Source organism: Paenibacillus humicus NBRC 102415 (assembly GCF_004000905.1).
GTDB lineage: Bacteria > Bacillota > Bacilli > Paenibacillales > Paenibacillaceae > Paenibacillus_O > Paenibacillus_O humicus.
Map to the genome: position 1 here is coordinate 1 of NZ_BIMD01000040.1, position 47265 is coordinate 47265.

At 60.4% G+C, this 47265-nt stretch carries 41 protein-coding genes; 36 read left to right on the forward strand and 5 right to left on the reverse strand.

Going from position 1 to position 47265, the window contains the following annotated elements:
* From spoIIP to PHU01S_RS19685, 12 genes are all read left to right on the forward strand, one after another.
* On the forward strand, positions 1–681 hold a 681-nt coding region (gene spoIIP / locus PHU01S_RS19630; protein WP_164763130.1), incomplete at its 5' end, for a stage II sporulation protein P.
* A gap of 32 nt (positions 682–713) precedes the next feature.
* Positions 714–1202: a hypothetical protein gene (locus PHU01S_RS19635; RefSeq protein ID WP_049867706.1), complete on the forward strand. Its 489-nt coding sequence runs from the start codon at positions 714–716 to the stop codon at positions 1200–1202.
* Between the two features lie 112 nt (positions 1203–1314).
* Complete coding sequence (gene lepA / locus PHU01S_RS19640; RefSeq protein WP_048750098.1) at positions 1315–3132, forward strand: translation elongation factor 4; 1818 nt, start codon at positions 1315–1317, stop codon at positions 3130–3132.
* 132 nt (positions 3133–3264) lie between these two features.
* Complete coding sequence (gene hemW, locus PHU01S_RS19645; RefSeq protein ID WP_049867705.1) at positions 3265–4482, forward strand: radical SAM family heme chaperone HemW; 1218 nt, start codon at positions 3265–3267, stop codon at positions 4480–4482.
* Between the two features lie 103 nt (positions 4483–4585).
* Positions 4586–4993: a HEAT repeat domain-containing protein gene (locus PHU01S_RS19650; RefSeq protein WP_048750104.1), complete on the forward strand. Its 408-nt coding sequence runs from the start codon at positions 4586–4588 to the stop codon at positions 4991–4993.
* 348 nt (positions 4994–5341) lie between these two features.
* The gene (locus PHU01S_RS19655; protein ID WP_049867704.1) at positions 5342–6364 is read left to right on the forward strand and encodes a LacI family DNA-binding transcriptional regulator; all 1023 of its coding nucleotides are present in this window, start codon (positions 5342–5344) and stop codon (positions 6362–6364) included.
* Positions 6365–6526: 162 nt separating this feature from the next.
* A complete protein-coding gene (locus tag PHU01S_RS19660; protein ID WP_127509468.1) occupies positions 6527–8653 on the forward strand; it encodes an amylo-alpha-1,6-glucosidase in 2127 nt (708 codons plus the stop codon).
* Between the two features lie 76 nt (positions 8654–8729).
* Positions 8730–10082: an ABC transporter substrate-binding protein gene (locus PHU01S_RS19665; RefSeq protein WP_049867702.1), complete on the forward strand. Its 1353-nt coding sequence runs from the start codon at positions 8730–8732 to the stop codon at positions 10080–10082.
* 165 nt (positions 10083–10247) lie between these two features.
* The gene (locus tag PHU01S_RS19670) at positions 10248–11198 is read left to right on the forward strand and encodes a carbohydrate ABC transporter permease (protein ID WP_021879832.1); all 951 of its coding nucleotides are present in this window, start codon (positions 10248–10250) and stop codon (positions 11196–11198) included.
* A 4-nt stretch (positions 11199–11202) separates the two neighbouring features.
* Positions 11203–12033: a carbohydrate ABC transporter permease gene (locus PHU01S_RS19675; protein ID WP_198156145.1), complete on the forward strand. Its 831-nt coding sequence runs from the start codon at positions 11203–11205 to the stop codon at positions 12031–12033.
* 7 nt (positions 12034–12040) lie between these two features.
* Positions 12041–14359, forward strand: coding sequence for a class I SAM-dependent methyltransferase (locus tag PHU01S_RS19680; RefSeq protein ID WP_127509471.1), 2319 nt, complete (start codon positions 12041–12043; stop codon positions 14357–14359).
* Positions 14356–16719: a glucosidase family protein gene (locus tag PHU01S_RS19685; RefSeq protein WP_127509474.1), complete on the forward strand. Its 2364-nt coding sequence runs from the start codon at positions 14356–14358 to the stop codon at positions 16717–16719. The genes PHU01S_RS19680 and PHU01S_RS19685 overlap by 4 nt, the downstream gene beginning before the upstream one ends.
* A 143-nt stretch (positions 16720–16862) precedes the next feature.
* Here PHU01S_RS19685 and PHU01S_RS19690 read toward each other — a convergent pair whose 3' ends face one another.
* The 3 genes from PHU01S_RS19690 to PHU01S_RS26930 are packed head-to-tail and all read right to left on the reverse strand — an operon-like array spanning position 16863 to position 17866.
* Complete coding sequence (locus tag PHU01S_RS19690; RefSeq protein ID WP_127509477.1) at positions 16863–17159, reverse strand: hypothetical protein; 297 nt, start codon at positions 17157–17159, stop codon at positions 16863–16865.
* Complete coding sequence (locus tag PHU01S_RS19695; RefSeq protein ID WP_021879827.1) at positions 17156–17698, reverse strand: DUF1572 family protein; 543 nt, start codon at positions 17696–17698, stop codon at positions 17156–17158. Before PHU01S_RS19695 ends, PHU01S_RS19690 begins: the two co-directional genes overlap by 4 nt.
* A gap of 33 nt (positions 17699–17731) precedes the next feature.
* Positions 17732–17866, reverse strand: coding sequence for a hypothetical protein (locus tag PHU01S_RS26930; RefSeq protein WP_281279814.1), 135 nt, complete (start codon positions 17864–17866; stop codon positions 17732–17734).
* A gap of 31 nt (positions 17867–17897) precedes the next feature.
* Here PHU01S_RS26930 and PHU01S_RS19700 point away from each other — a divergent pair, with 31 nt between their 5' ends.
* The 16 genes from PHU01S_RS19700 to PHU01S_RS19775 all read left to right on the forward strand — a co-directional run bounded on the left by PHU01S_RS19700 (position 17898) and on the right by PHU01S_RS19775 (position 35635).
* The gene (locus PHU01S_RS19700) at positions 17898–18365 is read left to right on the forward strand and encodes an N-acetyltransferase (protein ID WP_021879826.1); all 468 of its coding nucleotides are present in this window, start codon (positions 17898–17900) and stop codon (positions 18363–18365) included.
* Positions 18366–18571: 206 nt separating this feature from the next.
* Complete coding sequence (locus tag PHU01S_RS19705; protein WP_021879825.1) at positions 18572–19405, forward strand: sugar phosphate isomerase/epimerase family protein; 834 nt, start codon at positions 18572–18574, stop codon at positions 19403–19405.
* Between the two features lie 142 nt (positions 19406–19547).
* Positions 19548–20576, forward strand: coding sequence for a heat-inducible transcriptional repressor HrcA (gene hrcA, locus PHU01S_RS19710; protein WP_048746674.1), 1029 nt, complete (start codon positions 19548–19550; stop codon positions 20574–20576).
* A 157-nt stretch (positions 20577–20733) separates the two neighbouring features.
* Positions 20734–21282 (forward strand): nucleotide exchange factor GrpE, encoded by a 549-nt coding sequence (gene grpE / locus PHU01S_RS19715; RefSeq protein ID WP_127509492.1) that lies wholly within the window; start codon positions 20734–20736, stop codon positions 21280–21282.
* Between the two features lie 90 nt (positions 21283–21372).
* Entirely contained in the window at positions 21373–23211 is a 1839-nt protein-coding gene (gene dnaK, locus PHU01S_RS19720) for a molecular chaperone DnaK (RefSeq protein ID WP_048746676.1), read from the forward strand.
* 383 nt (positions 23212–23594) lie between these two features.
* On the forward strand, positions 23595–24731 hold the full coding sequence (dnaJ, locus tag PHU01S_RS19725) for a molecular chaperone DnaJ (RefSeq protein WP_048746678.1): 1137 nt from the start codon (positions 23595–23597) through the stop codon (positions 24729–24731).
* Between the two features lie 262 nt (positions 24732–24993).
* A complete protein-coding gene (locus tag PHU01S_RS19730) occupies positions 24994–25689 on the forward strand; it encodes a FadR/GntR family transcriptional regulator (protein ID WP_048746679.1) in 696 nt (231 codons plus the stop codon).
* A gap of 113 nt (positions 25690–25802) precedes the next feature.
* Complete coding sequence (locus PHU01S_RS19735) at positions 25803–27152, forward strand: acyclic terpene utilization AtuA family protein (protein WP_048746680.1); 1350 nt, start codon at positions 25803–25805, stop codon at positions 27150–27152.
* A gap of 14 nt (positions 27153–27166) precedes the next feature.
* On the forward strand, positions 27167–27493 hold the full coding sequence (locus PHU01S_RS19740) for a DUF4387 domain-containing protein (protein WP_021880290.1): 327 nt from the start codon (positions 27167–27169) through the stop codon (positions 27491–27493).
* A gap of 3 nt (positions 27494–27496) precedes the next feature.
* Positions 27497–28390: an ABC transporter permease gene (locus tag PHU01S_RS19745; protein ID WP_048746682.1), complete on the forward strand. Its 894-nt coding sequence runs from the start codon at positions 27497–27499 to the stop codon at positions 28388–28390.
* Between the two features lie 12 nt (positions 28391–28402).
* A complete protein-coding gene (locus PHU01S_RS19750; RefSeq protein ID WP_021880288.1) occupies positions 28403–29275 on the forward strand; it encodes a carbohydrate ABC transporter permease in 873 nt (290 codons plus the stop codon).
* Between the two features lie 70 nt (positions 29276–29345).
* A complete protein-coding gene (locus PHU01S_RS19755) occupies positions 29346–30839 on the forward strand; it encodes an extracellular solute-binding protein (RefSeq protein ID WP_048746683.1) in 1494 nt (497 codons plus the stop codon).
* Between the two features lie 13 nt (positions 30840–30852).
* Positions 30853–32037, forward strand: coding sequence for an ADP-ribosylglycohydrolase family protein (locus tag PHU01S_RS19760; protein ID WP_127509480.1), 1185 nt, complete (start codon positions 30853–30855; stop codon positions 32035–32037).
* Positions 32034–34160 (forward strand): ADP-ribosylglycohydrolase family protein, encoded by a 2127-nt coding sequence (locus PHU01S_RS19765; protein ID WP_127509483.1) that lies wholly within the window; start codon positions 32034–32036, stop codon positions 34158–34160. The genes PHU01S_RS19760 and PHU01S_RS19765 overlap by 4 nt, the downstream gene beginning before the upstream one ends.
* The gene (gene rbsK, locus PHU01S_RS19770; RefSeq protein ID WP_246029289.1) at positions 34157–35104 is read left to right on the forward strand and encodes a ribokinase; all 948 of its coding nucleotides are present in this window, start codon (positions 34157–34159) and stop codon (positions 35102–35104) included. Before PHU01S_RS19765 ends, rbsK begins: the two co-directional genes overlap by 4 nt.
* Before the next feature lie 345 nt (positions 35105–35449).
* On the forward strand, positions 35450–35635 hold the full coding sequence (locus tag PHU01S_RS19775; RefSeq protein ID WP_048746687.1) for a hypothetical protein: 186 nt from the start codon (positions 35450–35452) through the stop codon (positions 35633–35635).
* Positions 35636–35855: 220 nt separating this feature from the next.
* On the opposite strand, the gene PHU01S_RS19780 is transcribed toward PHU01S_RS19775, so the two are convergent.
* On the reverse strand, positions 35856–36959 hold the full coding sequence (locus PHU01S_RS19780; RefSeq protein ID WP_246029290.1) for a cytochrome P450: 1104 nt from the start codon (positions 36957–36959) through the stop codon (positions 35856–35858).
* A 234-nt stretch (positions 36960–37193) separates the two neighbouring features.
* Here PHU01S_RS19780 and prmA point away from each other — a divergent pair, with 234 nt between their 5' ends.
* The 5 genes from prmA to PHU01S_RS19805 all read left to right on the forward strand — a co-directional run bounded on the left by prmA (position 37194) and on the right by PHU01S_RS19805 (position 41725).
* A complete protein-coding gene (gene prmA / locus PHU01S_RS19785; RefSeq protein ID WP_127509486.1) occupies positions 37194–38252 on the forward strand; it encodes a 50S ribosomal protein L11 methyltransferase in 1059 nt (352 codons plus the stop codon).
* 3 nt (positions 38253–38255) lie between these two features.
* Positions 38256–38936, forward strand: coding sequence for a site-2 protease family protein (locus tag PHU01S_RS19790; RefSeq protein WP_021882391.1), 681 nt, complete (start codon positions 38256–38258; stop codon positions 38934–38936).
* Positions 38937–39071: 135 nt separating this feature from the next.
* A complete protein-coding gene (locus tag PHU01S_RS19795; RefSeq protein ID WP_049867691.1) occupies positions 39072–39857 on the forward strand; it encodes an RsmE family RNA methyltransferase in 786 nt (261 codons plus the stop codon).
* A 5-nt stretch (positions 39858–39862) separates the two neighbouring features.
* Complete coding sequence (mtaB, locus tag PHU01S_RS19800; protein WP_048749517.1) at positions 39863–41218, forward strand: tRNA (N(6)-L-threonylcarbamoyladenosine(37)-C(2))-methylthiotransferase MtaB; 1356 nt, start codon at positions 39863–39865, stop codon at positions 41216–41218.
* Positions 41219–41281: 63 nt separating this feature from the next.
* Positions 41282–41725: an NUDIX hydrolase gene (locus PHU01S_RS19805; protein WP_048749514.1), complete on the forward strand. Its 444-nt coding sequence runs from the start codon at positions 41282–41284 to the stop codon at positions 41723–41725.
* Between the two features lie 156 nt (positions 41726–41881).
* On the opposite strand, the gene PHU01S_RS19810 is transcribed toward PHU01S_RS19805, so the two are convergent.
* Entirely contained in the window at positions 41882–42865 is a 984-nt protein-coding gene (locus PHU01S_RS19810; protein ID WP_048749512.1) for a Na/Pi cotransporter family protein, read from the reverse strand.
* A gap of 315 nt (positions 42866–43180) precedes the next feature.
* Between PHU01S_RS19810 and PHU01S_RS19815 the strand changes: the two genes are divergently transcribed.
* The 3 genes from PHU01S_RS19815 to PHU01S_RS19825 form a co-directional block, all read left to right on the forward strand.
* Complete coding sequence (locus PHU01S_RS19815; RefSeq protein ID WP_246029291.1) at positions 43181–44602, forward strand: class I SAM-dependent rRNA methyltransferase; 1422 nt, start codon at positions 43181–43183, stop codon at positions 44600–44602.
* A gap of 361 nt (positions 44603–44963) precedes the next feature.
* Entirely contained in the window at positions 44964–46136 is a 1173-nt protein-coding gene (locus tag PHU01S_RS19820; protein ID WP_048749508.1) for an exonuclease SbcCD subunit D, read from the forward strand.
* Positions 46133–47265, forward strand: a 1133-nt coding sequence (locus PHU01S_RS19825) for an AAA family ATPase (RefSeq protein WP_164763131.1), incomplete at its 3' end; no start/stop codon positions are given. The genes PHU01S_RS19820 and PHU01S_RS19825, both read left to right, overlap by 4 nt.

Here is a 47265-nt window from a genome sequence, read left to right on the forward strand (position 1 = left end):
GGACCGGCGAGCGGCGGGGCCGGCAGCGGAGCGCCCGGGGCCGCCGCTGGCGGCAGCAAGGCCGTGTTCATCTATCATTCGCACATCCGCGAGTCCTACAATCCGGAAGTGGGCAAGCCCGGAACGAATCCGGAATCCTCCAAGGTCAACGTGGCCAATATCGGAGAGAGGCTGGCCGGGCAGCTGGAAAAACGCGGTGTCGGAGCCGTTCACTCCAGCACGGATTATCCTTCTGTGATCCCGGGCTTCAAGTATTCGATGAGCTACAAGTATTCCAAGAAGAGCGTGCAGGAAGCGATGAGCGCCAATAAAGGACTGAAGTTCTTTTTCGATATCCACCGGGATTCCGCCAAGCGCAAGACGACGACGGTGAATATCGGCGGCAAGGATTACGCGAAAGTATTTTTCATCATCGGCCGCAAAAATCCGAATTGGGAAGAAAACGAGAAATTTGCCGAGCAGATCCACAGCATGCTGAACGAACGTTATCCCGGTCTGTCGCGCGGAATCTGGGGCAAGACCGTGACGACCGGCAACGGAGAGTACAATCAATCGCTGGCTTCGGACAGCGTGCTCGTCGAGGTCGGCGGCATCGACAACTCGCTGGAGGAAGGCTATCGGACGGCCGACGCTCTGGCCGAAGTCATCGCGGATCTGTATTTCGCGGGCGAAAAAGCTTGATTCCATTACAATAACCGAGAGGAGAGGTCATCATGCGCAGAAGAAGCCAGCTCAAATGGACCGTGCTGGGCGCCGCCCTGGCGGCCGTGCTGATGTTCGGGATGGAGATGACGACGGGCGGCATCAACCGGGTATACGGACCGATCGAGGGCTCCGATCCCGCGGCGGTCGGGCGTTTCGCGGAAGCCGCGAAAGCGCGCGAGCAGCTGCAGGCGGCGCAGAAATACGAAGCCGAGCTGCGTCAGCTTCAGAAGAAGTACGGCGTCCAGCCGTCCGCCCCGGCGGAGGCGCAGACGGCATTCGCCGGCGATGCGGAGTCGTCCGGCGCGTCGTCCGGAGACGTCTCGGCATGGAACGGATACTCGGCCGGGGATGAACGGTACAGGCTGCCGGGAGTCGCGCCGCTGGATTCCGACACCGGCGTCAATCGCCTTGCCGACGGAACGGCCGGCATGCTGCAGAGCGTATCCAGCTCCGGCATCCGCATGATCGTAACCCTCTTCGACTCCTTTACCAAATAATCGGCTTGCCGTCTGGCCCGCTTCCTTTCCCTGCCGCTCATTGCCGCCCCGGTCCGCCTCGGGTATAATGGTACGAATGGGTTAGATAATTGAGGGGTGTGGATAGTTAAGCATGGCAGACGTACGCGACCGCCAACAGAAGATACGGAATTTTTCCATTATCGCGCATATTGACCACGGGAAGTCGACGCTGGCCGACCGTATTCTGGAATATACCGGAGCATTGACCTCCCGCGAAATGCAGTCGCAGGTGCTCGACCAGATGGATCTCGAGCGCGAGCGCGGCATCACCATCAAGCTGCAGGCCGTGCGCCTCGGCTACAAGGCCGACGACGGGGAAGAGTACATCCTGAACCTGATCGATACGCCCGGACACGTCGACTTCACGTATGAAGTTTCCCGCAGCCTCGCGGCCTGCGAGGGCGCGCTGCTGGTCGTGGACGCGGCCCAGGGCATCGAGGCCCAGACGCTGGCCAACGTCTATCTGGCGCTGGACAACAACCTGGAGATCCTTCCGGTCATCAACAAGATCGACCTGCCGAGCGCGGAGCCGGAGCGGGTCAAGCAGGAGGTCGAGGATGTCATCGGGCTCGACGCGAGCGACGCCGTCCTCGCTTCCGCCAAGGCGGGCATCGGCATCAAGGAGATTCTGGAGCAGGTCGTCCAGAAGGTTCCCGCTCCGACGGGAGATCCCGACCAGCCGCTCAAGGCGCTGATCTTCGACTCCCACTACGATCCGTACAAGGGCGTCATCGTCTACGTGCGCGTCGTCGACGGCAGCATCAAGGCCGGCTCCAAGATCCACTTCATGGCGACCGGCGCTGAATTCGAGGTCATCGAGGTCGGCGCCTTCAAGCCGCGCATGAGCATCGTGGACGAGCTTGCCGTAGGAGATGTCGGCTTCATCGTCGCCGGCATCAAGAATGTCAAGGACACGCGCGTCGGCGACACGGTGACCGAAGCCAAGCGCAAGGCTCCCGAGCCGCTTCCGGGCTACCGCAAGATCAACCCGATGGTATACTGCGGCCTGTATCCGATCGACAACACGGAGTACAACGACCTGCGCGAGGCGCTGGAGAAGCTGCAGCTCAACGACGCGTCCCTCACCTTCGAGCCGGAATCGTCGACAGCGCTCGGCTTCGGCTTCCGCTGCGGATTCCTGGGCCTGCTCCATATGGACGTCATCCAGGAGCGCATCGAGCGCGAGTTCAACATCGACCTCATCACGACGGCGCCGAGCGTCATCTATTCCGTGACGCTTACGAGCGGCGAGGTGCTCAGCATCGACAATCCGTCCAACTACCCGGAGGTCGGCAAGATCGAGCATGTCGAGGAGCCGTATGTCAAGGCCGCCGTCATCGTGCCGAACGACTTTGTCGGCACCGTCATGGAGCTGTGCCAGAACAAGCGCGGCGAATTCGTGAACATGGAGTACCTGGATACGAACCGCGTCACCATTACGTACCAGATTCCGCTTTCGGAGATCGTCTACGACTTCTTCGACCAGCTGAAATCCAGCACGAAGGGGTACGCTTCCTTCGACTACGAGCTGTCCGGCTACCGCCAGTCCAAGCTGGTGAAGATGGATATCATGCTGAACGGCGAGACGGTCGACGCCTTGTCCGTCATCGTGCACCGCGACCGCGCCTATCAGCGCGGAAGGGTCATCTGCGAGAAGCTCAAGGATCTGATTCCGCGCCAGATGTTCGAGGTGCCTATCCAGGCGTCGATCGGGCAGAAGGTCATTGCGCGCGAGACGGTCAAGGCGATGCGCAAAAACGTTCTTGCCAAATGCTACGGCGGCGACATCAGCCGGAAGCGCAAGCTGCTCGAGAAGCAGAAGGAAGGCAAGAAACGGATGAAGCAGGTCGGCAACGTCGAGATTCCGCAGGAGGCGTTCATGGCCGTCCTGAAAATCGACGAGGATTGATGACTGGACATAGGCCGGATGAGCGTTCTGTCCATTCGGCCGCCAGCTTCGCTGGAGGAGAGCCGCGGCTCTCCTCTTGCGGCGTTTAAGGGAACCCGAGGTGCAGCGGTTCCCGGTAGAGGAGGCATCGCCATGCTGAAGCACGCGCCCAAGGCGCTTTACATTCATATCCCTTTTTGCACGAACAAATGCTTTTACTGCGACTTCAACTCTTATGTGCTGCAGGGTCAGCCGGTCGACAGCTATTTGACCGCGCTGGAGAAGGAGATGGAGCTCACTCTGGCCGCGATTCCGGCCGAGCGCATCGATACGGTATTCGTGGGAGGAGGCACTCCGACGGTGCTGACTCCGCCTCAGATGGAGCGATTCCTTGCCGCCGTAAGGAAGCATTTCCCGCTGCACGAAGGAACGGAATTCACGATGGAGGCCAATCCCGGCACGACCGATCCGGACAAGCTTGCGGTCATGTTCGCGGGCGGGGTCAATCGGCTGAGCTTCGGTGTCCAGTCGTTCGACAACGGACTTCTGGAGCGGATCGGCCGCATCCACAACGTGGACGACGTCTACCGCAGCCTGGACAATGCGCGGGCGGCGGGCTTCCGCAACTTGTCCATCGACCTGATGTTCGGCTTGCCGAAGCAGACGGTCGCGATGCTGTCCGACAGCGTCGACAAGGCTCTGGAGCTGGATCTGCCGCATTACTCGCTCTACAGCCTCAAGGTGGAGGAGAACACGCTCTTCCACCATATGTACGAGCGCAACGAGCTGCCGCTGCCGACCGAGGACGAGGATGTGGAAATGTATCTCCATCTCATCGATCGCCTGCAGGGAGCGGGATACGAGCATTACGAGATCAGCAACTTCGCGAAGCCCGGCTTCGAGAGCCGGCACAACTCCACCTACTGGCGCAATGAGCCCTATTACGGGCTTGGAGCCGGCGCGCACGGCTATATCCACGGGCTCAGGCATGTGAACATCAAAGGCGTGCAGCCGTACATCGACGCCGGACTGCAGCGGCTGCCCCGCCTGTCGGAGGAGCGGGTCCCGGATACGGACGCGATGGAGGACTTCATGATGGTCGGCCTGAGGCTGCTGGACGGCGTCCGCGACCGGGATTTCGAGCAGCAGTTCCCGGGGCATACGATCGATGGCGTATTCGGAAGCCAGCTGCAGCCGCTGCTGCAGGAAGGCTTGATGCAGCGTGTCGACGGCGGCGCCGGGACGTTGCCGGGAGGCACGCCGCTTCGCCCGGGCACCGGCTATCGGCTGACTTCCCAGGGCGTGCTGCTCGGCAACGAGGTGTTCGGCGCATTCGTAGGGGTGCTGGGCGAAGAGACCGCCGACGTATAAACAGCCGTCACTGGCAACATGATTGATTATGAAGCGATAAAAGGGGAAATTTCCATTGAAACAGGAAGAATTCAAGCCGGAGCTGGAACAAGAACTGGACCCTATGGCGGAGCTCAAGCGTGCGGCCAGCCGCACTTCCGACTGGAAGGCGCGTCTTGCCGCCGTCAAGGAGCTCGGCAAGCACAAGCAGCCTCAGTCGGTTGAAATCATGACGCGCCTGCTCGCGAGCGACCCGGTCTATGCCGTCCGCGAAGCGGCCTACTCGGGGCTCAAGGGCTTCGGCGAGCCGGTCCAAGCTCCGGCGCGCAGCAAATCCGAGCCGGTCAAGGGCGTATCCAAAATTATCGTCCGCATCCGCAAAAGCCTTCCGGAAGGCCATTCCCTGGAGGATTTCAAGGAGAAGCTCAGGAAGACGAGAAGCGATGTCTATGACGTCTACGAAGGCGAAAAAGGCCCTGAGTTCGATTCTTGGCTGGAAGGCGTCTGGAAGGCTTCATTCGACCGCAAATAAGCTCGGCAAGCCAGGCCGGGCCGGATCTGTCCAAGACAGGTCCGGCCCGGCTTTTGTGTTGGATTCTGGACGGGCAGCGGCTGCCGGCTCTCATTCGGCGTGTTGGCAATCCTAGCGCTTGATGGAGAACGGCCAGGCTCTTATCCGGCTTTTTTATCCGGACGGCATTCATGGCTCGGTTCTCTTTGTTCCGACCGGTGCCGCATTGGGCATGCTCCAGCTCCATTGCAGGTTGTCGGGACAAGTAAAAAAAGGAATAAAAAAAACTGTTGCAAGCGTTTTCGGTTTTCCGTTATACTGAGCGGGTAAAGACTTCCAAAACGTTTTGGAAGAAAGGAGTGAGGAAGACTGACCACCATAAAAGACTTGGCGAAGTATGCGGGAGTCTCCGTCACAACCGTTTCCAGAGCGTTGAACGGCTATGACGATGTGAACGAGGGAACCCGCCAAAAAATCCAGAAAGCAGCCAAAGAGCTCAACTATCGCCCCAATGTGCTCGCCCGCAGCCTGGTCACCAAGAAAACGCGGACGCTCGGCGTGATCCTGTCGGATATCAACCGGGCCGGAGCGAAGGATGCGATGGCATTTGAGATTCTGTGCGGCATCAACGACCGGGCCGGAGAGCTGGATTACGAGATCATGCTGTTCAGCACGAACGCCAAGAAGCAGATGTCCAAATCCTACAGCGACCTGTGCAAGGAAAGGAACGTGGACGGCGCCATCATATCGGGCCTTCGAGTCCAGGACCCGTACCTGCAGGAAGTGACCTACGACTCCAACTTTCCATGTGTGCTGATCGACATTCCTGCCGAGGGCAGCTGCCTCGGACATGTCACGACCGACAACGTGGAGGGAGCTTCCATGGCGGTCAGGCATCTGATCGAGCAGGGGCATCGCCATATCGCGATGATCAACGGCCACAACGATGCGGCGGTCAGCCTGGAGAGGCTGAGCGGCTACCGGAAGACGCTGGAGAAGCACGGGATCGCCTACAGGCCCGAGCTGGTGTTCAACGGCAGCTTCTCGGAAGAGGGCGGCTGCGAGGCGATGTTCGAGATTCTGCTTCATCACCCTGAAGTGACGGCCGTATTTTCGGCGAGCGACTTGATGGTTCTGGGAGCGCTGAGGGCAGTCGAGCGCAGCGGCGGCAAGGTGCCGGAGACAATCTCGATCGTGGGATACGACGACATTGCGATCGCGTCCTACAGCTCTCCCAAGCTTACGACCATCCGCCAGAACAAATACGAAATGGGCTACCAGGCTGCCCAGCTGCTCGTTGACCTCATTGAAGGCAGGCCTGTGAATCACAAGATCATGCTCCATAACGAATTGATGATAAGAGAAAGCACGTCGCCCTGTGAAAAACCGTGACAGCGGAAGGGCGTTTTATTTTCGGAAATTACCAAAACGTTTTGGTTGACACGTAAGCGCTTCCTAATTAAGGAATATCAGTGTTTATAAGGCATGATCATTTATGGACATCATGTAAAGTTGTCCAAAACGTTTTGGAGATCTAAAGGGGATTGCATACACATGGACTACCGCGTGATAAAAGAGAACGATCTGTTCCTGATGACCGACCATTCGGGCGATATCCCGGAGCGGCAGGAAGAAGGACAAGGCTTCGGCTTGTATACAAGGGATACCCGCTTTCTGAGCGTGCTGGAGCTGCGGATCAACGGCAAGAAGCCGATTGTCCTCTCCTCGGAGGCGGATGAGAATTATTTGTCCACCATCCTGCTTACGAATCCGCATATGGAGATGGACGGCAAGCTCGAGCTGTGGCGGGAATCCATCGAAATCAAGCGGACCCGCTTCATTTACGGCGATGTGCTCTATGAAACGGTTGAAGCGACAAACTACAGTCCGACGACGTGGGAATTCGAGCTGTCGCTTCGATTCGCGGCCGACTTCACGGATATGTTCGTCATCCGGGGTTTCCAGAGCGGAGGCGCAGGCGTCGCAGCTCCGCCTCTGCCTGGCGAGAACGGGCTTGCGTTCGCTTATGACGGGCTGGACGGCATCAAGCGCAGCCTCATCGCCCGCTGGTCCAGGCAAGCGGACCGCTTCTCTCCCGAAGGGGAAGCGGCATTCCGGATGAAGCTGGAATCCGGACAGTCAAGCGCGGTTCATTTCAGCTTCGCCCCGACGTTCGGAGAGGAGGAAGCGCGGCTCGTTCCGAGGGACGAGGCATTGGAAGCATTGCGCCGGTCGTACCGGGAGTGGAACGAGCAGGCGACATCCGTCGACAGCGATCTGCCCGCCTTCAATCGGCTGTACGGACGCGGCCTGCAGGATATCCGCGTGCTGCTGACGGACATCGGCTTCGGACCGTTCCCTGTCGCAGGTCTGCCATGGTTCGCGGTGCCGTTCGGCCGCGACAGCCTCATTACGGCGCTGCAGCTGCTGCCGATCCAGCCGGAAGCGGCCAAAGGAACTCTTCTGACGATGGCTCATTTCCAGGGGACGAAGGAAGATCCTTGGCGCGACGAGCAGCCGGGCAAAATCATGCATGAGCTCCGCAAGGGAGAGCTGGCGAACACGAATCAGGTTCCCTTCAATCCGTATTACGGATCGGTGGATTCGACGCCTCTGTTCCTGGTGCTGCTCGGGGAATATGTCAGATGGACCGGGGACGTGAATACGCTCAAGCGGCTTCTGCCCCATGCGGACAGGGCGCTGGAGTGGATCGACCGGTACGGGGACCACGGCGGCAGAGGCTTCACCTCCTATTATCAGGAGTCATCCAAAGGCATTGCGAACCAGGGATGGAAGGATTCCGCCGATTCCGTCGTCCATCGGGACGGCCGCTACGCCGAAGCTCCGGTAGCCCTGGTCGAGGTGCAAGGCTACGTCTATCAAGCCAAGCAAGCTCTCGCCGGCCTGTTCCGGACCTTGAACGATCCGGAGAGGAGCGGTCAGGCCGTGCGCCTCGAGGCGGAAGCCGAAGCGCTGAGGCAGCGGTTCGAGGAGCGCTTCTGGATGGAGGATCGCCAGTACTACGCGATCGCCCTGGATGGAGACAGCGCGCAGGTCGGCACCGTGACGTCCAACCCGGGCCATGTTCTCATGTCCGGCCTCGTGTCGCCGGAGAGAGCGGAGGCGGTTGCCCGCCGGCTGATCTCGCCGGAGATGTTCAGCGGTTACGGCATCCGCACGATGGCGGAAGGCGAGAAAGCCTACAACCCGATGAGCTACCACGACGGCAGCATCTGGCCGCATGACAATTCGCTTTGTCTGATGGGCCTTGCCAGGTACGGCCTCGACAAGGAAGCCGCTGTCGTAATGGAAGGACTGCTGGAGGCGTCCGGACATTTCGAGAACGGCCGCCTGCCGGAGCTGTTCTGCGGATATTCGGCTTCAAGAGGCCGCGCGGTCCGCTATCCGGTCGCCTGCTCGCCGCAGGCATGGGCCGCGGCGACTCCGCTCGTGTTCGTCACGGCGATGACGGGGCTGAAGTTCGATCCGTCCTCCAGGACGATCAGCCTGAAGCCGTCTTTGCCGGAAGGAATGAACCGCCTGTCCGTGAAGGGGATGCGGATCGGCGACGGACGGCTGGCGGTGGAAATCGTGCGTACTGGAGGCGAGTATCGGACTACGGTGCTTGAGTTGCCGGATGGCTGGACCGTCGACATGGTTTCCTTGGCAGGACGGCAATAGGCGAATGAAGGTATTTCGGGCCCGCGCCCCGCGCCGGCCCTTAATATAACCACTATTTTAGAGGGGTGTTCCAATCATGAAGATCAAAGGAACCGCATTACTGGCCATCGGGATGTCGGCGGCGATCGCGCTGACGGCCTGCGGTACGAATTCAGGCTCCAATTCCGGCAACGCGGCGAGCGGGAACAGCGGCAAAGCCAGCAACGCAGACGCTTCAGGCGGCACGGAAGCGAAAGAAGTCAAGCTCCGCGTCGGAACGTGGGACGGAGGAGACAGCCTCAAGATCCAGCAGCAAATTGCGGACAATTATATGAAAGCGCATCCCAACGTAAAGGTGTCCATCGAATCCGTGCCGGATCAATACGGCACGAAGCTGCTGACGCAGATCGCAGCCGGCCAGGCGCCGGATGTATTCCAGATCGGCGACGGAGACATCAGCATGTTCATGAACAAGGGGTCGCTTGAAGACTTGACCTCCTATATTCAAGGCGACAACGGAATCAAGCTGGACGATTATTACGCCAACGTCCTCGACGTCGGCAAGCTCGGCGATAAATACTACACGCTGCCGAAGGACTATTCCGACCTGGCCGTATTCTACAATAAAAAATTGTTCGACGAAGCGGGCCTGCCCTATCCGCAAGCAGGCTGGACCTGGGAGCAGCTGTACGACACGGCCAAAAAGCTGACGAAGAAAGACGGCGACCGCATCACCCAGTGGGGAGTCAACCTGCCAGGCGCGTGGACACGTGCCGTCCTGCCTCTGATCAATGCGTACGGCGGCAGCGTCATCAGCCCCGACGGAGAGAAGTTCGACGGCTTCATGAACAGCGACGGAACGGTGAAAGCGCTTGAGCTGTACCAGGACATGTACCAGAAGGACCGCATTTCCCCGTCCAGCACCGAAAGCGCGGCGTTCAAGGGCGTCGATCTGTTCGCGGCAGGCAAAGTGGCGATGAGCGTAGGAGGCCGCTGGCCGGTGACGGATTACAAGAGCAACAAGGACCTGAGCTTCGGCGTCGTCGCCATGCCGGCCGGCCCGAGCGGAGCGGCCAATACGATCTGCTACGCCGGGTATGGATTGTATTCCAAGTCGGCCAACAAGGACGAGGCCTGGAGCTACCTGAAATACCTGACCGGTCCCGAAGGACAGGAGCTTCTCGGAGCCTATGCGTTCACGGCGGTCAAAGCTACCGCTGAGAAGCTCGGCCAGACGAATGACGAGGCTCTCAAGCCCTTCCTCGACGATATCCCGAACATCAAGGATTTCCCGGAAAAAACGAGCCCTTACTTCAGCACGACCGGGGGCAAGGCGCTGCAATCGGTCATGGACAAAATGATGCTTGGCAAGCCGATCGACGTGAAGAAAGAGCTGGACGCAGCCGCCAAACAAGGCGATGCGGACCTGCAAACGGCCAAATCCGAGTAAGCCTTGGGATGGCGCCGCTTGGCGGCGCTGCCGCGCAGCAGGAAGGGGAAGAGGATCGTCTTCCCCTGTCCCGGCTGCACGGATCCTGCCTGCAACCGAACGGACCAGCCGCATGCCTTGAGGCGGCGGAGTCGGTCCCACTTAATCCGCTTGAGGTGATAAAAGATGAATATGCCGGAGATGGACGGCGCTTCCGCAACAACCGCAGCTGCTCCCCGCAAGAAGGCAATGCGGGCTACAAGCAAGGAAGCCATATGGTTTTATGTGCTGATCTCTCCTTGGCTGATCGGATTTCTGGCATTCGTGCTCGGTCCGATGATCGCTTCGTTTATCATCAGCCTGACCAAATGGGATTTGCTGACGCCAGCAAAATTTATCGGGTTCAAAAACTATTCCAAGGCGCTGAATCATGATCCGCTTTTTTGGACTTCGCTCAAAGTAACCGTAATCTACTCTGTCTTATCCGTACCGCTGGGACTGGTGTTCTCGCTTGCGCTGGCCCTGCTGCTCAATCAGGCCGCCTGGGGAATGAGGCTGTTCCGCACGATCTTCTATATGCCGGCCGTCGTCAGCGGCGTTTCGGTCATGGTTTTATGGATGTGGATATTCAATCCGGAAATCGGATTATTCAATACGATCCTCGGTTATTTCGGCATCTCGGGACCGGGCTGGATCTACGATCCCAACTGGGCGATGCCTTCCATGGTCATCATGAGCCTCTGGGGAGTAGGCGGGGGCATGATTATCTGGCTGGCCGGCCTGAAGGGCATCTCGCCGTCCCTGTACGAGGCGGCCGACCTCGACGGAGCCAACGCTTGGCAGAAGCTGAAAAACGTCACCGTCCCGATGCTGACTCCGACGATCTTCTTCAACCTGATCATGGGCATCGTCGGCGCGCTGCAGACGTTCGGGCAGGCGTATGTCATGACGAAAGGCGGACCGATGAACTCCACGCTGTTCTACAATTACTACCTGTTCCAGCACGCGTTCGAGAACTTCAACATGGGCTACGCCTCCGCGCTCGCCTGGTTCCTGTTCATCATCATTCTCGTGCTGACGCTGATCGTCGTGAAGTCCTCGGACGCCTGGGTCTACTATGAAGGGGAAAGGAAGTAAAGGCATGCGAACAAACAAATGGCTCCATCAAACCATCGTGTATGCGCTGCTTCTGGCCGGCTCGCTCGTGATGCTGGTTCCTTTCGCCTGGATGCTGTCCACTTCGTTGAAGGAGTCGTACCAAGTGTTCACGGTTCCTGTCAAGTGGATTCCCGATCCGATCCGTTGGGACAACTACATCACGACCTTCACGGGCCTTCCGTTCGGCCGCTGGCTGCTCAACACGCTTGCCGTCACCGTGCCGAACATTATCGGAACGGTGCTGTCCTGCACGGTCGTCGCGTACGGATTCGCCCGCTTCAAGGCGAAGGGCAAAAACATGCTGTTCATCCTCATGCTGTCGACGATGATGCTGCCGACCTCGGTCACGATGATTCCGGTGTTCTACCTGTTCAAGGAACTCGGATGGATGAACACGCTGCTGCCGCTGATCGTACCGGCCTTTTTCGGCACGGCCTTTTATATCTTCCTGCTGAGGCAGTTCTTCATGACGATTCCCGTCGAGATGGAGGAGGCGGCCAAGATCGACGGCGCCAGCACGCTCGGCATTCTCGTCCGCATCATTTTGCCGCTGACCATTCCTGCGATCATCACGGTGGCCATCCTCCAGTTCAACGGCGTCTGGAACGATTTCATGACTCCGCTACTGTACCTGAACAAGCCGGAGCTGTATACGCTGGCGCTTGGCATCAACTTCTTCAAGAGTGAGAACAACGTCCAGTGGAACTTCCTCATGACGGCTTCCGTCGTCACGATGCTGCCTTCGCTGCTGTTCTATTTCCTCGGCCAGAAATACTTCGTGGAAAGCATCACGCTGACCGGAATGAAAGGATAACAAGCCTATGGCCAAGCTGACCTTGAACCGAAGCGGAGCGGGATGGCTGGCAGGCGTCGGCCTGCTGTCGGCATCCATGCTGGGGCTGGAAATCGCGCTGACGAATGTGCTCGGCGTGCTGCTTCAATATCATTATGTGTCGCTTCTGATCTCGCTGGCCGTCCTCGGCACCGGGGCCGGCGCTTACGCCGCCGTCCGCTTCGGAGGCAAGGCCGGCAGGATGCAGGCTGCGGCTCCTGCGGGCTGGGCAAGCATGGCTGCGGGAGGATACGCCATCCTCCTGAGCTTTGTCCTGGCCCGTTTTCCCTATTCGGGGCAGCTTGCCTTTTACGCGCTGTTGTGCGCGCTGCCGTTCCTGCTGTTCGGCTGGGTCACGGGCCGGGCTCTCGCTTCCGGGACCGCTCCGGCGCCTGCCGTATATGCGGCCGATCTGCTCGGCGCAGCGGCCGGCGCGCTGCTGGGCTACATCCTGACGGAACGGCTCGGCGGCTTCGCGGCCGTGTTCCTCATGTCGGCGCCTGCCTTCGCGGCGGCGCTCGCCTTGTTTGCCGGCGGACGGGGCATGAGAAGGAGATATGCCGTCCTGGCAGCCGTGCTGCTGCTCGCAGCGACGCCGCCCGCCTTCGAGACGGCCAGGCAGCTGGACGGCTGGCAGCTCGATTTCGCCGCTTTTCACGGGGCTGCGCCTGACAAGACGATTGTCGGGACGCTGCGCAGCGATCCTTCCGCCCATGTCGTCTCGACGCATTGGGACGGATTCGCCCGCACGGACACGGTCGCGACCGCGGATGACAGCCGCCGCATGCTGTTCGTCAACGGCGGTGCCGGAAGCTATATGTACCGGTTCGACGGCAGCCTGAGCTCCGTTGCCGGCCTTGCCCGTGATATCGAGTTCCTGCCGTTCGCCGCTGGACGCGCGGATCGGACCGCCGTCATCGGAGCGGGCGGGGGACGCGACATTCTGTACGCGCTGCTTGCCGGAGCCAAGGATGTCACTGCCGTCGAGCTGAGCTCCGGCATCGTCCGGAGCATGAGGGAGCAGGCGGACTACAACGGAGGCCTCCTGGATCGTCCCGGCGTCAAGACCGTCGTCGGCGACAGAAGAAGCGTGCTGACCCGCAGCGCCGGCGGTTATGACCTGATCGTCCTAGATCTCGTCTATTCGCAGGTGGGCGGCATGGGCGGCCAAGCCTTGTCTGAAAATTACGTGTTCACGAGGGAAGCGTTCAAGGAGTATTTGGCCAAGCTGGCGCCGGGAGGAAGGCTCGCCATCCTGTCCCATCAAGGCATCGAAGGCGTCCGCGCCTATTATACGGGCCTTGAAGCGCTCATGTCGGACGGGGAGCGCACGGCGGCGGAAGCTTCCCGCCACACGGCGCTGCTTCTGGCAACGGACCAGTCGTCCTCGCCGCAGCTTACCCTGTCCGTGATCCAGAACACGCCGCTCGACTCGAGCCAGCTCAACCTGCTTCAGACCGGGGCGCGCTCGCTGGGACTGCGGCCGCTGTTCCTTCCGGGCTCCGACGAGGAGCTGTTGAAGCCGCTCGTTCAAGGCCAGGTCCCGTTCGACCGGTTCGTGCGCGATTCCGACTACGCGGTCCATCCCGTCAAGGATGACCGGCCGTTCTTCTTCCAGGTGGACCCCGGCCTGCCGCCCGCTCTCGGGCAATGGCTGGCTGCCGCCGCGGCTTTGACCCTGCTGGCTGCATTCGTGATCGGAATCGGAGAGTACGGGCCAGGCCGGGCTTCAAGGCTGCGGGCTGGAAAGCCGCGCTTGAAATCCTACCCGCTCTATCTGCTGCTCGGGATCGGCTATATGTCCGTCCAGACGGCACTCATCCAAAAGGCTTTGCTTTATCTCGGCAGTCCTGCGCTTGCATCCATTGCCGTCATCATGCCGCTGCTGCTCGGAGGAAGCTTGGGAAGCGCGGCCGCAGGCCGTTTCCGGCTTCCCGCGTACGCCGGCGCCGGGGCCGCTTTTGCGGCAGCAGTCCTACTGCTGCTGGCGGAGCCTGCCCTGTCGGATAGTCTTCTGGTCTCCGGAGACAGCGCGCGGCTGGCGTTCGTCGGCGTTTCCGCCTTGCTGCTCGGCTTGCCGATGGGCATGCCGCTTCCGTCCGGGCTGCGCGAGGATGACCGGCGGCTGCCGGGCTCTTCCGCCTTTTTCTTTGCCGTGAGCGGCTTGGCCGGCATATGGGGCTCCTTGCTCGGCTCAGCCGTCTCGATGACGGCCGGCGTGACCGCTACGCTGGCTGCCGGCTGCCTGTGTTATGCCGCTGCCGCGGCAGCGGACCGCTTTTTTACCGATAGGAGGAAGGACAAGTGAACATGAAGCTGTGGGATACAGGGCCGAAGCTGGCTCCATATAAGGAAGAGGGAAGCACGGAAGGAGCCTCGTGGCAGGATCTGTTCCTATGTCCGGGCAGCAAGGCGTGCCTGATCGGGGGACAGAATGGAGGCTTTCCGGACTTCGGCCATCACGTCAAGCTTGAAATGGGCGGGCTGTGGCTGCATCCCGTCAAGCTTCTCGACGGATTCTGGCTCGGCATCCGGGACCGGGAAGAAGATGGCGGAGCTTCGGGACCTGTCTGGCTGACGGAGGCCGGCATCTTCGTGAACCATCCCTTCCACAATGAACATCGGTATACGATGAGAAGGCTCGGTCTGGAAATCGTCCGCAGGCAGTTTTGCCCTGACGGCGAGCAAGGCATTCTCGTTTCATTCGCCATTCGAAATCTTCTCGATCGTCCGCGCGATCTGGATGTCCATTTCCTGGTTCGGACCGACCTGAGTCCGGTCTGGTTCTCGGAAGGAATGGAGTGGCGGGAAGGGTTCGATCAAGGCCGATTCCATCCGGAGCGCGGCGTCTTTACCGCAAGGGATGAGCATCAGCCTTGGCATGTCGCTGCCGGCTCGGCGCTTCCTGCCTCGAATTGCGACATCGACCGGGAGCTGTTCGGACCGCATTGGACTGCGGGCAAGGGCGTCGGCGGCGAGCTGACATACGCCGGCGAGCACCTTCCTGCGGGAGGCGAGATCGAGATGCAATCCGCCGTTGCCGGCTCGCTGCACAGCGAGCTCGACGCGCTGGCAAGCCTCGAGAAGCTGCTCGGCTCGGCCGAAGAGCTGTGGGCGGCCAAGGTGCTGCGGTATGAAAGCCTGTTATCCGCCTCCGAGCTGGATATCCCCGACAAGCATTTGCAGAAAACATTTCATTGGGTGAAATTCCATCAAGACTGGCTGCTTCGGGATGTTCCGGGTGTCGGCAGAGGACTCGGGGCGGGCCAGCCGGAGTATCCCTGGTGGTTCGGCTGCGACAGCAGCTATGCGATTCCCGGGCTGCTGGCAACGGGAGGCATGCAGACGGCTCTGGATACGGTGCGTCTGCTGCACCGGGCTTCGGAGCAGGCGAACGGGAACGGCCGTATCATCCACGAGATGTCGACGAACGGGCTTGCCGCCCATCCCGGCAATACGCAGGAGACGGCCCATTTCATCTCTTGCCTGTGGGAGGTGCTGAAATGGACGGGAGATGCCGCGCTCCTTGACGAGCTCTATCCTTCGGTGCAGAAGGGACTGGACTGGCTGCTCGGGGAAATGGACCCCGACGGCGACCTGCTGCCGGAAGGCTACGGCATCATTGAGATCGAGGGCTTGAACGTCGAGCTGATCGATACAGCCGTCTATACGTGGTCCGCGCTCAACGCCGCATCGGAGATGGCGGCCTTGCTGGGAGACGAGAGCGGCCGCAGCCGCTGGGCGGAGCTTGCCGTCCGGGTCGGAGAGGCCGTCAACCGGGGCATGTGGCTGGAAGAGGAAGGTCTCTATGCGGACGCCATGGCTCCGGTGGGCAAGGTCCGGGACAGGATCGATCTCTACATCGAGAGGGCCAGGCAATTCGGAGCCGATAACGCCGTGCGCGATCTCCTGGCGATGAAGGCCGACATGGAAGGGCTGCATCCCGAGCTCGAGAAGCCGTGGCTGTTCAAAAACTGGGTCATCAACACGCCGATGGAAGCGGGGCTCGCTCCGCGGCAGCAGGCGATCCGCGCCCTGGACCGGATGGCAAGCGAGGAGTTCACGGGCCGCTGGGGAACGTATTTGTCCGGCATGTACCGCGATCAGATGATGACGATATCGACCGGCGTTCAAGCCGTGGCGGAGGCGCGTTACGGCCGGATGGACGAGTCGCTCCGCTATGCGCGGATGATCGCCTCCACCTTCAACCGGAGGCTGCCGGGCTCCATGTCGGAGATGTCTCCGGACTATGGCTGCTTCGTGCAGGCATGGACCAATTACGGCATCGTGTGGCCGCTTGCGGCGTACATGTTCGGCATCGGTCCGGAAGCGTACCGCAAGCATCTGACGCTGCAGCCCCGCTTGCCGGAGGAATGGAAGGAAGCCGCCATTTCCAACGTCGGATTCGGCTTGGGCGAGCACGCGGCGGAGCTGCAGCAGTATGAGATCCGGCTCACGGCAGCTGAGGATGTGTACCGCTGGAAGCTGCAGGGCGAAGGCTGGACCGTTAGGCTGCGCTTGCCGGGAGAAGCGCTGGGGGCGGCAGCCGTGCTGCTGGACGGACTCCGGGTCAGGCTGGAAGCCGACGGCGAGGGATGTTATGCGGACGTCGAGGGCGAAGGGGAGCACGAGGTCCGGGTCGTCAAGCTGGCGGCGGCCGGCTCCTGAATGAATAGAAGCCTGCATCCTTAGATGCAGGCTTTTTTGCGGCGGCATTGCCGAGGCTTGCTTGCCGTAAGCAGGCTGCTTGCATGTCGTATGCAGATCGCTAGTTAGTTGCTGGCCGCTGCGCCGTCAACGTCAACAGACGGTCACCCGGCTTTCGAGTCCGTTCCGTTCTCTTCCGTTCCATGAGGATCTTCTTCCGAATGGGGAGGGAGCTGCCGGTACAGGACGAGAGCCAGGATGAGATTGATTAGACCGAGGCTTCCGGTTGTGCCAAGTCTTATCCATGCGTACGCCGACATTTTCGGCGGCCCGTTCCCGATCGGCCCCGTTTTGGGCACGTTCAGAGCCCACCAGATGTCGATCAGAATGAACAGGAAGAAGACGACAAGAATCAGGCTGAAGACGAGATAGCCGGTCACGAAGAAACGGTTGTTCCTCATCCACCGCTTCTTTTCGCTTCATTAAAAGCGTCCGAGCCGCCCCTGGGGATGCTGAGCGTGTGCCAGTCTCCGGAACGGTACGCCTTGGCGGCATACACGATCTGCCCGACATGATGGCTGAAGTGGGCGACCTGGCGCTGGATCGCTTCGACGACGGTATGCCGCTCGCCGCGGATGAGGACGGTGCCGAGCAGATCTTCCGGCTGCAGGGAATCGAAGGCCGTCCGGAGAGCGGCCCATCCCTCCTCCCAGCCGGAGAGGACAGCCTGCCTGTCCGTCCCGGGCGGAAGCTCGAATTCCCCGTCGCGGTTGCGGTCCGGCTTTTCCCCGTCGGCCGTCAGAAAGTCGGTCCATCTGGACTTCAAGTTCCCGGACAGATGGCGGACGATGACGGCGATGCTGTTGGATTCCGGCGAGGGCGTCCAGAACAGGCCCCCGTCGTCGATTTGGCCGAGCGAGCGGTCCGCCAGCTTCTTCTGGCTTTCGAAGGTCGCGAGGCAGCTTTGCAGCAGATGGCTTCCGAGCTGTTGAGAAGACATGTCGTTTTCCTCCTTAGACTTGTACTCCCCCTATCATACTCCTTGCTGGAAATATCCGGCAAACCGATTTTGCGATCGGCAGGCCAAGCTATTTTTATCGGGAGACGGCAGATAGGCAGGCGGATTTTTTTCTTGAGCATTAATTCTATTTGATGTATATTTATTCATATTGTAAAAAAGGCCGAGAGGAGGACCATGGATGCTGGTAAAGGAAGCGTTGTGCCGCAAAGCAAGCCCCCAGGACGTGGATACGCTGTATGAGCTGATCAAAAATTATGCAGAGAAGGGGATCATGCTTCCGAGGTCCAGGGAAGTGCTCCTCCGGCAGATCGATACGTTCGTCATTGCCGAGCTCGATGGAGATGTCGTCGGCTGCGGCTCTCTTACGCGGCTGGGGCAGGACCTGGTCGAGATCCGCTCGCTCGGGATTACGGAAGGATACAAGGGATACGGCATCGGCAGCAAAATCGTCGATCTGCTGATCAAGAATGCCCAGGAGCAGGGCATACCGAAGATCATGGCGCTGACCTATGAAGTCCGCTTCTTCGAGCGCAATGGATTTGCCGTCGTGAACAAGGATATTTTTCCGGAGAAAGTATGGACCGATTGCATCCATTGCCCCAAGCAGCATGCCTGCGACGAGATCGCGGTTTTGCGAAATATTTGATCAGCCGGCTTCCGGCAGGAACTGAAGGGGCCGATCGCGAAGCAGAAGAAGAAGCCGCCCGGGGGACGGGCGCTTTTTCTTTCGGGCAGGCTGCCCGCCTGAATCGGCCGGGTTTATAGAAGGAAGATGAGTTTTCGGGTGAAAAGCCGGCCTGACATGAAAGCGATTTCTTCAACATATGCTTATCCTAAAGGAGATGCTGCCAAATGTCGTATTTATCCGTCAGCACATGGAGCCTGCATCGGCTTCTCGGTCCTCTTCGCTGGACGATATGGGACGAGGAGGACGGCGTACACAGGACGGCGCTGGAGCCGCAGCCGGAAGAGCTGTCCTTGCTGGAGCTGCCCGCTGCAGCGGCAGCGAAAGGCTTTCAGGCGCTCGAGGTATGCCACTTCCACTTTCCTTCCCGGGAGCCGGACGATCTCATGAAGCTCAGAGCCGCATTTCGGAATGCAGGAATCGCATTCGATACGCTGTTGCTGGACTACGGGGATCTGACTTCGCCGGATCCACGCAGAGTCGAGGCGGACGAGCGGTATATCTCGTCCTGGATCGATGCTGCCGCCCTTGCCGGAGCGAAGAAGGTGCGGGTCATTGCAGGAGAAGCGATGCCGACCGATGAGGGGGCTCTAGCCCGCTCCGCTGCGAGCCTGGACAGACTGTCGGCCTATGCGCACGAATGCGGGGTGCGCATCGTGACGGAGAATTTCAAGCCTCTGACCTCCACAGGTCCCAGCTGCCTCAAGCTGCTCGGGCGGACGGAGAAGCCGCTGGCGATGATAACGGATTTCGGCAATTTCAAGGGCGCGGCCAAATACGAAGAGCTGGCGATGATTTTGCCGAGAAGCTTGTCCGTGCACGCCAAGGCCGAGTTCGACGAGCACGGCATCCCGGACGAGCAGGAGCTTCGCCTTTGTTTGGAAGCTGTCCGCCATTCGGGTTACGACGGCTCCTACGTCATCATCTATGACGGTCCCGGGGACATGTGGGCCGGAATCGAGAGGGTGCGCCGAATCGTGGAGCCCTATGCGGCCGGCTGAAGCCTTGCAGATACCAAATCACTTGACAATCGTCGAGTAGGTTTGGTATTTTTGTATTAAATGTTAGCACTCATCAAGGTGGAGTGCTAACGGCGAACCGGCAAGCCGGCCGAAAATGGATACGCACGGGAGGAGAACGCGGATGTTAACCGAACGACAGCAGCTTATTCTTGGCGCCATCATCAATGACTATATCCGGTCTGCCGAGCCTGTAGGTTCCCGCAGCATCTCCAAGCGGGGAGACGTAGGGTTCAGCCCTGCGACCATCCGCAACGAGATGGCGGATCTGGAGGAGCTCGGCTTCCTGGAGCAGCCCCATACATCGGCCGGACGCATCCCTTCCATTCAGGGATACCGGTATTACGTCGACCATTTAATGAAGCATGACAGCGTCACGGACAACGAGCTCAAGACCATGCGGTCGTTTTTTGCGAGCCGGATGATCGAGATGGAGCAAGTCGTCCAGCATGCCGCGATGATTATCTCGAACCTGACCAATTACACCTCGATCGTGCTCGGACCCGATTCGGTCAATCAGGCGCTCAAGCATTTCCAGCTTGTTCCCCTTGGCGGAGACAAGGCGGTCGCGATCGTCGTCACGGATACCGGCCATGTCGAGAACCGCACGGTGACGATTCCGGCCGATCTGGACATGAGCGACATGGAGAAGGCGGTCCGTTTTCTCAACGAGAGGCTGAGCGGAGTTCCGCTGCTGCGGCTCAAGTCGCGGCTGTTCTCGGAAGCCGGGGAAGAAATGGGTCGTTACGCCGAGCAGATCGAAGGGCTTCTGGGCATACTTGAACAGGCGCTGCGGCCGGAGCAGGACGGCAGGCTGTTCGTCTCCGGCACGACCAACATCTTAACGCAGCCGGAGTTCAAGGATGTCGACAAGGTCAAGACTCTGTTCGATCTGCTCGACGAGACGCCGACGATGCTGAAGCTGTTCTCGTCCATGCCGGAAGGCATCCAGGTGCGGATCGGAACCGAGAACGACCATGAGGCGATAGCGAGCTGCAGCCTGATTACGGCGACTTATGCTCTCGACGGACATTCGCTCGGCACGATCGGCATTCTCGGCCCTACCCGGATGGACTACGGCAAGGTCATCAGCCTTTTGGGAGCGCTCAGCAGCAACATGCATTTGATGATCGGGCGCGGAGGGCAGCGCTGAAGCGGAGACATTGGATCCCGCACCGCCATGGTGCAGGATGACCGGGCTAGATCCCGGTACATAAGCCGCTAGCGGCGATTATTGCAGGAGGTGAGTATGCTTGGAATCCAAGAAGAATACGCTAGATGAACAGGAACAGCATCACGAAGGGGATAGGATGGACCCGGATGAGCAGACGGCCGAGCAGGCATCGGCTGCCGCGGCAGGCGAGCCGGCTCCGGCAGAGGGCGGGGCGGAAGCCGAAGCTCCCGCAGCAGATCCGCGCTACGACGAGCTGTCGAAGCAGGCGGAGGAGCACCAGCAGCGCTATCTGCGCGCACAGGCGGACTTCGACAATTTCCGCCGCCGCACGCAGAAGGAGAAGGAAGAGCTTGCCCAGTACGCCTCCTCGAAGCTTCTGACCCAGCTTTTGCCGGTCGTCGACAACTTCGAGCGCGCGCTAGCGGCGGCAGCCGGCAGCGGCGATTCCGATTCGCTTGCCAAGGGCGTGGACATGATTTTCCGCCAGCTGCAAGGCGTTCTTGAACAGGAAGGCCTCAAAGCGATGGAAGCGGTCGGAAGCCCGTTCAACCCCGAGTTCCATCAGGCGATCATGCAGGTGGAGTCGGAAGACCATGAGGAAGGCATCGTCGTGGAGGAAGTCCAGAAGGGCTATATCCTCAAGGACAAGGTGCTTCGCCCTGCGATGGTCAAGGTCAGCGGTTAAGCGGTCGTCCCGGCGCATTAAGCTGCCTTTAAGATACAGAGGTTATACTTCATTTATAAAATGTGGATGAAAACGAAGGAGGATATACTCATGAGCAAAGTAATCGGCATCGACCTTGGAACAACGAACTCCTGCGTAGCGGTAATGGAAGGCGGCGAAGCCGTCGTCATTCCGAATCCGGAAGGCAACCGCACGACCCCATCGGTCGTCGGCTTCAAGAAGGACGGCGAGCGCATCGTCGGCGAAACGGCCAAGCGCCAAGCGATCACGAATCCGGACCGCACGATCATGTCGATCAAGCGCCATATGGGCACAAACCACAAGGAAACGGTAGACGGCAAAGACTTCACGCCGCAAGAAATCTCTGCGATCATTCTGCAGAAGCTGAAATCCGATGCGGAAGCCTACCTGGGCCAAGCCGTGACGCAAGCGGTCATTACCGTACCGGCCTACTTCAACGATTCCCAGCGCCAGGCGACCAAGGACGCAGGCAAAATCGCCGGCCTCGAAGTGCTCCGCATCGTCAACGAGCCGACGGCCGCAGCACTTGCTTACGGCCTCGAGAAAACGGAAGATCAAACGATTCTCGTCTATGACCTTGGCGGCGGCACGTTCGACGTCTCCATCCTCGAGCTCGGCGACGGCTTCTTCGAAGTCAAAGCGACAAGCGGCGACAACCACCTCGGCGGCGACGACTTCGACCAAGTCATCATCGACCATATCGTATCCGAGTTCAAGAAAGAGCATGGAACGGATCTGTCCAAGGACAAGGCTGCCGTCCAGCGCCTGAAGGATGCGGCCGAGAAAGCGAAGAAAGAGCTGTCCGGCGTCCTGACGACGACGATCAGCCTGCCGTTCATCACGATGGTAGACGGCGTTCCCCAGCACTTGGAGATGAACCTTACCCGCGCCAAATTCGAAGAGATCGCAGCTCCGCTCGTCGAGCGCACTCTCGGACCTACGCGTCAAGCTCTGAGCGACTCCGGCCTGTCCGCGAGCGAGATCAGCAAGGTCGTCCTTGTCGGCGGCTCCACTCGCATTCCTGCCGTGCAGGAAGCGATCAAAAAGCTGATCGGCAAAGAGCCGCATAAAGGCGTCAACCCGGATGAAGTCGTCGCTCTCGGCGCTGCCGTTCAAGCGGGCGTCCTGACCGGCGACGTCAAGGATGTTGTGCTGCTCGACGTCACTCCGCTCTCCCTCGGCATCGAGACGGCCGGCGGCGTGTTCACCAAAATGATCGACCGCAACACGACGATTCCAACGAGCAAATCCCAAGTGTACTCCACCTATGCGGACAACCAAACAAGCGTAGAAATCCACGTCCTGCAAGGCGAGCGCTCCATGGCTTCGGGCAACAAGACGCTTGGACGCTTCATGCTGGGAGACATTCCGCCGGCTCCGCGCGGAATTCCGCAGATCGAAGTCACCTTCGACATCGACGCCAACGGCATCGTGAACGTCAGCGCCTTGGATAAAGGCACGGGCAAGAGCCAGAAGATTACGATCACATCCTCGAGCGGCCTCAGCGACGAGGAAGTCGAGCGCATGATGAAGGACGCCGAGCTGAACGCCGAGGAAGACCGCAAGCGCAAAGAGCTCGTCGAAGCGAAAAACAATGCCGACCAGCTGATCTACTCCGTCGACAAGACGGTGAAGGATCTGGGCGACAAAGTCGATGCGGGCGAGATCGAAAAAGCGAACAAAGCGAAGGAAGCTCTGCAGGCGGCAATCGGCGGCGAAGATCTGGAAGTCATCCAGAAGGCGACCGAGGAGCTGACGGAAATCGTGCAGCAGCTGTCCGTTAAGCTTTATGAGCAAGCGGCTCAAGCCGAGCAGGGCGCTCCTGGCGCAGACGCGGGTGGAGCTTCCGCCGGCGGCAAGGACAACGTCGTGGACGCCGACTACGAAGTCGTCGACGACAAGAAGTAAGCGGGTTGCTTCTTCGACGCGAATGGACAGGGATGGACTTGAAGGAGCCGTTCGCGTTACCATAGCAATAGCCATCCATCAAGCGGCTCCGCCTTTTTCCAAGCAGCGCCCTGCGGCCATCCGGCCCGGGGCACCGGGAGGGAGAGGGCGGCAAGCCGTTTGTTGCGTGTTTGAGCAAGGGTGAAAGTAAGAGTTTAGATGCGGATATGCGGGAGTGGTCTGTTCGGGTCTGGAAAAACGTCAGTGGTCGCCTTTGAAGACAAATTTCAACCCTTTTAAGGGGTTGTGAAAAAAGAAAGTTGTCTTCAACAGCGATGGGAAGATCGAACAGTTCCTACAGCATGCTTGAGCATATCGATAAAATCTCATGGGGGTGAGAGAGGTTGGCGGACAAACGCGATTATTATGAGGTGCTTGGAGTCGATAAAGGCGCCTCGGGCGAAGACATCAAGAAGGCTTACCGCAAGATGGCCAGGCAGTACCATCCCGACGTGAACAAGGAAGCGGATGCGGAAAGCAAGTTCAAGGAAGTGAAGGAAGCCTACGACACGCTGAGCGACGATCAGAAGCGTTCGGTGTATGATCAGTACGGCCACGTCGACCCGAATCAGTTCGGAGGAGGCGGCTTCTCCGGACAGGACTTCGGAGGCGGCTTCGGCGACATCTTCGACATGTTCTTCGGCGGCGGAGGCGGCCGGCGCGATCCTAACGCGCCGCAGCGGGGCAACGACCTGCAGTATACGATGACGATCGAGTTCAAGGAAGCGGTGTTCGGCAAGGAAACCGAGATCACCATTCCGCGGACCGAAAATTGCGATACATGCCACGGCTCCGGCGCCAAGCCGGGAACGAAGCCGGAAACCTGCTCGGTCTGCCGCGGCAGCGGTCAGCAGGAGGTCGTGCAGAACACGCCTTTCGGCCGCATGGTCAACCGCCGCGCCTGCACGAACTGCAGCGGCACCGGCAAAATCATCAAAGAAAAATGCGGCACCTGCCATGGCGCCGGCAAAGTCAAAAAACAGCGTAAAATCACGGTCAAGATTCCGGCGGGCGTGGACGAAGGCGCTCAAATCCGCCTGACCGGCGAGGGCGAAGGCGGAACGAAAGGCGGCCCGAACGGCGATCTGTACATCGTGCTGCGCGTCAAGCCGCATGAATTCTTCGACCGCGAGAACGACGACATCTACTGCGAGATCCCGCTCACGTTCGCGCAGGCGGCGCTCGGCGACGAGATCGAGATTCCGACGCTGACCGAGAAGGTCAAGCTGAAGATTCCGGCCGGCACCCAGACGGGCACGTATTTCCGCCTGAAGGGCAAAGGCGTGCCGAAGCTGCGCGGCTACGGCAACGGCGACCAGCATGTCAAGGTGACGGTCGTGACGCCGACCGCCCTCAGCGACGAGCAGAAGGATCTGCTTCGCCAGCTCGGCGGCTTAGGCGGCTCCTCGGCTCCTGGCCAGGAGCAGGAGCATCACGAAAGCATTTTCGACCGGATGAAAAAGGCTTTCCGGGGCGACTAGTTCTGCAAGGCAAGGCAATAAGGTGCGTTCTTCTCCTTGAAGAGCGCACTTTTTGTCTTTTGAATCAGCAATTATGATGGGTATCATGCTGACACATAAATTCTATCGCCGCAATAAAAGGTGAACGCGCTTGAGAAAGCACGACCAGCTTTGCATGTATGAAAGCGCTTGACACGATCCCATCCTGCGCTTATGATTAACCCGTGGTCAATTGGATGATCCAATTACGGCAACGTGCGAGATAGAGAGGAAAGACTTATTTATGACGATTAAGAAAATCAAATATCATCGGGTCTACGAGGATGTCATCGAGCAGCTGAAAACCCTTATTCTCGAAGGCAACCTCGCCCCAGGAGACTTCCTGCCGACGGAGAGGGAGCTGGCCCAGTCGTTCGGCATCAGCCGCGGCACGCTGCGGGAGGCGTTCCGCATCCTGGAGCGCGAAGGGCTGATCGAGGCCAGGCCCGGCGGCGGCCGCTTCCTGAGCAAGTCGCTTGAAGTCGCCGAGGACCGCAGCCGCATCCTCGACAATATCGAGCGGGCGACGATCATTGAACTGCTGGAGGCCCGCGAGCTGTTCGAGACCGGCATCGTGGAGCTCGCCGCCAAGCGGGCGACCGAGGAGGATATCGCGGAGATCGAAGACGCTTTCGAGGCTTGGGGAAGGATCGATCTCGACGGGGACCGCTCCAAGCCGGATCAGGCTTTCCACCTGTCGATCGCCAAGGCGACCCATAATGTCGTGCTCGTCAACATGATCGAGCTGCAGATGGATATGCTGCAGCGCACGCTGAGCAAGACGGCGGTCATTCCCGGCCGCAAGAGCGAGGTCTACGAGGAGCATCTGCTCATTCTGCAGGCGATCAAGGAACGGGATCCCGTCAAGGCGAGGCTTGCCTTGCTCAACCATTTGAGCCATGTGAAGGACAATATTCAACGAAACGCGGTTCAAGCCTAAGGGGAGATCCCCTTTTTCTTCACCCTAAATTGGGTGATCCAATTATCCAGCTGTCCAATCATCCAAATGTTTCCAGAACGATCTACTACGACTTGAAAAGGAGGGAGACCGAGATGAGCACAGACATTCGAATCTTATCGCCCTGCGGCATGCTGGGATACGGATTTCCGGAGAAATCCTTCATGAACGGAATGAGCCAGGAGCCGCACGGCATCGTCGTGGATGCCGGCTCGACCGATGGAGGACCGCACAAGCTGGGCGCCGGCGTCTCCATCGTCAGCAAGAGGGCGGTGAAGAAGGACCTCGGCATCATGATTCCAGCCGGACTATCCAGCGGAATACCGATCATCATCGGCTCGGCCGGGGGCTCCGGAGCGAGAACGCATGTGAACTGGACGCTGGAGATCATCGACGAGCTCCTGGAGGAAATGAACCTGCAGGCCAGCATTACCGTCATCTGGGCAGACTTCTCTCAGCAGGATATCCGGCAGGCCAGAGAGGAAGGGCGGATCGTCTCCCTGAGTCCGAACATTCCGCCGCTCACGGAAGAGGCCATCGCGGCTACGAACAGCATCGTGGCCCAGATGGGACACGAGCCGATCGTCGAAGCGCTGCGAGGCGGGGCGGATATCATCGTCTGCGGCAGAGCCTACGATCCATCGCCGTTCGCGGCTATCGGCATCTATCATGGCAAGGATCCGGGCCTGTCCTACCATCTGGGCAAGATTTTGGAATGCGGCGCGCTGTGCGCCGAGCCGGGCACGACCAAGGACAGCATTCTCGGGACGATCGGCGACGGCTATTTCACCGTCCAATCGCTCAATCCGGACCGGACCTGCAGCGAGACAAGCGTGGCGGCCCATACGTTCTACGAGAAGGAGCATCCCTACATCCTGCATGGACCGGGCTTCACGCTGGACCTGGAGTTATGCCGCTTCGAGGAAAGCAGTCCTGGCGTCGTGCGCGTCAGCGGCAGCCGGTATCTACCGGCAGAGACGTATAGAATCAAGCTCGAAGGCGCGAGGCAGACCGCTTACCGGACCTTCGTCGTGGCGGGCATCCGCGACCCGATCCTGCTGGGCAAGCTGGAGGCGGTCCAGGAGCTGGTCCGCAGCCAGGCGAAGGACTACTATCGGGACATCCCGGAGTCGGATTACGAGATCCGCTTCTACAACTACGGGATGAACGGCGTGCTGGGCAGCCAGGAGCCGGAGGCGTTCCGGGGACATGAGGTCGGCGTCATGTTCGAGGTTGTCGCCCGCACGCAGGAGCTGGCCAGCAGCATCTGCGCGACCGTCCGCTCGACCTTCCTGCATTACGGCTATGAGGGACGCAAGTCGACCGCCGGCAATCTGGCCTTTCCGTTCGCTCCCAGCGATATCGAGTTCGGGCCGGTATATGCGTTTTCCGTGTACCACCTGATGGAATCGAGACCGGATGTCTTCACGATCGAGCAGCGATAAGGAGGAAGCAAGCCATGACCAAGCTCGGCGATATGGCCAAGGTGCTGCGAAGCAAAAACTCCGGCCCCTTTGAACTTACTCTGGATGTGCTCTTCGACTCCAGGGAAATGTATGAACACGTCAAGAACTCCGGTTCCGTCACAAGAGAAGCCGTCAGCAAGGCTTATGGAATGACGGAGGAACGGATTCATCACTTTGTCTTTTTCGACCAGGCGCTCGGCTTCAAGGTGACGATGTCGCGGGATATCTCCTCCGGCAGCGCCGGAGACCGGGATGTGTACGGAGCCCAGCAGCATGCCCCGCTCATGCAGCTGGAAATCCATTGTCCCCGGGAGGTGTAGGCTATGAACGTCATGAAGCGGCTGCGGCAGGACTGGGTTCTTTACGCCATGCTGTTCCTGCCCCTGCTCTACTTCTTCATCTTCCATCTCATCCCGCTGTACGGCATGAAGCTCGCCTTCCAGGATTACCGCATCATCGGCGACCCTGTCTGGGTCGGATGGAAGCATTTCAAGACGCTGTTCAGCTCGCCGGCATTCGCCAGCGTGCTCCAGAACACCATCATCATCAGCTTGATGAAGATCATCTTCGTCTTTCCGATTCCGATCGCGCTGTCTCTCTTCATCAATGAAGTGCGCAGCTCCAAGTACCGCAAATACGTGCAGTCCGTGCTTTACCTGCCGCATTTCCTGTCCTGGGTCGTCATCGCGGGAATCTGGATCAGCCTTCTGAATCCGGCGACCGGCGGCGTCAACCAGATCGCGAGCTTCTTCCAGCTGCCGTCGGTCGATTATATGACGAGCAAGGAGCATATCCGCTGGGTGCTCGTCTTCTCGGAGATTTGGCGCAGCGCGGGATGGGATTCCATCATCTATCTGGCTGCGATCATGAAAATCAGCCCGGGGCTGTACGAAGCGGCCAAGATCGACGGCGCGACCCGGCTGCAGCAGATGCGCTTCATTACGATGCCCCATCTCTACAGCACTGTTGTAACCGTCTTCATTCTCAATCTGGGCTTCTTCATGAATGCCGGCTTCGATCAGGTGTTCAACTTCATGAATGCATCGGTCATCAGCGTCGTGGACATTCTGGACACGTATGTGTACCGGATCGGCATCGGCAACGGCCAGTTCGCCTATGCGACAGCGGCAAGCCTGTTCAAGGGCGTCATCGGCATCGTCCTCATCCTGGGCACGCATTTCATCTCGAAGCGCATCTCAGGCAAAGGCGTCTGGTAGGGGGGATAACAAGTGAGAAGACTGGAAGTTTCGAAACTCGTCATTTATTTGCTGTTGTTCGCCTTCACGCTCATGGTGCTCGTGCCTCTGCTCAATCTGCTTGCCCTTTCCTTCACGGAGCCGGGCAAGGCGCATCTGATGGGCGGTCTGGACATCATCCCGAAGGGCTTCTCCACGCTCAACTATGAGCTTCTGTTCGCCAATCCGCTCATTACGGGCAGCATCCTCAATTCGGTCTGGATTACCGTTGCGGGTACGGCGCTGAACCTGGCGCTCACCTCGATGGCCGCCTACGTGCTCGCCCGCAATGAATTCGCAGGCAAGAAATTCGTCCTTTTCTTCCTGATTGTCATCATGGTATTCGAGCCGGGCATGATACCCGAATATTTGCTCATCAAGGATATCGGCCTGATGAATACGCTGACCTCGCTGATTCTGTACAAGGCGGTCAATGTGTATTATCTCTTCATCCTGATGCGGTTTTTCCAGGACATTCCGGAGGAAATTCTGGAGGCCTCCCGCATCGACGGAGCCGGCCACTTCCGCATGTACAGCCGGATCATGATGCCGCTCTCCAAGCCGGGGCTGGCTACGCTCGGACTGTTCTACGGCGTGTACCACTGGAACGAGTATTTCCGGGCCACGCTGTACATCTCGGAGCCGGCGAAGTGGCCGCTGCAGGTCGTGCTGAGGCAGTTCGTCGTCCGCAAGGACAATACGTCGCTCATCGGCAGCCAGAATATGTTCGACAGCTCCATCCATTTCGACTTCGCGGCGCTGCAGGCCGGAACGATCATCATCGCCATCGTGCCGCTGCTCGTGCTCTACCCGTTCATCCTGAAGTATTACGCCAAGGGCGCTCTGGAAGGGGGAGTCAAGGATTAAGCCGGAGTGTTCCGGCCGCAAGGGCAGCTCAAGCGAGGCAGGTTATCATCTATAAGGGGAGATAAAAAACATGAAAAAATGGAATTCAATCGCGATCGCGGCTGCGATGGCCGTCGTCATGACCGCCTGCTCGTCCAACTCGGGCACTCCGGCCGCCAACCAGGGAAATACCGGCTCGGCACAGCCTGAAGGCAGCGGTCAGCCGGTTACGCTCAAAATCGTCTACAAGGACGAGGGCACGGCGAACGCCGCTTCGGTCCGGTTTTTCGGAGAGCTGGAGAAAGCGCTTGCCAAGGATGAGGGCCTGAACGTCAAGTTCGAGCTGGTCGACCTTGCGCAGGGCAGCTACGCCGAGAACCTGAACCTGCTGCTGCTCGGCGGCACGATTCCGGACATCATTTATTTCCAGGGCGGCGACCAGCAGATGGCCGAGCAGGGCCTTCTGGAGGACTTGACTCCTTATATCAATAAATCCAAGTACGTCAAAGACATCATGGAGCCTCATAACATCACCCGCATGACCAGCTATCCGTACCTGCTCTGGATCAAGCCGCTCGCTCCGAAGGCTCCGGTCGTCCGGGAAGATTGGTTCGAGGCGATGGACAGCTCCAAGGCGCTGACGGAAAACCCGACCGTGGACAACTATTATGCCTTCTTCAAGGAGCTGGTCGAGAAGAAGCCGGGCTCCGGCAAGCCGGCTTATGCGCTGACGGCGGCGGGCGACATCGCAGAGATCAATACGATCTTTAACTCGGCGTTCGGCCTCGACAAAACGTGGATCAAAAAGGATGACGGCACGTTCGAATACGCCAAAATCTCGGAAGGCGAAAAGGAAAAGCTGGCCTTCTACAACAAGCTGTACAAGGAAGGCCTGCTGGATCCGCAGTTCATCACGAAGCAGTGGGACACGAAGGAGGACGCCTTCTACAAGGGCGAAGCCGGCGTCATCACCGGCACGGCAGGCAAAATACTCGACCTGTACAACGGCCGCATGCAGGATCTCGGGGGAGCAGGCGCCAAGCTGGTCGTACTGCCTCCAGCCAAGGGCGTCGGCCAAGGCTTCGGAGCGACGGACGTCACGAAGGAATCCCGCGGGCTCGCGATCTCTTCCCAGTCGAAGAACAAGGATGCCGCGTTCCAGGTGTTCGATTACCTCGCCAGCCCCAAAGGGCAGATGCTTGACCGCCTTGGCTATGAAAACGAGGACTACAAGATCGTCGACGGCAAGATCGAGCTGAACGAGAACTATTACAACAATTGGTATGCCCGCTTTTGGGAGCCGGTGAACTTCAAGTCCGACATTCCGCTGAAGACGCCGCTGCTGGGCGAGCCGGGGGAAAAATCGCTGAAGATGGCTTCGGAGTACTACACCGAAGACAACAACTTCATCATTCCGGAGCAGTTCGTCGCCAACTGGGATGCGATGAACAATCTGTACAAGGAATACTCGACGGACTTCATTACCGGCAAGAAGGATCTGAGCCAGTTCGGCCAGTTCGTCGAAGCTTGGAACGCAGCCGGAGGAACCGAGATCACCAAATACGCGAACAAAACCATCAAGTAAGGAGCATGCATCGATGACGACATTCCGCAGTCGGGTAAGGGGCGTGGTGATTTCGACCGCGCTCGGGGATGCCATGGGAGCCCCGGTCGAGAAGCTGACTTATGACGAGATCAAATTGAAATACGGACGCGTAGAGTCCATCATGACGAGATGGCATAAGATGGATCTGCCCGAGGATGTCCGGCTAGGCCGGGTCAGAGGAGACGGCATCGTCACCGACGATACGCTGATGACCATCGCCCTGATCAACGTGTATCATGCCGAGGGCCGGCATCTGGATGCCTACGATATGGGGAACGAGTTCGTGAAGGAGATCGCCTTCCGCAAAACGTTCGTTCCGGAGCTGAACCGCGAGACCTATATCATGGAGCGGCTCTTCTATCCGGAAAAGCATATCTTCCTGCGCCATGTGCTGGCGAACTGCGAGCCGCGCGAAGGCGGCCTTGGCAATATGGTCAACTGCGGGGCGGCGATGTACATCGCCCCGATCGGGGTCGTCAACGCCGGCAACCCAAAGGCTGCCTACGACGAGGCGATCCTGTTCGCGATGGGGCATCAGAGCAGCTACGGCCTCGAGGCGGCAGGAGTGCTTGCCGCCTGCGTCGCCAAGGCGTTCGAGCCCGGAGCGACAGCGGATGCGATCGTGGAGACGGCGCTCTCCCTGGCGAAGGACGGCACGAAGGCGGCGATTGCCGAATTGACGGCCGCCGCCCGCGACCTGCGCTCCCGCAGGGACGACAGGGACGCGGTCATCGCCGTGCTGCACCGGATCATGGCGAAATACTCGCCGATGGGCGACGATGTCAGCCGCCATATCGACAAGGTCGGCATTCCAAGCAATCACTACACCCCCAACCGTCTCTGGTCGATCGAGGAGCTGCCGCTTGCGCTCGCCTTCATCGTCCTGAACGACGGGGACTACTACCGTTCCATTCTGGACGGCATCAACTCCGGACGGGATACGGATTCCATCGGGGTCATGGCCGGCGTCATTGTCGGCGCCATGCACGGCTCCGAGGTCATCTCGCCGGAGGATATCCGGCAGCTGAACGCCGTCAACCGTCTTGATCTGATGGACATCGCGGACCGGTTCAGCGCGACGGCATCGCGGATCATTCAGGACGATCTCTATGCCTGGGAAGCCAGGCGGGAGATGCTGGCGGGCATCCAGGGAGACGGGAAGGAGGAGAGGCCATGATGCCGAAAACCTACGTCGAGGCGGTCTATGCGGGCTTCATCGGGATGAATGTCGGCATCAGGCTGGGAGCTCCGATCGAGCCTGTCGCCTGGACATACGAGCGCATTCGGGATGTATACGGGGATATCAGGAATTACGTGAAAAGCTACAACACCTTCGCTGCGGACGACGATGCCAATGGACCGGTCTTCTTCGTCCGGGCTTTGTACGACGATGCGGATGGACGCGAGCTCACGCCCGAGGATGTCGGCAAGGCTTGGCTGAACTATGCCCGGGAAGGCATCGGCATGTTCTGGTGGGGCGGCGAGGACATCAGCACGGAGCACCGCGCTTACCTCAACCTGCGCAAGGGCATTCCCGCCCCCCGCTCAGGCTCGATCGAGGTGAACGGCCTGGAAATGGCCGAGCAGATCGGCGGCCAGATCTTCATCGATTCCTGGGGACTGCTCTTTCCCGGCAATCCGGAGAAGGCGGCGGAATACGCGGAGAAGGCAGCCAGCGTCTCGCATGACGGCAACGGCCTGTATGGAGCCCGCTTCATGGCGGCTTGCATCGCCAAGGCGTTCGAGGCGTCCAGCGTGCAGGCGGTCATTGCCGAAGGGCTTCGCCACATTCCCGGGGACTCCACGTATGCCCGAGTCGTGAATGCCGTCCTGGACTTCCGCGAGGGGCGTCCCGGCGATTGGCAGGCATGCCGCCAATACCTGGAGGATCATTGGGGCTACGACAAATACACGGGCGTATGCCATATCATTCCGAATGCCGGCGTCTGCGTGCTTGCCCTGCTATACGGCGAAGGAGATTTTGCGCGCACGGTGGAGATCGCCTCCATGTGCGGCTGGGATACGGACTGCAACGCCGGCAATGTCGGCACCATTCTCGGCGTTTACTCCGGACTGGCCGGCATCCCGGACCATTACCGGAAGCCGATCAACGATTTCATCGTCGCCTCCAGCGTGTCGGGCTATCTCAACCTGGTCGACTTTCCGACCTTCGCCAGAGAGCTGGCGCTGCTCGGCTATCGGGTCAACGGCGAGGAGGCTCCCCGGAGGCTGAAGGAAAGCTTCAAGCCGGGCGAGGTGTTCTTCGACTTCGATCTGCCGGGGTCGACGCATGGCTTCCGCACGAGCAACGGCTTCAAGACGCCGGTCGTCCGCCATTCCGCCTTGCGGAGCCGGGACGGCAGCCGCGGCTCGCTGGAGGTCGTCTTCGACCGCCTCGTAACCGGCGACAGCAGCAAAATCTACTGGAAGCCGTTCTACCGGCGGGCGGAATTCAACGACGAGAAGTACAAGCCGGTGTTCTCGCCGCTGGCCTGCAGCGGGCAGAGAGTCAGCGCGGCCATCTATGCCGACCAATGGGAAGGCGAGCCGATCGTCCTTACTCCCTATGTCCGGAATACGTTCACGCAAAAGGACATTCTCTTGGAGCCGATCAAGCCGGCGAACGGGCAATGGAGCGAGATTTCATTTGTCATTCCCGATACGGACGGCGCGCTGCTCGACGAGATCGGCTGGATTCTGGAAAGCCCGTCGCCGCTGGCGGAGCGCGCGATCGGAAGCTTGTTTCTAGGACGATTCCGTATTGAGGGACCCGTTTCGTACACGATTGATTTCGCCAAGCAGGCCAAGGAGTTCGGCTCCATCACGCCCTTCTCCCATCACCGGGGCAAGTGGGAGCTGGACGGCGGCGCGATGGTATGCAGGTCGGAGAGCGACGCCGCTTCGTTCTCGGGCAATTATTACGAGCGGGACATGGCCGTCGAGGCGACGGTCCAGCCGCTGGAGGGAACAAGCCATCTTCTGATCGCCCGGGCACAGGGCGTCATGCGGCACTATCTGGCCGGCTTCGACGGACCTGGGACGGTATCGTTCATCAAGCAGGATTTCGGGACGACGCGCCTCATTACGGCCAAGTACGACTGGAAGCCGGGCAAGGAATACCGCTTCAAGCTGACCGCCGAGGGAGATGCCTTCACGCTCGGGATCAATGGGGAGAACGTGCTGGAATGCCGGGATCCGTCCTTCGGTCACGGCATGTTCGGCTTCGGCTGCCTGGAGGGAGGAGTCAGCGGAATCAAGGATGTTGCGGTGCGGTCGCTTCCGGACGGAGAGAGGGCATGATGCCGGATCAGGAAGGCAAGCGCAGCATCCTCGTCGTCGGAAGCATCAACATGGACGTCGTCAGCAAGGTGGACCGCTTCCCGCAGCCGGGCGAAACGGTGTCCGGCCTCGGAACTTCGTTCTTTCCCGGAGGCAAGGGAGCCAACCAGGCGGCGGCCGCCGCCAAGGCCGGAGCGGCATGCTCCATGATCGGCGCCGTCGGCAGCGATCCCTTCGGCGACGCCTTGGTGCATTCGCTGGAGGACTCCGGCGTCGGCGTGCAGTCCGTCCTGACCAAGGAAGGGACGTCGGGTCTCGCCGTCATCACCGTGAGTGCAGACGGGGAAAATCATATCGTCCTGTCGGAAGGCGCCAACGGAATGCTGACAGCGGACGATGCCGCCGCCGAGACGGACTGGGGCGGAGTCTACGCGGTGCTGCTGCAAAATGAAATCCCATGGGAGACGAGCAAGGCGGTTATCCGGTCGGCAAGCGAGGCCGGTGTCCGCGTCTGGCTCAATCCCGCTCCGGCACGGGAAGTGCCGGCCGAGCTGCTGCCGCTGCTGGACACGCTTATCGTCAACGAGACGGAGGCTTCGGCAGTGAGCGGAATTCGGGTCGCACATATCGGGTCGGCTGAAGCTGCAGCCTCCGAACTGCTGTCCCGAGGCGCGGGAAGGGTCGTCGTCACGCTCGGAGAGCAGGGCTGCTTGTGCGCAGAGTCTTCCGGAGACCGTTGTGCCGTGCCTGCTTACAAGGTCGAGGCGGCCGATACGACCGCAGCGGGCGACACCTTCATCGGCGCATTCGCGGCTGCCTGCGCGCAAGGATCGGAATCCCGGGAGGCGCTCCGGTTCGCGGCGGCTGCCGCAGCGATTGCCGTTACGCGCCATGGAGCCCAGTCCTCGATTCCGTCCAAGGATGAGATCGAGGCGTTCATGGCAGGGGAACTGGCCGGAGAATAACAGGACTGCGATTTGCCTGCCGGAGTTTCCGGGCAGTCAGACACAGCCGGAGGATGTTCCTTCGGCTGATTGCTGTTCGGTCATTCCCGGGGAATGAGCCGGAAAAGCCGTCTCGACCTGCTTCCTTCGGAATTCCAGGTTTCAAGTCCGCACCCTCAGGAAGCTCCGTTTGAGCTTCGTCCTCCGCAGCTGCGCCAGGCCGATCCTGCCCTGCAAGGGAGACGAGCCTGCACCCGTCTCTGCGGCTCAGACGGTTTGACGATAATTCCGTGAATATCGCCAAGGCAAAGGCGCAACCTAGAAGAGGCCATTTCATACGAACGCCACGGGAGGAGGGGCAGCATCATGGAAATACAGGCAGCTTTTACGTCGCCGGAGGGAATCCGGGAAGCGCTCCGCAAGCTGGAGATGCTCCGCGCGGCGGAAATCCGCGAAGGCGAGGACGGCATCCTCACCGCCGTCGTGGACGACAGCCGGGCCGGCCAGGCGCTGGCGGTCATCTCCGGAGCCGGGGGCACGGTGGAGCAATAAGCCGCCGCCCGGCAGGAGCTTGCAAGCTGTGACGCCGATGCGAAGCCGATGCATCTTCGGCACCGGTGCAAGGCTTGCGGCCGGATCGCGACTGCCGGGCCGCCAGCCTTCGAAAAAACAGCCCGGAAGCGGAAGGCTTCCGGGCTGTTTGGATTGCTTTTCGAGGCAAGGCGTGCCGCATTCTGTCGAATTTGAAGCTGCATGAGACTGCACGATCCCGCTATCCGTTCAAAAAGACCGGCAGCCGCCGCAGTCCGAACATCAGGTTGCTCTCGATCCTCTCCAGCGGCACGGAGCGGTCGCGGCTGAACCGGGGATAGCGCTCAAGCAAGGTTTCCAGGACGATGCGGGATTCCAGCCGGGCAAGCTGGGCTCCAAGGCAGTAGTGGATGCCGCTGCCGAGCCCGACATGGGCATTGGGCGAGCGGCGGATGTCGAAGCGCTCCGGCTCCGGAAATGCCTTCTCGTCATGGTTGGCCGAGGCGATATAGAGGAAGACGGGATCGCCGGCTTTCATGGCCATTCCCCCGAGCTCGGTATCCCGCTTCACCGACCGGAACATCATCTGCACCGGCGAGAAGTAGCGGAACACCTCCTCGATGGCGGAAGGAATGAGCGTGCGGTCGGCAATCAGCTCCTCGCGTACTTCGGGCAGGCTGTCGAGGCACAGGAAGATCGAGGCGATCAGGTTGGTCGTCGTCTCGTTGCCGGCGACGAGCAGCAGGATGCAGAAGCCGATCAGCTCGATCTCGCTCAGCTGCTCTCCGTCTACCTTGGCATGGACGAGATTGCTGATGAGATCGTCACGCGGCTCGAGCCTCCGCTCGGCGGCGACAGCCGAGAAGTAAGGGCTCATCTCGCGCTGGCATTGGACGTAGCGCTCTTGGTTCGTTCCGACCAGATCCTCCGACCATTGCTTGAAGCGGCTGAGGTCGCCCTCCGGGATGCCCAGCATGCGGGCGATGACGGAGATGGGCAGCGGGCTGGCCAGGTCTTCCAGGACATCGAAGACGGGCTTCGCTGCCGCCTTGTCGAGCAATTGTTCCGCGAGCTTGCGGATGGCGGGCTCCATCGATTCGATGACACGCGGAGTGAAGGCTTTGGACACGAGCATTCGAAGCTGGCGATGCTTCGGCGGATCCTGCCTGAGAATGCTGGAATCGATCGGGTCGTCCGGGTTGTGCTCTCCTTGGGAGGAGAAGCGCTCATAATCCGTAAAGGCGGTCTTGACCTCGTCGTAACCGAAAAGCCTCCAGCCGGTATAACCCTCCCCTTCGAATCGCTCCACGGGAGACCGGTGTCTCAGCTCTCTGAACCGGTCCAAAGGGATCAGCTGCGGTTCGTTCCATTCCACTCGATTCACCTCGCTAAGGATGCATGGTTGTCTGTCCGATGCTGCAAGACTGGATTCCGTCTTCGGGCAGCCGGCTTCGATTTCCATTTTAATCCTTATTCAGGCAGGTGGAAAGCCCGGCCTTTCCCGAAACGGAGGTTTTGTGCCGCCTATCGCATCTGTTGTAGAATAGACGGGATAGCAAGCGAGGGGGCTTATGCGAAGATGAAATATCATGAACTTACGATCTCGACCACCGAGGAAGCGGTGGAGATGATTTCCAACTTTTTGCATGAACAGGGCGCAGGCGGAGTTTCCATCGAAGAATCCGGCTCCTTGAACAGGCGGCGCGACGAGTCGTTCGGCCAATGGTACGAGCTGCCGCTCAACGATATCGCCGAGGGAGACGCCGTCATCAAGGGCTACTTCAGCGAAGACGAGGACATGGACGCCCATGTGGCCGCCATCCGTCCCCGGATCGAGGAGCTGAAGGACTACGACATCAATCCCGGTACATACGAAATCGCCGTCGTCACGGTGGACGAGGACGACTGGGCGACGGCCTGGAAGCAGTATTTCAAGCCGATCCGGGTCACCGAAAGGCTGACGATCAAGCCGACCTGGGAGCCGTACGAGGGTTCCGGGGACGAGCGCATCATCGAGCTTGATCCCGGCATGGCATTCGGCACCGGCACCCATCCGACGACCTCCCTATGCCTGCGCGCGCTTGAATCGGCGATCCGCGAGGGGGACGAGGTCATCGACGTCGGCACCGGCTCCGGCATATTGGCCATCGGGGCCGTCCTGCTGGGCGCATCCAGCGTGCTGGCTGTCGATCTCGACCCGGTCGCTGTATCCAGCGCCAAGGAAAATGCCCGTCTGAACGGCATGGACGACGTCATCCAGGTGCTGCAAAGCGACCTGCTCGGCGTCATCAGCCGCAGTGCGGGAGAGGGCGCCGGCTGGAACGGCACCGCCAACGCGGCCGAGGACGAGGCCAGGGAGCAGCTGGCCGAAGCGATGGAGCAGGCCGGCCCGCTGCGGGTCGAGGCGCCTTGCGATCTGGTCGTCGCCAACATTCTCGCGGAGATCATCCTGCTGTTCATCGATGACGTCTACGAGGCGCTGAAGCCGGGCGGCATCTATATCGCGTCGGGCATCTACGAGAACAAGGAGCAGGCCGTCGAAACCGGGCTTCTGGCATCCGGCTTCGAGATCGTCGACCGCGTCCGCGAGGACAAATGGATCGCCTTCGTGGCCGCCAAGCCAGAAGGGGAGCGGTAAGCCATGGAGGGGTTGGACAATCTTCTCGCTTACCCTGTCGCCGAGCTTCCCTTTGTCCTGCTTGTCCTGATCATCGCCTTTACTCTCCACGAGTTCGCCCATGCCTACTCGGCGTACAAATTCGGAGACGACACCGCCTACAAGCAGGGCCGGGTTACGCTCAATCCGGCTTCCCATATCGATTTTTTCGGCATGTTCCTGATCCTGATCGCGGGCTTCGGCTGGGCCAAGCCGGTGCCGGTCATGAGCTCCCGCTTCAAGCGGCCGCGGCTGATGAGCATCGTCGTCTCCCTTGTCGGACCGCTCAGCAACCTTCTGCTGATGGCGATCGGAGTGTTCATCGTGTCGGCTCTCAATTTCTCGGGCATTCTGAATGACACGCCTCTGCGCTACATCGATGCCCTGAACGTTTTCTTCAAATATTTCATCTATCTGAACGGCATGCTGTTCCTGTTCAACCTGATTCCGCTGCCTCCGCTGGACGGCTACCGGATTCTGTACGAGCTGCTGCCTCGCCGCTCTCGGATTCTGCTGGATCAGTATTCTCAGTGGGGAGTCCTGGTTTTCCTGCTGCTCGTGTTCATACCGGCGCTTAGCAATGCGACCATTCGTCCCTATCTGGCTCTGGTCGGCGATCTGCACTTGTTTTTCCTTCGCCTCTTCACGCCCTTGTTCTTTGGATAAATTCAAGTCCGCGCTTCCATGGCGCGGGCTTTTTTTATGCCGCCGTGCGGCCGGGATCCGTGGGGCCGAATAGATTTCCCGCCTCAAAACGTGTATGATGGAGGATGACTTTTAAAAACAGGAGTTTGGCCCACTATGCAGCGTTACTTTATAACGCCGGAGCAGTTCGGCGACAACGGCGTCACCTTAAGCGGCGAGGACGCCCATCATATCGCGAGAGTCATGCGGATGAAACCGGGAGACGAGATCATCGCCAGCGACGGCGCGCAGCGTGAAGCCCGCATCGTCCTGACGGATGTCGATCCGTCCCTAGTCAGAGGCGACATCGCCGAAAGGCTTCCGATGGACCGGGAGCCGCTCTGGCAGGTCACGGTCGCCCAAGGCCTTCCGAAGGGCGACAAGATGGAGCTTGTCATCCAGAAGGGAACGGAGATCGGAGCGGCCGGATTTCTGCCGTTCCAGTGCGAGCGGATGGTCGTCCAGTACGACGCCCGCAAGGAAGCCAAGCGGCTGGAGCGCTGGGGCAGGATCGCCAAGGAAGCGGCGGAGCAGGCCCATCGCAGCCGGCTGCCGGCCGTCCATGAGGTCCATGCCTGGAAAGAGCTGCTGGCGGCTTTTGCCGATTACGACCTCGTGCTGTTCTGCTATGAAGCGGAAGGACATGAGCCGGGCGGGCTGACCGGTCTTGCGGACCGCATCAGGCAAGCCCGCGAGGCGGGCAGGCTGACGGCGGACAAGGCGCACCGGCTGCTGCTGGTCGTCGGTCCCGAAGGCGGCTTCTCTCCGCGCGAAGCGGAAGCGGCGGCGGCGGCGGGCGCGTTGGCGGCCGGGCTCGGGCGCAGAATTTTAAGAGCGGAGACGGCACCTCTGGCAGGCTTGGCCTGCCTGATGTACGAATCCGGCGAAATGGGAGGAAGATGAAGAAGATGCCATCGGTCGCACTCTACACCTTGGGCTGCAAAGTCAACTTTTACGATACCGAAGCCATCTGGCAGCTGTTCAAGAATGAAGGGTACGAGCAGGTCGACTTCGACACGACGACGGCCGACGTATACCTCATCAATACATGCCACGTGACGAACACGGGGGACAAGAAAAGCCGGCAGATCATCCGCCGCGCCATCCGCCGCAATCCCGAGGCGGTCATCGCCGTGACGGGATGTTACGCGCAGACGTCCCCGGCCGAGATTCTGGACATTCCGGGCGTGGATCTCGTCATCGGAACGCAGGACCGCGACAAGCTGATGGACTATATCCGTCAGGTGCAGGACGAGCGCACGCCGGTCAACGCCGTGCGCAACATCATGAAGACGCGCGAGTTCGAGGAGCTGGACGTGCCCGACTTCGCGGACCGCACCCGCGCGTTTCTGAAAATCCAGGAAGGCTGCAACAACTTCTGCACCTTCTGCATTATTCCGTGGTCGCGGGGGCTGTCCCGCAGCCGCGATCCCAAGAGCGTCGTGGAGCAGGCCCGCAGCCTGGTCGCGTCCGGCTTCAAGGAAATCGTCCTGACCGGCATCCATACCGGAGGCTACGGCGACGATCTGGACAACTACAAGCTGTCCGACCTGCTGTGGGATCTGGACAAGGTCGACGGTCTCGAGCGCATCCGCATCAGCTCGATCGAGGCGAGCCAGATCGACGAGGACATGATCGAAGTGCTCAACAAATCCTCCAAGATGTGCCGCCATCTCCATGTTCCGCTGCAGGCCGGCGACGATACCGTGCTGAAGCGCATGCGCCGCAAGTACACGACCGAAGAGTTCGCGGCGACGATCAAGCGCCTGCATGAAGCGATGCCGGGCGTGGCGATCACGACGGACGTCATCGTCGGGTTCCCGGGCGAGAGTCAGGAGCAGTTCGAGGCGGGCTACCGGTACATGAAGGAGCTTGGCTTCTCCGAAATGCATGTGTTCCCTTATTCCAAACGGACCGGCACTCCTGCCGCGCGCATGGAAGACCAGGTCGACGAGGAAATCAAAAACGAGCGCGTCCATAAGCTGATCGACCTGTCGGAATCTCTCCAGCTGGCTTATGCGGAAAAGCACGTCGGCCATGTCCTGGAGGTCATTCCGGAGCGCGAGCACAAAGGCTCGGCGGGAGCGGGACTGATCATGGGCTACTCGGACAACTACATCCAGGTCGTATTCGAAGGCTCCGAAGCGCTTGTCGGCAAGCTGTGCCGCGTGCGGATCACGGAAGCCGGAGTCAACGAGAGCCGCGGAGTTCTTGTCAGCGTCCAGGAAGAAGCGCCGAGCCTGACGGAAAAAGCCGGAGCCTGATCAGGCTCCGGCGGCGGACTCATCGTGGACAACGGAAATCATTATCGGGAGGATAAGGAGCGCATGAAGGAAATTTCAGCAGGCGGGGTCGTGTACAGACGGACGCCGGAAAATGGGCTGCAAATTCAACTGATCCAGGACCGTTACGGCAAAGTATCCCTTCCCAAAGGGAAAATGGAGCCCGGAGAAACGGTGGAGCAAACCGCCCTGCGCGAAATCGTCGAAGAAACGGGGATGGAAGGCCGCATCATCGAGCCGATCGCCCAGATCAAATACCAGTACCGCCACGAGACGAAAGGCGTCGTGGACAAGGAAGTCCACTATTACCTCGTGGAAGCGACGGGCGGTACTCTTCATGCCCAGGTGGAGGAAATACGCGGCGTCGACTGGTTCGAGCCCGAGGAGGCATGGCGCAAGCAGCGCCAATCCGGCTACGACAACAACGATCGGATCGTCGCGGGCGCGCTCCGGCTGCTCGGCCTAAGCGCCGAAGAGACGGATCGCTAAAGCGTGGCCTCGTCTAAGCGCCGAAGAAGCGGATTGCCCAGTCGGACGGCTGGTCTAAGCGGCAAAGAAGCGAGTCGCTGAGGCGCCGCTCTCGGGAGTTCCCGGCTGACAGTTTTCAAGCGGCCAGACAGGCAGAGGCAAGAAGCCCCGTCCCTACTATTTAGGGGCGGGGCTCTTGTTCGGAATGCGGAGCCGCGGAATGTAGCAGAGCGGCAGCACGATCAGCGAGCAGAGGACGTTGAACAGCGTCTGGGCATGGGCGAGCTGCGAAGCGGGGCCGCCGCCGAACCAGGCGGAGGCGGCGGCTAGCCAGCCCGTGAAGGGCAGGAACAGCAGCGCTCCGCCGACATTGAGCGCGACGTGGAACCAGGCCACCTTGGCTCCTGCCCGGGTGCCGCCGATGGAGGCGAGCACGGCGGTGAGGCAGGTGCCGACGTTGGCTCCGAGCACGATGGCGACGCCCAGCTCCATGGGAAGCACGCCCGATGCGGCGAGGGTCATCGCCATTCCGATGACGGCGGCGCTGCTGTGGACGGCCGCGGTCAAGGCTGCCCCTGCCAGCAGTCCCCAGAGAAGGCTGTCCCCCGACCGGTCCATGAACCAGTGGAAGAATAGGCTGTTCTGAACGGCGTCGCCGATCGATTTCATGACGGCGATGCCGGAGAGAATAAGAGCGAAGCCGCCCAGGACGAGCGAAGCGCTGCGCAGAGGGCGAAGCCAGCGCTGCCTGCGAAGGCCTGCCGAGGAGCTCATTTCGCCGAGCAGGGCGGTCAGCAGCCATCCGGCCAGGGCGAGCAGCAGCAGCGGGCCGGCGAGCCGGTCCAGATCAAGGCCGATCAGCTCGGTCGTCAGGCAGGTGCCGATGTTGGTGCCGAGCACGATTCCGATCGTTCGGGGAAAGGCCATGACGCCGGCGTTGACCATGCCGATGGCGATGACGGTGACGGCGGTGCTGCTTTGCAGCACCGCGCTCGCCGCCGCGCCGGTCAGGAGGCCGTGCAGAGGCGTGCGTGTGAAGCGCTCGATCGCAGCTTGAAGCCAGCGTCCGGCTGCGCGGTGGAGCGCCGCTTCCATCAGCTTCATGCCGAGCATGAAGACGGCGAAGCCGAACGCGGCCGGAAGCACAATGGCAGTGAGCATGATGAAGGTCTCCTTTTTGTGCGGCGATTCCGGGAAGCTCCTGGACCAGCAGCTGCCGTTGGACGGGCAGTAGCGGCAGGGTGGATCTATCCCACATTTATTTAAGATGAATTGTAGAGGCAACAAGCCGGCGAAGCAGATGGAAGGGTCTGGAGGAACAGGACACAGGGTGCGTGCTATGAAGCGCTTTTCTCCGAAGACGTTAGCGCGCCTTTAAACCCCGATTTCCCTATCCTAATCTATGATTCGCAGCGGACAAGAATGACAAGCAGGCCGAACCGTGACGGTCTGCCTGGACAATGGAAGGATGATAGCGTGAGCAGAGCCAAGGCTGTATTGGTCAAGAAAAAAACGAGAAGGCTGGAGCAGGGGCATCCCTGGGTCTACGCCGGAGAAGTCGAGCGGATGGAGGGCGAGGCGGAGCCGGGAGCGATGGTGGACGTGCACGCCTCGAACGGCAGGTATATCGCCTCGGGATACTGGAATCCCCAGTCGCAGATCCGCGTGAGAATCGTTTCCCGTCAGCCGGAGCAGGAGCTGGATCAGGCTTTCTTTGCGGAGAAGTTCAGCCGCGCCAAGGAGTACCGGGAGCGCTTCGTTGCGGATGCGGACTGCCGACTCGTCTATGGAGAGGCCGATTATGTGCCCGGACTTGTCGTCGACCGGTTCGCGGACGTTCTCGTCGTCCAGATTCTGACTCTTGGGCTGGATCTGAAGCGCGAAGCCATCGTCGCCGCGCTCGTCGAAGTATTCCGTCCGCGAGGCATCTATGAGCGCAGCGACGTCGGCGTGCGTCGCCTCGAAGGCTTGGAGGAGCGGACGGGCGTCCTTTACGGCGATTGCCCATCCATCGTGGAAATTACGGAGAACGGCCTTCTCATGGAGGTCGATATCGCCCAGGGGCAAAAGACGGGCTATTTCTACGATCAGCGGGAGAACCGGGCTGCCATCGAGCCTCTCATGAAAGGCTGGGGCAAGCGCAGCGGCATCACGCTTCAGCCGCGTCCAGTGGACGAGCTGCCTGAGGAAGCGCGGCTGGCCGCGCCGGCATCCGGTCCATCGGCCTCCGAGCCCGGCACCGTACTCGTTCCGGTCAACAAAAGCGGCAAAGCCGTCACCTACCCGCTTTGGGACGGGGCGACCGTGCTGGAATGTTTTGCCCACACCGGCAGCTTCACGCTGCATGCCTGCAAATACGGGGCGAAAAAAGTCACCTGCCTGGACGTCTCCGAGCATGCGATCGATACGGCCAAGCGCAATGTGGAACGGAACGGCTTCACCGACCGGGTTGAATTCGTCGTGGACGACGCGTTCCAATATTTGCGCCAGCAGGTGAAGGGACTGGAGGAGCGGACGGCGCGCGCCTCCGGAGGGAAGGCCGTCGACACGTCCAAGAAGCTGGGAGGGGAAGGGCGGACCTGGGATGTGGTCGTTCTCGATCCTCCGGCTTTCGCCAAGACGAAAGGCGCGGTCGAGGGCGCATGCCGAGGCTACAAGGATATCAACCTGCACGGCATGAAGCTTGTCAACGAGGGCGGTTATCTCGTCACGGCGAGCTGCTCCTACCATATGAAGCCGGAGCTGTTCCTGGAGACGATCCTCGAAGCGGCGGCGGATGCGGGCAAGTCGCTCAAGCTGGTGGAATGGAGGGCGGCGGGCAAGGACCACCCGCAGCTGCTCGGCGTTGCGGAAGGGCATTACTTGAAGTTTGCGATTTTCGAGGTCCATAGCTTGTAGATCTTGGGATCATCGAATTTTGCAGGTTGCAGGTTCTGACAAAGCTTGCTTTCCGGGCATGCGATCAACGAGGGCTGCTTTTTGCAGCAAGGCGGCGCCGCAGGCGCCGCCTTTTTGCGCGGAATGGATCGGATGGTTTTCACCCGCGAAGGGAGAGTCCGTTCCGGCGGCGCGATTTCAGCTTCTCCATAGGGCTGGAATGGGTACATTTGCAGCTTCCGCAGGGGTTGTCTTTGAGGATGGCTAATGCTACTGTATAAGAACATATGTTCATTGATAGAGTCATAGCGTGATAGAATCCGAAGGCGCGGGGACGGCCGGATCGCCCGGCGTTCGCGACATAGAAAGGAAGCGGTAAGCGGTGAAATTCCTACATACGGCAGACTGGCATCTCGGCAAGCTCGTTCAGGGAGTCTATATGACGGAGGACCAGCGGCATGTCCTGGAGCAGCTTGTGCGCGCGGTGGAAGAGGAGCGGCCGGATGCCGTCGTCATCGCCGGCGATCTGTACGACCGCGCCGTGCCGCCTACCGAGGCGGTGGAGCTGCTCGACGAGACGCTTTACCGCCTCGTCATCGAGCTGGACACGCCCGTGCTCGCCATCTCCGGCAATCATGACAGTCCGGACCGGATCAGCTTCGGCACCCGCATGATGTCCCGCCGGGGCTTGCATCTCGCCGGGGCGCTGAAGGCGGACAGCGGGCCCGTCGTCCTGTCCGACGAGCATGGCGAGGTCCATTTCCATCTGGTTCCTTACGCCGATCCCGCGATGGTTCGCCATGCCTTCGGGAACGACGACATCCGCACCCACGACGACGCCATGAAGGCGATCACGGACCGCATCAAGGCTGAAATGGAGCCTCAGGCTCGCCATGTATTGGTGGGGCATGCGTTCGTCACTCCCGGCGGCGTGCCGGAGGCGAACACAAGCGAATCGGAGCGGCCGCTCTCGATCGGAGGGGCGGAGCATGTCAAGGCGGAATATTTCCGCCCGTTCCATTACACGGCGCTCGGCCATTTGCATCAGGCCCATTGGGTGGAAAGGGAGAACGTCCGCTACGCGGGTTCGCCGCTCAAATACTCGGTGTCCGAGGAGCATCACCGCAAAGGCTTTTTCCTCGTTGAGCTCGACGGAGCGGGACAGGCTTCCGCCGGCTTCCGGCCGCTGTACGCCCGCCGGGACATGCGGAGGGTGGCGGCTTCTATCCGCGAGATCGAGCAGAGCCACGAGCCGAGCGGGGATTATGTGTTCGTTACGCTGCTGGACGAGAATCCGGTTCTTTTTCCGATGGAGAAAGTCCGTTCCGTCTACCCTAACGCTCTCCATGTCGAGAGGAGGCCGGCCGCAGGCCTGCTTCCGCCGGAGCCTGGGGATGGACCGGAAGGGGCGAAAGCCCGCCGCGACCGCGATCCGGTCGATCTGTTCGATGCCTTTTACCGTGAAGTGAAGGGCGCCGAGCTCAGCAAGGAAAAGAGAGAGCTGTTCGGGCGGGTCTATGCCGAAGTGCTGCAGGAAGAGGGGGCGGGGCGATGAGGCCGATCAGACTGGTTTTGACTGCTTTCGGGCCCTACCGGAACGGGGAGGCGATCGATTTCGAGCCGCTGCGCGAGCGCGGCCTGTTCGTCATCTCCGGACAGACGGGAGCGGGCAAGACGACGGTGTTCGATGCGGTCTGTTATGCGCTCTACGGCACCGCGAGCGGCGAGGACCGGGCGGAGGCGAGGATGCTCCGGAGCCACTTCGCAGGGGACGATACGCCGACGTCGGTGGAGCTCGTATTTGCCGCACGAGGCCGCAAGTACCGGGTATTCAGGCAGATGCCCCATCGCAAGGCCGGCAACAAGAGCGAGACGGGCGGCAAGGCGGAGCTGTACGAGCTTACCGCCGAAGGCGAGGCGCCTCTGACGGACCGCTTTCATATCAAGGAGGTCGACGCCAAGCTGGAGGAGATCGTCGGCCTCAGCCGCGACCAGTTCATCCAGATCGTCATGCTGCCGCAAGGGGAGTTCCGCAAGCTTTTGACCTCCGACACCGAGAACAAGGAAGAAATTTTGCGCCGCCTGTTCCAGACGGGGCTTTACCGCAGCCTGGAGGAAAGCTTCGCAAGGCGCAGCCGCGAGCTGCGGGAGGCGGCCAAGGACAACCGTCAGCGGCTGCTGTACATGAGCGAGCAGGTGCGCGCGAGTCTTCCTGTCCGGGAAGGAAGCCGCCTGGAAGAGCTGCTGGCGCAAGAGCATGCGGCTCCTTCGCGCCTGATGGAAGGGCTGGAGGAGGAAGCCGTTTATTTCGGCAGCCTGGCAACGGGGCTGGAGCGTGAGCGGCTGGAAGCGGAAGCCGCTTATGAAGCGCAGCGGACGAAGCTCGCGGAGGCTTCCCGTCTCAATGCGAGGCTGGACGAGCTTGAGGCGGCGGAGGCGATGGCGGCGAAGCTGGAAGGCCGCGGCGGCGAGATGGCGGAGCTGGAGGCGAAGCTGGAGCGGGCGGAGAGAGCGGCCAGGCTGGCGCCGTACGAGGAGCAGTCGCGGCGTGCGGCTGCCGAGGCGGAGTCCGTGGAGCGGAGGCGTGTCGAAGCATCCGCCGCAGCCGCAGCCGCGGAAGCGGAGCATAGGGCCGCGGCGGAGGCGGCCGAGGCCGAGGAGGCGCGCGAGCCCGAGCGGCGCAA

Bases quoted from the DNA above. Each gene is read 5' to 3' on its own strand.
- PHU01S_RS19635 (WP_049867706.1), top strand. From the start codon at position 714: ATGCGCAGAAGAAGCCAGCTCAAATGGACCGTGCTGGGCGCCGCCCTG.
- lepA (WP_048750098.1), top strand. From the start codon at position 1,315: ATGGCAGACGTACGCGACCGCCAACAGAAGATACGGAATTTTTCCATT.
- hemW (WP_049867705.1), top strand. From the start codon at position 3,265: ATGCTGAAGCACGCGCCCAAGGCGCTTTACATTCATATCCCTTTTTGC.
- PHU01S_RS19650 (WP_048750104.1), top strand. From the start codon at position 4,586: ATGGCGGAGCTCAAGCGTGCGGCCAGCCGCACTTCCGACTGGAAGGCG.
- PHU01S_RS19660 (WP_127509468.1), top strand. From the start codon at position 6,527: ATGGACTACCGCGTGATAAAAGAGAACGATCTGTTCCTGATGACCGAC.
- PHU01S_RS19665 (WP_049867702.1), top strand. From the start codon at position 8,730: ATGAAGATCAAAGGAACCGCATTACTGGCCATCGGGATGTCGGCGGCG.
- PHU01S_RS19670 (WP_021879832.1), top strand. From the start codon at position 10,248: ATGAATATGCCGGAGATGGACGGCGCTTCCGCAACAACCGCAGCTGCT.
- PHU01S_RS19675 (WP_198156145.1), top strand. From the start codon at position 11,203: ATGCGAACAAACAAATGGCTCCATCAAACCATCGTGTATGCGCTGCTT.
- PHU01S_RS19680 (WP_127509471.1), top strand. From the start codon at position 12,041: ATGGCCAAGCTGACCTTGAACCGAAGCGGAGCGGGATGGCTGGCAGGC.
- PHU01S_RS19690 (WP_127509477.1), bottom strand. From the start codon at position 17,159: ATGAGGAACAACCGTTTCTTCGTGACCGGCTATCTCGTCTTCAGCCTG.
- PHU01S_RS19695 (WP_021879827.1), bottom strand. From the start codon at position 17,698: ATGTCTTCTCAACAGCTCGGAAGCCATCTGCTGCAAAGCTGCCTCGCG.
- PHU01S_RS26930 (WP_281279814.1), bottom strand. From the start codon at position 17,866: ATGAATAAATATACATCAAATAGAATTAATGCTCAAGAAAAAAATCCG.
- PHU01S_RS19700 (WP_021879826.1), top strand. From the start codon at position 17,898: ATGCTGGTAAAGGAAGCGTTGTGCCGCAAAGCAAGCCCCCAGGACGTG.
- PHU01S_RS19705 (WP_021879825.1), top strand. From the start codon at position 18,572: ATGTCGTATTTATCCGTCAGCACATGGAGCCTGCATCGGCTTCTCGGT.
- hrcA (WP_048746674.1), top strand. From the start codon at position 19,548: ATGTTAACCGAACGACAGCAGCTTATTCTTGGCGCCATCATCAATGAC.
- grpE (WP_127509492.1), top strand. From the start codon at position 20,734: ATGGACCCGGATGAGCAGACGGCCGAGCAGGCATCGGCTGCCGCGGCA.
- dnaK (WP_048746676.1), top strand. From the start codon at position 21,373: ATGAGCAAAGTAATCGGCATCGACCTTGGAACAACGAACTCCTGCGTA.
- PHU01S_RS19730 (WP_048746679.1), top strand. From the start codon at position 24,994: ATGACGATTAAGAAAATCAAATATCATCGGGTCTACGAGGATGTCATC.
- PHU01S_RS19735 (WP_048746680.1), top strand. From the start codon at position 25,803: ATGAGCACAGACATTCGAATCTTATCGCCCTGCGGCATGCTGGGATAC.
- PHU01S_RS19740 (WP_021880290.1), top strand. From the start codon at position 27,167: ATGACCAAGCTCGGCGATATGGCCAAGGTGCTGCGAAGCAAAAACTCC.
- PHU01S_RS19745 (WP_048746682.1), top strand. From the start codon at position 27,497: ATGAACGTCATGAAGCGGCTGCGGCAGGACTGGGTTCTTTACGCCATG.
- PHU01S_RS19755 (WP_048746683.1), top strand. From the start codon at position 29,346: ATGAAAAAATGGAATTCAATCGCGATCGCGGCTGCGATGGCCGTCGTC.
- PHU01S_RS19760 (WP_127509480.1), top strand. From the start codon at position 30,853: ATGACGACATTCCGCAGTCGGGTAAGGGGCGTGGTGATTTCGACCGCG.
- PHU01S_RS19765 (WP_127509483.1), top strand. From the start codon at position 32,034: ATGATGCCGAAAACCTACGTCGAGGCGGTCTATGCGGGCTTCATCGGG.
- rbsK (WP_246029289.1), top strand. From the start codon at position 34,157: ATGATGCCGGATCAGGAAGGCAAGCGCAGCATCCTCGTCGTCGGAAGC.
- PHU01S_RS19775 (WP_048746687.1), top strand. From the start codon at position 35,450: ATGGAAATACAGGCAGCTTTTACGTCGCCGGAGGGAATCCGGGAAGCG.
- prmA (WP_127509486.1), top strand. From the start codon at position 37,194: ATGAAATATCATGAACTTACGATCTCGACCACCGAGGAAGCGGTGGAG.
- PHU01S_RS19790 (WP_021882391.1), top strand. From the start codon at position 38,256: ATGGAGGGGTTGGACAATCTTCTCGCTTACCCTGTCGCCGAGCTTCCC.
- PHU01S_RS19795 (WP_049867691.1), top strand. From the start codon at position 39,072: ATGCAGCGTTACTTTATAACGCCGGAGCAGTTCGGCGACAACGGCGTC.
- mtaB (WP_048749517.1), top strand. From the start codon at position 39,863: ATGCCATCGGTCGCACTCTACACCTTGGGCTGCAAAGTCAACTTTTAC.
- PHU01S_RS19805 (WP_048749514.1), top strand. From the start codon at position 41,282: ATGAAGGAAATTTCAGCAGGCGGGGTCGTGTACAGACGGACGCCGGAA.
- PHU01S_RS19810 (WP_048749512.1), bottom strand. From the start codon at position 42,865: ATGCTCACTGCCATTGTGCTTCCGGCCGCGTTCGGCTTCGCCGTCTTC.